Genomic DNA, 57,671 nt, shown 5'->3' with positions numbered 1-57,671 from the left:
TCTATTTAAAGGATGCAGTGGTACTTAGACCAGACTTAGGCAGCAGTTTGTCATTATAGGGCTCTGTCATTTTAGAAAAATACAGAAAGGATGTAAATGATCATGAGATGGAAAGAACAATTATTAACTCTTACACCATATCAACCAGGGAAATCCATTGAATCAGTAAAAAGACAATATAATTTAGAGCAAATTATTAAGCTGGCTTCGAATGAAAATCCGTTTGGATGTTCACAAGCGGCTCTTTCAGCATTAAAAGAAAATTCGACAAGCCTTGCTATTTATCCTGATGGGTATGCAACAATTTTAAGAGAAAAGCTTGCTTCCTTCCTACAAGTGGGCGAGGATGAAATTATCCTTGGAAACGGTTCAGATAACCTAATCCAGATGATTTCAAGGGCGCTCCTGCATCCAGGTGCCAGCACGATCATGTCGACTCATACGTTTTCCCAATATAAGCACAACGCTATAATTGAAGGGGCTGTCATTAAAGAGGTGCCTGACATTGATGGGGAGCATGATTTAGAGGGATTTTTGACGGCCATTGATGATCAAACCAATGTTATTTGGGTGTGCAGTCCGAACAATCCAACTGGTACATATATACCGGAAAATAAACTGATCCCATTCCTTGATCAAGTCCCTGAACATATTCTTGTCGTACTTGATGAAGCCTACTATGAATATGTGGTGGCGGAGGATTACTATGATTCCACCAGTCTCGCACAGAAGTATCCGAACTTGATTGTGCTAAGGACATTTTCAAAAATTTATGGCTTAGCAGCGCTCCGTGTCGGTTATGGGATTGCCAATAGCAGCATTATCAAAGCGCTTGAGCCAGCCAGAGAACCATTTAACGTAAACTCATTAGGGCAGCTTGCCGCAGCTGAAGCTCTTTCCGACCAAGAGTTTGTCGAACAATGCAAGCAGAAAAATAGACAGGGTCTTGCTCAATATTACGAATTTTGCAAAAACAACAGCCTGAAATATTATCCATCCCAAACGAATTTCGTTTTAATCGATTTTCAAGTAGATGCGAATGAGGTATTTCAGTATTTGTTAGAACGAGGCTATATTGTCCGCTCCGGTAAAGCACTTGGTTTTCCAACAGCAGTTAGAATTACAGTAGGCTCTCCTGAACAAAATGAAGGATTAATTAAGGTTCTAGAGCAATTCCTTTCAGAAAAATAAACAGCAGTGCCTAAGAAAATTGTCCAGCGAATGGCGCCGATAGAAAGGCGCCTTACGCTTTTTGTTTTAGGGGGAGTGATCCATTGAAAGGCCGGGTTTTTGTTATTGGATTAGGGTTAATCGGGGGCTCGCTGGCGCTTTGTATAAAAAAGGAGCATCCGGAATCGACCATTATTGGATTTGATATTAATAGAGAACAGGTCAGACTTGCCAAAATGCTGGGTGTCATTGATGAAACAGCGGAGAATATTCCCGATGGCTCACAGAATGCTGATTTAATTATCGTTTCCGCACCTGTAAATGATTCGAAAACGATACTTAAGGCTCTCTCCACATTACCATTAAAACCGGATGTCATTATTACTGATACGGGCAGCACAAAGAAGATAATCGTCGAAAATGCTGCTGATTTAAGGGACAAGGGAATCACCTTTATTGGTGGTCATCCGATGGCGGGGTCACATAAAAGTGGTGTTTCAGCTGCGAAGGATATCTTGTTTGAAAATGCTTTTTATCTTTTAACCCCTGAAGAAATGGTCGATATAGACAAGGTAGAGGAGCTTAAGGGCTGGTTAAAAGGAACAAAGGCAAAGTTTTTGACAATAACTCCTGAAAACCATGATTATCTGACAGGCATTGTCAGTCACTTTCCGCATATTATTGCCGCATCCATTGTCCGCCAGACAGAAAAATTGTCTGAATCGGAATCCCTAATCCCCCGTCTTGCGGCAGGAGGCTTTAGAGACATTACCAGGATTGCCTCCAGCAGTCCAAATATGTGGAAGGATATTTTGCTGCACAATCGGGAAAATCTAATTGCTCTATTAAATCAGTGGCAGGAAGAAATGGAAGGGGTAAAGGAATTACTCCAAACAGGTAACGAAAAGGATATCTATCAATATTTCTATCAGGCTAAACAATATCGGGACGGCCTGCCAATCAAAGAAAAGGGTGCAATCCCAGCCTTTTATGATTTATATGTTGATATTCCAGACGTTCCCGGGATTGTTTCTGAAGTGACCGGTTATTTGGCGAAGGAAAATATCAGTATCACAAATATTCGTATCCTCGAAACACGAGAGGATATTATCGGAGTCCTTGTCATTAGTTTTCAAACAGAAGGAGACAGGCAAAGAGCCGAGAAGTGTATTCTTACTTATACAAACTACTCCACCTCCAATGGGAGTTAAAAAGATTTAAATTAAAAGGTGATGACATGACTTCATTAAAGCTAGCAACAAATAAAAAAAGTTTAACCGGTGAATTAACGATTCCAGGGGATAAATCAATCTCCCATCGTTCTGTCATGTTTGGTTCGATTGCCCACGGAGAAACGCGGGTCACGAATTTCTTACCAGGTGATGATTGCCTAAGCACCATTTCCTGTTTTCGTAAACTCGGAGTAACCATTGAAGAAAATGGCGGAGAACTCCGCATTCTAGGCCAAGGTTTTGAAGGCTTAACCGAGCCTGACGGAGTTTTAGATGTGGGCAATTCCGGCACAACCATACGATTACTAATGGGAATATTAGCAGGCAGACCATTTTTCTCAACACTTGTGGGTGATGAGTCGATAGCGAAAAGACCTATGACTAGAGTAACAGGTCCATTATCGAAAATGGGTACGGCCGTCGACGGTCGGAAAAATGGAGCATTTACTCCCATCTCCATAAGAGGTGGCAAATTAAATGCTATTCATTACGAACTTCCAGTTGCAAGTGCACAGGTAAAATCAGCACTGATTCTCGCCGGTCTTCAGGCCGAAGGCGAAACGACGATTTTAGAACCGGCCGATACTCGTGATCATACCGAGAGAATGATTCGCAAGTTTGGCGGAAAGATTTTTAAAGAAGGTCAAACCATTAGGGTAGAAGGGGGACAAAGGCTGTCTGCAGCAAGTGTAAATGTGCCAGGAGACATATCTTCCGCGGCGTTTTTCCTAGTTGCCGGCGCTGTTGTGCCAAATAGTGAAATCGTTCTGAAAAACGTAGGTTTAAATCCGACCCGGACAGGGATCATTGAGGTTCTGAAAAACATGGGCGCTGAACTAGAGATTATCCAGACCGAGGATGATTCTTTCGAGCCGGCGGGTGATCTTGTGATCAGAACATCAAGCTTGAACGGTACGGTAATCGAGGGCGAGTTAATTCCTAAATTAATCGACGAAATTCCCGTCATTGCTCTTCTTGCCACGCAGGCCGAAGGTCAAACGATCATAAAGGATGCAGAGGAGTTAAAGGTAAAGGAAACTAACCGGATTGACACAGTTGTTCATGAACTGAAGAAACTAGGTGCGGACATCGAAGCAACAGAGGATGGGATGATTATTCACGGCAGAACCAAACTTCATGGCGGAGTAGTGTCCAGTCACGGGGACCATCGAATCGGTATGATGCTTGCTATCGCTTCTCTCCTTTGTGAAGGTGAGGTCACCTTGGATAACCCAGAAGCAATCGCGGTTTCCTACCCTAATTTCTTTACACATTTAGAAAGTCTAATTCACTAAAAAGCTGCCTTCCGGGGCAGTTTTTCCTTTTTAAGCCTCATGTCCTATCATACTTTTTCAAAAATCTGCATAGCTTGTCTTAAACAGATGAAAAGGGTGAGAGGATGGCGTATATCATTGAAAATGCCAATATCCTAAAAAGGAAAGAGCTGAAAACGTGCTCGTTATTCATACAAGACAACCGGATTGCTTCCATCCAATCAAATTTTAAGTACTACCGTCATATTAAAATGGACCTAGAGCCATACATCATGACCCCTTCATTTGTCCTGTTGAATTCAAACATTCCACTGAAAAACTCGTTTCAAGACATGAAAAAATGGATGATTGATTACTTTCTTACCAAAGGCTCCACTACCTTATTCACTTATGTACAGGCTTCCTTTGCAGAGGAAATACCCGATAAAATCAATGAACTGAAAGTTGCCCTCAGCAGCAGCCCAATTGATTATCTAATCGGAGTAAAAATACCAATGCGATTGATTACCCCTTCAATGATCCGCAAATGTAAAAAAGAAAAAGTGCCTGCCATTTTTGTTGATTTGGATAACCCTGATGAATTAGCGTCCGTACCATGGGGATGGATTAGAGAAGCGTTATTTCCCTACAATTGTCCGTTAATTCCAATTTTTTCTTCAACAGAAAAGAAGGAAGCAAAGGCCGTTCTGTCGAAATGGTTAACTATAATGGAAAAGGAAAAAATACCGGCCCTATTAGAGGAATTAGAAGAAAACATACCGCTCTCAGCAACTGTTTTAAATAAGATTGGTTTATTTCCGCATAAAGGCAGCCTGATGAACGGGACAGAACTAAGCTATAATCTATATGAAAAGTCCAGGGAAATCATCAATGTTGATGAAGCTGCTTTATTTCATTATTATGGTGATAGACTAGCAATCACAGTACACAAGGGAAAAATCGTCCGTTCTGGGAAAGAGGTATTATTTAAACCAGGATATGGAGAATATGTAAAGGTGCGAACACCATCGTTTTTTTCCTTGTAAGTAAACGGGAGAGGTATTTGTCAATGGAGCGAATCAAGAAAATTATTACGATGTTAGAAAACGGCCAACATAAAGAGGCCTTAAATGAATATAATGTTGTACTACAAAGCGGCATGCCAGAGGAGAAATTTCTTCTTGGTGAAGAGTTATTCCAATATGGCTTTCTCGATGAAGCAAGGGCCTTGGTAGAGAATTTGTTAAACAGCTATCCTGAAGAAGGAGAACTGCTGATTCTTCTTGGTGAAATTCTGATTGAAGCAGGTGAAGAGGAAGAAGCCATTCTTGTTTTGGAAAGAATCTCCGAACTTGATGTTCATTATGCGCAAAGCTTGCTGCTCATGGCTGACCTTTATCAGCTGCAAGGATTATATGAAGTTTGTGAAAACAAACTCTTAAAAGCAAAGGAAATCTTACCCAATGAAATCATCATTGATTTTGCACTAGGCGAGCTTTACAGTGAACAAGGGGAAGTAACAGCAGCATTAAATGCCTATGAAAAGGTTCTTAAAGAGACAACTGAAGTTGCCAGTGTTAACATTTATGCCCGAATGGCAGACCTGTTAAGTGCATCCGGCGTTTTTGAAGAAGCATTAGTTTATTACGACAAAGCGCTTGAAGAGAAATTAGAAATAAACACACTTTTTGGTTACGCTTTCACAGCCCTGCAGGCAGGATACAACCGGACAGCTATTGAAAAGTTTATCGAATTAAAAGAACTAGATCCGGAATATCACTCGCTTTACTTACTTCTTGGAAAGGCTTATGAGCGGGAGGAAGAGCTTGAAAATAGCCTCCGGATTGTTCAAGAGGGCATTAAAATTGACGAGTTTAATAAAGATTTATTTTTCTATGGTGGTCAAATTGCCGCCAAGCTAGGGAAACTTCCCGAAGCTGAACAATATTTGCGAGAAGCACTTGTGTTGGACCCTGGATTCACTCGGGCTGTAATGGTGTTGAATAAGCTATTTTTACAGGAAGAGCGCTTTGAGGATGTTTTACTTCTTCTATCAGATCTTGGATTGACCGACGACGAAGAGCCTCAGCTTTTATGGGACTCAGCCCTTGCTTATCAAAAGTTGGAGTCATATTCAAAAGCATTAGACAAATATGAAAGTGCATATACTTTTTTTAAGAATAACGAAACTTTTTTACAGGATTATGGATATTTTCTAATGGAAGAAGGAAAAACCACCCCTGCCGCCGAAATTTTTAAACAACTGCTCGCATTTGATCCAACCAACAGCGAGTATCTGGATGTGCTTGAACGTCTTGGCGAATTTGAAGAATAAATAAAACAAAAAAGATGAATATGCAGAGGAGGGAATACGACTATGGCAACCCCTGTTTCTGTCAACGAGAAGAAGGATTTTATACGCTGGTTTTTAAATCATTATCAATTAAAAAGAAGAGAATGTGTATGGATTCTAAATTATTTAATGAGTCACGATCAGCTTATGGAAAAAGTTCATTTTGTGGAGCAGGCCCAATATTGTCCGCGCGGCCTGATCATGTCGACTCATTGTGTGGATAAAGTGCCATTCCGCTTTTATAAAGAAAATGTGATGACCACAGATGCCGAAAAGTCCTTCCATGATATTCGCTTGAATCGCGATGAGGACATTTATATTCAATTAAATTTTCATGCTTCTAATCAAGCACACCAGTATGCAGCTGTTTTGGAGGAGAATCCATACGTTCCGAAACACCTCCAGGTAAATGAGAAGGATGGAATCGTAGCAGAGCAATTTTTGCAAAACAGTATCGAACGCTTTCAGCGGGAAAAACTCCTCCAATTAATAGATGAGGCCCTAGATAAACAAGACCGCCCCGCTTTTGAACGATTAACCAAACAACTAAATAAATTAAAAGCAACCGAACCAAAAGGAAGCCTGCGCTAAGCAGACTTCTTTTTTTTAATCTAGCTGCAGCTTTTTATGTTATTTTAAACAAATTTTTTTAGAAGTTTTATTTTCTTTTAAAGTTTTAGGAAATAATGATAATATAGGGGTAGATGAATAAAGGTTGGTGTAACATAGATGAAATGGATATCCCAAGAGGTTGAGACCTACTTAAATGCGAAGGAGTACGTCGATACCGCTGTTGTACCGTTATATTCGGTAGCCATTGGCGGGGAGATGAAAGAATCAGCAGAAGCTGCCGAATTTATTGGCCTGTTGACTACTCATCTCGAAAGGCAATTTACAGGAAGAATTTTGCTATTCCCGCCATTTACATATTTAAAAAATGATTCAAGCGAAAAAGTTTTAGGCGAATTAAAGAATTGGGAGGTGAACATATTAGAGGCTGAATTTAAACATGTATTTTATATTACCTCGGATATCGAATGGAGAACACGTGAAAACGAACTTGATGGTGCTGTAATCTGGGTTCCCTCGATACCTCTCGAACAGATGAATGATTCGCAAAAATTAAAAATGATGGACAGCCAAGTAAAGCAGCTTTTAACACTTTTTACACAAAAGTGGCATCAAAAAGCGTAAAAACTATGCATAAACCTTATTTTAAAACAGTATTGATATTGACCTTACTCAGAAGTTGATATATCATTGTTATGTCCTAGTTTTATATGTGTTTAATTAATGTCCGCTGGACTTACTTCGTGAATAGAGGGGGGATAATCATGAGTAAAGAGCGCGTTTCTAGACGTCAATTCTTAAGCTACACATTAACAGGTGTAGGCGGTTTCATGGCTGCCGGCATGTTAATGCCAATGGTAAGATTTGCAGTTGACCCAGTGTTAAAAGCCGAAGCTGGCGGTGATTTCATCGCAACGCCGAAAAAAGTGTCAGAACTTACTGACGAACCGGTTCGTGTCGACTTCACATTCAAGCAGAAAGATGCTTGGTATGAGTCAGAAGTAACCGAATCTGCGTGGGTTTACAAGGACGGAGATAAGATTATTGCACTGTCGCCAGTATGTAAACATTTGGGCTGTACCGTTAACTGGAATTCTGACAAGGAACATCCGGAACAATTCTTCTGTCCGTGCCATTACGGCCGTTATACGAAGGATGGAACCAACATTCCTGGTACACCACCACTTCACCCGCTAGATGTATATCCATACAAGGAAAAAGACGGTTTCCTATACTTAGGAAAAGCAAAACCACGGAAGGAGGCGTAATCATTGTTAAACAAAATTTACGATTGGGTAGATGAACGTTTAGATATTACGCCTATGTGGCGCGATATCGCAGACCATGAAGTGCCAGAGCATGTTAACCCTGCCCATCATTTTTCTGCGTTTGTCTATTGCTTTGGCGGTCTGACATTCTTCGTTACTGTAATTCAAATTCTTTCCGGTATGTTTTTAACGATGTATTATGTGCCGGACATCAAAAACGCATGGGAATCTGTTTTTTATCTGCAAAACCAAGTAGCGTTCGGACAAATTGTCCGTGGAATGCACCACTGGGGAGCAAGCTTAGTATTAGTAATGATGTTTTTACATACGCTTCGGGTCTTTTTCCAAGGAGCCTATAAAAAACCTCGTGAATTAAATTGGATTGTCGGAGTACTGATTTTCTTCGTCATGCTTGGCTTAGGTTTTACAGGCTACCTTTTACCTTGGGATATGAAGGCATTGTTTGCAACAAAGGTAGGTTTGCAAATTGCTGAAGCGACACCGTTTATCGGTTCCTATGTTAAAATTCTGTTATCCGGACATGAAACTATTGTCGGTGCGCAGACATTAACCCGTTTCTTTGCGATTCATGTATTCTTCCTGCCTGGAGTATTATTTGGTTTAATGGCAGCACACTTTGTCATGATTCGCAGACAAGGTATTTCTGGACCGCTATGATTCAAATTCTAATCTAAACTAGAAAGTTATCATATTACGATGAAAAAGGAGGGGATTGCTCAATGCATCGCGGTAAAGGTATGAAGTTTGTCGGTGATTCACGTGTAGTTGCACCTGAATCACGAAAACCGAAACTTCCTAAAGATTATTCAGAATACCCTGGCAAAACTGAAGCGTTCTGGCCTAACTTCCTTTTGAAAGAATGGATGATAGGTGCAGTTTTCCTTGTTGGCTTTTTATGTTTAACCGTTGCTCATCCGGCTCCGCTTGAAAGGATTGCGGACCCGACGGATACAGGTTATATTCCATTACCAGACTGGTATTTCTTATTCTTGTACCAATTGTTAAAGTATACTTATGCATCCGGGCCATATACGGTTATTGGTGCAATGATTATCCCAGGACTTGCTTTTGGAGGATTATTATTGGCTCCATTCCTTGATAATGGACCGGAACGCCGTGCAAGTAAGCGTCCAATTGCAACAGGAGCTATGTTATTGGCATTGGCTGCAACTGTGTTTTTAACTTGGCAATCTGTAGCTACACATGACTGGAAAGCTGCTGAACGTCAAGGGAAAATCGTTGAAAAAGTCGATATTGATAAGTCTTCAGAAGGATATCAAATCGCTAAAGATAACACGTGTATAACATGTCACGGTGAAAATCTTCAAGGCGGTGCCGGTGCACCAACCTTGATCGGTACAGGTTTAAAACCTGAAGAAATTGCTAAGATTGCAAAAGAAGGTAAAGGCGGCAAAATGCCTCCAGGTATCTTTAAAGGTAATGACGAACAGCTGAAAAAGCTATCTGAATTTATCGCGGGTCTTGGCGCAAAATAATGCTGCACTATAAAAGCTGACGGGATTACGTCAGCTTTTTTGTATATTCTGTAACAAACTAAAAACGAATAATGGAAGGGGAGTCGTTGTGCGCTGGATTTACCCTCTTTTGGCCAATCGGTCGATTCTTAAATTGTTATTAATTGTCAATATAGTAGGAACAATCTATGGGTATTATTGGTATGGATGGCAGTTGGAGAATACCCCAGCTATATTTTTAATTTTTGTACCGGACAGTCCCACTGCAAGTCTCTTTTTTGTCTTTGTTCTTATTGCCTTTTTATTGAGAAAAAATTGGCCGCTGATGGAAGCACTGGCGATTGTCACACTTTTTAAATATGGAATTTGGGCTGTCGTGATGAATATCCTTGTTTTTGTTGTTCAAGGGGAATTGGATCCAGTCGGTTTTATGTTGATTTTCTCTCATTTTGCCATGGCAGTCCAAGGACTGTTATTCGCACCGTTTTATCGTCTCAAACTATGGCATTTAGTAGTGACTGCAATTTGGACACTGCATAACGATATCATCGATTATGTTTTCTTTATGCTGCCAAGCTATCAAATGCTTGACCGCTATATCCCGCAAATCGGCTACTTTACGTTTTGGCTGTCTATTCTTTCCATTGGAATTGCCTATTACCTCTGTATCCGCCAAAAAAGTTTTAAACTTGAAATTAAATAATTCAATACTGTAAATTATGGTCTAACCTTGTCCACCCTTTCATACATTTTATTAGTAACGAAAAGGGGGACAAGGTTAGTGAATATAAAGAAGTTCCTGTTATTAGCAATTATATGTTTACTAATGCCGATATCAGTATATGCGGAAGGACAATCCCCAATGGAGCGGCTTGATGACATTTCCGATGAAGCTCTTCAAATGGTCAAGTTTCATAGATATGATGACGCCAGGAAGTTGCTTGATTATTTTTCTGATCAGTTTAAAGGTGTGACAGTCACCGGACAGCCATTAACAATGGATGAGGTTCGAATCATTAACACTTCCCATGACGAAGCAATGGAAGCGGCAGTAAGTCCAGATATGAAACATGAGGAACGTATTAATAAGTTGACGAAATTCAGGCTGGTTATGGATGCGATTGCCACAAGTCATCAGCCCCTATGGACGGAGATGGAAGGTCCAATCATGACAGCGTTTCATCAAGCCAGGGAAGCGGCTGTTAACGGTAATTCTGCGAACTTTCATGCAAGTTTTAATACGTTTTTATCTCTCTATAACGTCATTTACCCAAGTATGAAAATTGATGTTCCTGTGGAAAATATACAAAGATTAGATGCACGTATCAAATTTATTGATGAATATCGCTCTCAAGTTTTAACTGATTCACAAGGCCGGGTAGAGCTAGATAAGCTTGATACAGACCTGCAGAATTTATTTGCCAATATAGAGGATGATGAGGCCGATCCTTCCCTTTGGTGGGTGATCATTTCAACAGGGAGTATTATCATTGCGACATTATCTTATGTCGGCTGGAGGAAGTACCAAGGGGAAAAGGATGTTAGAAAAGACCGGTCCAGAGAGCATAAAGATTGACGCCTTTAATCCCTTTTACTAAAATGTAAATCATCATAGAGCTCTCTTAGGAGGTTTCAACATGTATTTGCTATATTTTGCTTTCATCATTCTGATTCCTTTATGGGCACAGTGGAAAGTAAAAAGTACATTTACAAAATATTCTAGAGTTTCTACCTCAACATATCGTAGAGGTGCAGAAGTGGCGAGGGAAATATTGAATGCCAACGGTTTATATAATGTTGCCGTAGAAGAAGGCCGTGGATTTTTAAGCGATCATTATGACCCAAGAAGCAAAACCGTTCGTTTGTCACCAGAAAATTACCACGGACATTCCATTGCATCGGCAGCAGTTGCGGCTCACGAATGCGGACATGCCATTCAGGATGCTCAAGGATATGCATTTTTGCGGTTTCGCCATGCCTTAGTTCCGGTTGCAAACCTTGGTTCAAATGCCTCGTGGATTCTTATCATGATCGGCATATTTGCCCATCTGTCAGGAATGCTGCTGTTAGGAATTATTTGTATGGCAGCGGCTGTACTTTTTCAAATTGTAACTCTTCCTGTTGAATTTAACGCCTCAAGCCGGGCAATGAACCAAATTGCCTCACTTAGATTGGTCGGCAGCGGTGAGGAAAGGGAGGCCCGCAAGGTTTTAAACGCGGCAGCCCTTACCTATGTAGCAGCGGCAGCAGTTGCCGTTCTGGAATTACTTAGATTAGTATTAATTTTTACTGGGATGAATCGAAGTGAAGATTAATCAGAAAAGGCTGACTCGTTCCCGAGTCAGCCTTTTAGTCTGTTATCGGCATTTTATTTTCATCCAGCGTAAAGCCTTCCCCGTGGACATCATGGACGATAGAAATGGAGATAAATGCATACGGATCGACTGAAGTAATCAGATTTTTCAAACGCATAATTTCATTCTTAGCGACTACACAATATAGGACGTCCCGTTCATTTTTTGTATAGGAACCGAAACCTTTCAGAGCTGTAACACCGCGTTCCATCTCCTCCATAATTTTAGCGGCAATTTCTTCGTTTTTCTCGGAAATAATCATCGCCCCTCTTGCTGAGTAGGCACCTTCTTGAATAAAGTCAATTACCCTGGCCCCAACAAAAACGGCAACCAAGGTATACATCGCCTGTTTGTAATTCAAATAGGTGATTAAGGAGAGAGTGATGACACAGGCATCAAACAGAAACATCGTTTTGCCCATGTTCCAGCCAAAGTATTTTTGGACGAGCCGGGCAATAATATCAACCCCACCAGTTGTGCCGCCATACCTGAAGATGATCCCTAATCCGATACCGGCAAAAACTCCAGCAAACAGGGCAGCAAGCGTTAAATCGTGATTTAATGGCATGTCAATCGCGTTGCGTTGAATAATCCATAGAAAGACGGACACACTGACTGTCCCAATTAGTGTGTAAAAAAAGGCATTACGACCAAGCATTTTCCATCCTATAAAAAATAGCGGGATATTTAAAATCAGGTTGGTATACGACGGATCCCATTTCCAAAGGAAAAATAACAAAAGTGTGATTCCCGTAAACCCGCCTTCCGCCAGTTTGTTCTGCATATTAAAATGAACTAGTCCAAATGAAAATATCGCTGCTCCAAGCAGGATAAAAAGTATATTTTTTATCTTAAGGCTAAATATCATATCCTTCCTCCTCATCCATATTTTTCTTCCTAAGGCGGATTTAATTATATCGAATAATCTATTGTTGGGCAATCTGGCCAGCGAATTCCAATCATTCCGGTGAAAACATTTGTAAATCAGCCATAATTTAGCTAACATAAAATAGTGAGCAGGAGCATGCCTGCCTGACAAATAACAGCATCGTTTGGAGTGATAAGGTTTGGCTAATGGGAAGACAATGAAAGAACTTCAAGAAGAAGTTGATGCATATATAAGTCAATTTAAGGAAGGATATTTTAGTCCTTTGGCAATGCTCGCAAGAATGACAGAGGAGCTAGGTGAACTGGCACGGGAAATCAACCATTATTACGGTGAGAAACCGAAGAAATCAACAGAAAGCGAGAAAGCTGTTGATGAGGAGCTTGGCGACCTTTTGTTTGTGTTAATTTGTCTTGCCAATTCCTTAAACATTGATTTGGAAAAAGCCCATGATTATGTGATGAACAAGTTTAATACACGGGATAAGGATCGTTGGACAAGAATAGATCAGGAAAATATGGAGTGAGAAAAATGGAGCAGATTAATATAATGATCGCAGGTCCTAGAGGGCGAATGGGCAGTGAAGCAGTAAAGCTTGCGGCAAGAACTGAACACTTTAACCTTGTGGCTGTCCTTGACCATAAATATGATGGAATGATGCTTAGCGACATTGAGGGTTTTCAATCGATACATAACGTTCCCATTTATACCGATATTGAAAAGTGTCTACAAAATGTTCAGGCAGATGTACTAATCGACTTAACAACGCCAGAGTTTGGCATGCTGCACGCCAAAACAGCACTTAGCTATAATGTACGACCTGTGGTAGGTACGACTGGTTTTTCAAAAGATAATCTGGAAGAATTAGAGCGCCTTTGCAAGGAAAAGGAACTAGGCTGTATTATCGCTCCAAATTTTGCAATAGGAGCGGTACTAATGATGAAATTTTCGCAGCTTGCGGCAAAATATTTTCGTGATGTTGAAATTATTGAATTGCATCATGATAAAAAGCTAGATGCCCCGTCCGGTACAGCAGTTAAAACGGCTGAAATGATTTCGGCTGTTAGGGAAGCGAAAAAACAAGGTCATGCAGATGAAAAAGAAACTATAACAGGAGCACGAGGTGCTGAATTTGACGGGATGCATATCCATTCTGTCCGCTTGCCTGGGCTGATTGCCCATCAGCAGGTATTATTCGGTTCAGACGGACAAACGTTAACCATCCGCCATGATTCCTATAACCGTGAATCATTTATGTCCGGTGTAAAGGTCGCTGTTGAAACGGTTATGAAACATAACAGCTTTGTGTACGGGCTGGAAAATATTTTGGACTAAAATAATCGAAGTTGGTGAAGGACATGCAAGGTAAATCACTTGATATTCTTGCATTTGGGGCCCATGCCGATGACGTCGAAATCGGCATGGCAGGCACAATTGCAAAATTAACAGCAGAAGGGTATCGGGTTGGAATATGTGATTTAACGGATGCGGATCTTTCCTCTAACGGAAATGTGGCACTGAGGAAAGCGGAAGCGGCTAAGGCTGCAGATGTTTTAGGGGTCTCGTACCGGACCTCACTTGGGTTTCCTGATAGAGGGTTATATTTAAAGGATGAATACATACGAAAGATAGCGGATATCATTCGTCAACATAAGCCGAAACTCGTGTTTGCTCCTTTTTTTGAAGATCGTCATCCGGATCATGGGAATTGTGCCCGGCTCGTCGAAGAGGCGGTTTTTTCGGCGGGAATAAAAAAATATGAAACAGAATCTAGCGAGCCCCATCGGGTAAATAGATTGTATTTTTATATGATAAATGGCTTTCACAAGCCGGACTTTACTGTCGACATTTCCATGTCCATGGAGAAAAAGATAGCGGCATTACAATCCTATAAAAGCCAGTTCGACCGGACAGATACAAGCTACGACACACCTCTTGTCAATGGTTATATTGAAACCGTCGAGGCAAGAGAAAGAATGTTTGGGAAGCTGGTCAATGTTACATATGCGGAAGGCTTTAAAACAATGGTTCCTATTCTATTGAACCGTGATTTGCTGGGAGATTAACGTATGAGAAAATTAAAAATTGGCATTACCTGTTATCCGACTGTCGGAGGTTCCGGGGTTGTCGCGACAGAATTGGGAAAACTCCTGGCGGAGAAGGGGCATGAGATTCACTTCATAACTTCAAGCATCCCATTTCGGCTGAACAAAATCTATCATAACATCTATTATCATCAGGTAGAAGTAAACCAATATTCGGTTTTTCAATTTCCACCCTATGATATCGCTCTCGCCAGTAAGATGGCAGAAGTGGCCAATCGAGAGAAACTGGACCTGCTACATGTCCATTATGCTATCCCGCATGCGGTGTGCGCTATTTTGGCTAAGCAAATGGCAGGAAGGGATATAAAAATAGTCACCACCCTGCACGGTACTGACATCACCGTGCTTGGGTATGATCCGTCCCTCACAGATGCAATAAAATTTGGCATTGAAAAGTCAGATGCGGTGACGGCTGTTTCAAGTGCATTAGTCCAGCAGACATATGAGGTCATCAATCCTGACAAGCAAATTGAAACAGTATATAACTTTATTGATGACCGAGTTTATCAAAAAACAGATTCCAACCATTTAAGAGCTGAATTTGGGATAAGGGAAGATGAAAAGGTCATTATCCATGTATCCAATTTCCGCGGCGTCAAGCGCGTCCAGGATGTGGTTAAAACATTTGCCAATATTTCCGCTGTGATGCCGGCGAAGTTGTTGCTAGTCGGGGATGGACCCGAAATGACCATCGTTTGCAAGCTAGTCAGACAGCTTGGATTAGAGGATCAAGTCATTTTCCTAGGGAAACAAGAAAACCTCGAAGAATTATATTCCATCAGTGACTTGATGCTCCTATTATCGGAAAAGGAAAGCTTCGGTCTTGTTGCCCTAGAGGCAATGGCCTGCGGAGTGCCGGTAATTGGAACCAATGTAGGAGGCATCCCAGAGGTTATTGAGGACGGCAAAACGGGCTATACTTGTAACGTCGGTGATATTGGGGATATTTCTGATAAAGCAATTCGTATATTGAATGATGGAGCTCTTCATCAGCAATTTTCACAGCAGTCAGAAGTAACAGTCAAAACAAAATTTAAAGCAGAGCAAATTGTCGAGCAATACGAAATGCTTTATTTTAAGCTGCTGAAATAAGGTGAGATAAATATGAAAGAACCCTTTTTATCGGCTGTTCCAGTCATCAAAAGGCTTGAGTCCGCCGGATATGAAGCCTATTTTGTGGGCGGATCGGTTAGGGATTATTTACTTGGAAATAAAATTAGCGATGTCGACATTGCGACGTCAGCCACACCTGATGAAGTGAAAGCCATTTTTCCTAAAACTGTTGATATCGGTATTCAACATGGAACGGTTCTTGTCCTGTTAAAAAACAATTCTTATGAAATTACCACCTTTCGGACAGAAGGAGAATATCAGGATTTTCGGAGGCCTAAGGAGGTTTCCTTTATTCGCAATCTTAACGAAGATCTGATGCGCAGGGATTTTACCATGAATGCTATCGCAATGGATGCAAATGGCAGCATTATTGACCCTTTTGACGGCCAAACAGCCATTAAGGAAAGGGTTATTCGAACGGTAGGAAGCCCGGAGGAACGATTTCGCGAAGACGCCCTAAGAATGATGAGAGCGGTACGCTTTGTCAGCCAGCTCTCTTTTCATATTGCAGGTGAAACATTACTAGCTTTAAAAAAGGATGCGCACCTGCTCGATAAAATTGCTGTTGAGAGGAAGAGAGCCGAGTTTGAAAAGCTGCTCTCTGGCGGCAATCGAAAAAAAGCTTTCAGGATTTTGCTTGAAACGCAGGTTTTTGAATATTTACCTGGGCTCAAGAAGCAGGAATTGAAAATTGAAAAATTACTTTCTTATCTATGTGATTCGTTAAATAAGAAAGAAATGTGGGCATTGCTCCTTTATTGTTTAGAACTTAATCAACAAGATAGCGAGGCTTTTCTTCGGAATTGGCGACTTCCTGTAAAGGAAATGAAAGAAATTCAGGACATCTTGTTATATGCCAAACAAAGACTTATAAAAGATTGGTCCCGTTACGATTTGTATACAGCTGGCAGCGAGACAATTCAATCTGCAGAAAAGCTTTATCTTGTTTTAAAAGGCATAAATGATTTTGACTCTGTAAAGTATTGGTTAAACACTTACGACCATCTGCCTATCAAGCAGCGATCTGAACTGGCTGTGACCGGAAGCGACATAATGGCTTGGCGGGAACAGGCAGGTGGCCCATGGCTGAAAGAACTGCTTACTAGAATAGAACATGCAGTTTTGCAAGATGAAGTTGTAAACGAAAAAGAAAAGATAAAGGAGTGGCTGAAGGCGTGCAGTCAGAAATCAGAAAAAAATTGCTAGATTCCTTTACCAACGCTGGTGAATCCTATTTATCCGGCCAATTTCTTGCTGAATTAATTGGCTGCTCGCGAACGGCAGTCTGGAAGCATATCGAGGAATTAAGAAAAGAAGGCTTTGAACTTGAGGCGGTCAGGAAAAAAGGCTATCGAATTATCAAAACACCTGAAAAAATTACTGCCGATGAAATTAGACTTGGCTTGACTACAGAGTTTATTGGGAAAAACATCCATTACGAAGAAACCGTGGAATCAACCCAAAAGATTGCCCACAGATTATCTTCTGAAAATGTGCCAGAGGGAACAGTTGTAATAGCAGAGGAACAAATTTCCGGCAGGGGAAGAATGAATCGCCCGTGGCATTCACCAAAATATACAGGGATTTGGATGAGCCTTATCCTCCGTCCTAATATTCCATTGACAAAGGCGCCACAGTTAACGCTTTTAACAGCAGTGGCTATTGTCCAGGCAATCGAAGAAGTGACAAGCCTTAATCCGGAAATAAAATGGCCAAATGATATTTTGCTGAATGGGAAAAAAATAACCGGCATTCTGACTGAAATGCAGGCGGAGGCTGATCAGATTCATTCCATCATCATTGGGATGGGCTTGAACGTCAATCAGACAAAGGATGATTTCCCACCTGAATTGCAAAATATTGCAAGCTCTTTGTTAATTGAAAAAGGAGATGCACTTTCACGGGCCAGCATCATAAGAAGTATTTTTACCCATTTTGAAAAATTATATTTGCTCTTCCTCGAAAAAGGTTTTTACCCAATTAAACTGCTATGGGAAGGCTATGCCATAAGTATTGGGAAAATGATCAAAGCTAGAACCTTGACAGGTGTCATTGAAGGAAAAGCCCTTGGGATTACCGATGAAGGCGTTTTAAAGATTGAAGATGCATCCGGTGTGATTCACCATGTTTATTCCGCTGATATAGAACTATAGTCCTAACATTTCATTCTGTACGGAATGGATAATATTTGCTATAATTTTTTATGGGCAGTATCCTGAAGGAACTGCACCTTGGAAGTCTATAAAACTAAAAGGTATCTGCCTAGATCCGTCAAACGGACCGGGACAGAGGGATGGAACAAGAAGTAAAGTAACGAAAATCCTTCTGCCTTCAGAAGGATTTTTTTATTTAGCTTCTTATTTGTTTTATCACCTCTCCCCTAATTTAAGGAGGGAATAAGGATGAAGCAAACGACAGATTTTCTGAAGATGAAAGAAAAGAATGAAAAAATTGTAATGTTAACGGCTTATGATTATCCTTCGGCAAAGCAGGCGGAACAGGGTGGCGTAGATATGATTCTCGTCGGTGACTCTCTCGGAATGGTGGTTCTTGGTTATGATTCTACTATCCCTGTCACATTGAATGACATGATCCACCATGCAAAAGCTGTCAAGCGCGGGGCTAAAGAAACATTCATTGTTGTGGACATGCCATTTTTAACCTACCATTTATCGGTCAGGGATACATTAGTGAATGCAGGCAGATTGATTCAGGAAACTGGAGCACATGCGGTTAAGCTTGAAGGGGCGGATGAAGTCATAGAGCATATTGCTGCCCTGACGAGAGCGGGAATTCCAGTGTGCGCCCATCTTGGCTTAACACCGCAGTCAGTCGGTGTATTAGGCGGATACAAGGTTCAAGGCAAAGATGCAGATGCGGCAAAAAAGCTAATCGAAGATGCTAAAAAATGTGAAGAAGCGGGAGCATTCGCTCTGGTCTTGGAATGTGTGCCTAAGCAGTTGGCGGAGCAAGTAACAAAAGCCTTGTCTATTCCGGTAATTGGTATCGGTGCAGGAATTGATGTCGATGGCCAGGTGCTTGTCTATCATGATATTCTTGGCTACGGTGTTGAACGGGTTCCGAAATTCGTCAAACAGTACCATTCTGTAAGTCCATTTATGATTGAATCGATTCAAGCATATGCCGAGGATGTGAAAAACAAACAGTTCCCTGAAGATAAGCACAGCTACACCATGAAGGAAGAGCAATTGCTCGTTTTATACGGAGGTAAAGAATGAAGGTTATTACAACCATAAAAGAGATGCAAACGGAAATCAAACAACAAAAAAGTGAGGGTAAATCGATTGGCTTTGTCCCAACGATGGGATATCTTCACGAAGGGCATCTCACTCTTATAAAGCAGGCCCGACAGGAAAATGATATTGTGGTCTTAAGTATCTTTGTCAACCCATTGCAATTTGGACCAACAGAGGACTTTTCCACTTATCCCCGCGATTTTGAGCGGGACCGGGCACTGGCCGAATCTGAACATGTCGACTACATTTTCCACCCAACAGTCAAGGAAATGTATCCAACTGAACCATCGGTGAAAGTCATTGTCCAGGCTCGGACCGATGTGTTATGCGGGAAATCGCGCCCTGGTCATTTTGATGGCGTCGCTACAGTTGTTTCTAAACTTTTCCATATTGTCATGCCGACAAGGGCTTATTTTGGCAAAAAAGATGCGCAGCAGGTGGCGGTCATTGAAGGATTAGTTTCCGACCTCAATTTTCCACTAGAAGTAGTGGCGGTGGATATTGTCCGCGAAGAAGACGGGCTGGCCAAAAGCTCTCGTAATGTCAATTTGCTGCCCGAAGAAAGAAAGCAGGCAGTTGTTTTGTATAAAAGCCTGCAGGAAGCAAAAAAGGCAATTGACCAAGGCGAACGGAACCCTAACAGTTTAATCATTTTAATGAACGAAATGATTATGAGCAATTCGTCTGGGGTAGTCGACTATGCGGAGATTTATTCCTATCCTCAGTTAAAACCACTGGAAAAATTAGAGGGTAGGATAATCATAGCGCTTGCTGTAAAATTTACAAAGGTTCGTTTAATTGATAATCTCATTCTGGATATAGAGTAGACACTTGAATAGAGGAGGAACCACATTTTATGTTTCGCCACATGATGAACGGAAAAATCCATCGTGCAACAGTCACAGAAGCGAATTTAAACTATGTTGGCAGTATTACAATAGATGAAGATTTATTAGACGCAGTTGGCATGGTGCCGAACGAAAAGGTGCAAATTGTCAATAACAATAACGGAGCTCGTCTTGAAACCTATATCATCCCGGGTGAAAGAGGGTCTGGTGTTGTCTGCTTAAATGGGGCAGCCGCCCGTCTCGTACAGCCTGGAGATATTGTGATCATCATCTCCTATGCACTTGTGGCAGAAGACAAAGTCCCTTACCATAAACCAAAAATAGCGATTATGGACGAACTTAACCGGATAAAAGAACTTATTCATGCCGAACCGGCACATACAATTATGTAAGATTATATCCCCCTTTCAATAGGGGGTTTTTCTTTTGACGGGGACTTTATTATAATGAATAGCGAATATATAATTGTTTTCATTTTTTATTTTTTTATGTTACCGTTTAAGGAATGAAGCTTTGGGGTGTATGTATATGTCTAATAAATTTGTTGTAATCGATTTAGAAACTACCGGAAATCTTCCGAAGAAGGGCGACAAAATTATTCAATTTGCCGCTGTTGTAATTGAAGATGGACAAATAACGGAGAAATTTTCGTCACTGATCAATCCCCAAAAATCCATTCCGATATTTATAGAAGAGTTAACTGGAATCAATGATGAAATGGTGAAGAATGCCCCTGTTTTTTCAGAGATTGCTGCGAAGGTTTTTTCCTTGCTGGACGGGGCTTATTTTGTAGCCCATAATGTTTTATTTGATTTATCCTTTCTTCAAGAGGAATTAATCCAAGCCGGATTTGAAGGGTTTTACGGGTCTGTCTTGGATACTGTGGAAATGTCGCGGATTTTATATCCGACAGCGGACGGATATAAACTTACTGATTTGGCTGAAATGCTAAACCTCAAGCACGATCGGCCTCACCAAGCCGACAGTGATGCGGAAGTGACCGCGGAAATTTTCCTGCTGTTGGTCCGGCGTTTACAACAGCTGCCCTTTATTACGCTTAAGCGGCTTTTTCCGTTATCCGGCGGATTAAAAAGCGACCTTGAGCAACTGCTTGAAGAAATGATTGACAACATGGATGAAAAGTCTGTACATAATGAGGATTTTGAGGCGTTTAGAGACCTCGCCATAAAAAAAGTGCTGCCTCAGCCGGGAACATCGTCAGAATTCCAGGCTTATCATTATCCTCAAGCTGAAGAAGAGAAATTAAGGCTGATGAAAAGCGGCCTTAAATCCTTTGAGAACCGGACAGGGCAATTTAAGATGATGGATGTGGTCTACAAAGCCTTCGTATCCGAGCGTCATACGTTAATTGAAGCAGGAACGGGAGTAGGAAAATCGTTAGGGTATTTGCTGCCTGCTGTCTTCTTTGCTAAACAGCGGAATCGGCCGATTATCGTCAGTACACATACCACTCAGCTGCAGGAGCAAATATTAAGAAAAGAAATGCCACTTCTGGAAAAAATGATTCTTTTTCCGGTAAAGGCTGTGCTCTTAAAAGGCAGGAGCCATTATATCTGTTTGGAAAAATTTCATCAGTCGCTGCTTGATGAAAACGATAACTATGATACCACCTTAACAAAGATGCAGATTCTTGTTTGGTTAACCGAGACAGAAACTGGTGATAAGGATGAACTGAATCTTTCCAGCGGCGGATTCCTTTTTTGGAATAAAATTAAAAATGAGCAAACCGCTTTTTCAAAACATCCTGATTGGCAAGAACGGGATTTTTATTTGCGAGCAAAAAAAGAGGCTAAAGTCTCGGATATTGTTATTACCAATCATTCCTTATTATTAAGTGATATTAAAGGGAATGGCGCTGTATTGCCTGAATATGATTTTGTTGTTATTGACGAAGGACATCATTTGGAAAAAGCGGCAGTTCAATTCTTTGGTACCTCCTTGGATTACCTATCTGCAAGAATGCTGGCCGGTCAATTTGGTTTATACGAACAAGAACAACTTTTTTATGAACTAGAAAAGATTCTTGCTATTTATCCTTTCACGAAGGAACCGATTATCCATACATTTGAGCTTAATCAGATGATGATAGACTTTTCGTATGAAATGGATGAATTTTTTAAGTTAATTGCTCTATTTGCTAAAAAGAGGATTAATAACAAAAATGGATATTACCGCACAAAAATCCCTTTTAGTAAAGCTGATAGTTCTAAAGAAAGAATGGCTTTAGTGCATAGTGCGGAAAGGCTATCATTTTTAATAAAGGATTTGCATGCCGCAATTAGTAAAAGGGTAGAATGGATTATTTCCCAAAAGGATGGGTTAACCAGAAAGCAGGAGGGGAAAATCGAGGAAGTCCATGTGTTTCTTATGGAATTAGAGGAATTAAGGGGCAGGGTAATAAACAGCTTTTTAAGAGACACCAATGATGTTAAATGGATTGAAATCGATGTACGTGCACCGCAGAATATAACCACCTTTATCGCACAGCCGGCCAGTGTAGCGGCTGCTTTAGAAAAATATTTTTTTGCTAGTAAAAAGGCAGCAGTCATTACTTCTGCAACGTTAACTGTTAATAATACCTTTGACTATTATCTCAAGGAAATCGGCCTTGATTCCAGTAATCCGGAAAAGGTAATCATCCCCTCTCCTTTTAATTACAAGGAACAGGTACAGCTGATAATTCCTGATGATTTGCCCGAAATCAATTCGGTTTCCTTGGATGAATTTGTGATTGCTATAACCGAGCACATCATCACGATTGCTGAGGCGACGAAAGGAAGGATGCTGCTTCTTTTTACTGCGTACGACATGCTAAAGAAAACGTACGAATTGATAAAGGAAAGCGGCTTTCTCGATGACTATGTATTAATTGCCCAAGGGATTACGAGCGGGAGCAGAACAAGGTTGACGAGAAATTTCCAGCGCTATGAAAAGGCCATTCTGTTAGGAACGAGCAGTTTTTGGGAGGGTGTGGATATCCCAGGGGAGGATTTATCATGCCTGTGTTTAGTACGGCTTCCCTTCAGCTCACCGGATGAGCCGTTAACAATGGCGAAATGCCAAATAATTGAGGAAAGTGGCGGCAATGCCTTTTTTGAATATTCTCTGCCTGAAGCGGTCCTTCGGTTTAAACAAGGCTTTGGCCGGTTAATCCGAACTGAAACAGATAGGGGGATTGTGATTGTTTTTGACAAGCGGATAATCACAACGAAATATGGAAAGGCCTTCTTAAATTCCATTCCGCCAGTCACGATAAAAAAAGAATCGGCCAAAGAAATAGTCAAAATTATTCAATCCTGGTTATGATAAAATTTGGAAGAAATACACATCCTATAGATGACAGGAGGAATGTGTATGCGAATTTTATTCATTCTATTGGCCTTATTTTGTCCGGCTGTTTCAGTAGTTCATGCGGAAACGGCTATTTCAGGTAAGGTTGAAAATATAGAATTAAATATAAAGGAACACGAAATGGCCGTTACTTTTATAGGACTGTCCGCTGGCGAGGCTACTTTAATTCAAGGCCCGAACAACGAGAATATTTTGGTCAATGTCGGGGGGCAAGACACGGAAGCGGAATTGGAAGAGTGGCTCAAACTTTATGATGTAAAAAGCATTCAAACCTTAATCATTACTACAGATGAAAATAGCCTGTCGTTTAAAAAAGTAAATAAGCTGATGGACAAATATAACATAGAAAAACTGATTACTACTCCAAAAATATCAGCCCAGGCAGCCTTTGGACTTGATGACCAAAAGCAGGCAGCGGTATCAACATGGAAAGAAGGGACAATAGAATCACTTTTTCCTGACCTGATGGCCGAAGTCCAATTTGTCGGAAATGAAAAAAACGAAGGGATGGATTTTATCCTTAAGTTTTTCAATCACCGTCTCTTTTTAATGTCGTCCTGCAGCGAAAGGGCGGAGCAGGCATTACTGACAAAAAACCTTGAAGATGTCCATGTTTTAAAAATTCCGGATTACGCTAAGGCTTCTTTTTTATCAACTAACTTTATCCACTATTTGAATCCGGAGATTTCTGTATTGTTTACACCGGAGGAATATCATCCGGACCGTGATATCCTTCAAGGTCTGCACGAAACGTGGTCTGAAGTTTATTTTACAAAAAAACATGGAACGGTGACGCTTAAGTTCACGGATTCCAAATACGAGGTTTTTACCATCCCAACAGAAGAAGAATAAAAACTTAAAGAAAAATTACGATTCCTTAGTTTCAGATAGGGCATTTTTCCTTTTACCTGTTATAATGATATTTGGTAGGAAACAAGTAACAAGAATTAATTGGAGGAAAAATATCGTACATAAAAGAGTGATTTGAAAGTGAAAAAGTGGATTATAATTGGAGCATGTTTGTTACTTGCTGTGGTGATCGGGGTTTCGGTAAAAGTATATCATAGTGCAATGGAACCATTAATTACCGCTGAAGAACGTGCTGTTCAGGCCGCTGAAAAAAAGGTTCCATTAAAAAGTGTTGAAGATTTTCATGTTTATAATGGTCAAGAAACCGTTAATGTCATTGAAGGGAAAAATAACAAGGGCGAAGAGATTATTGTCTGGGTTCCCGAAAAGAGCAAAAAGGTTATTGTCCGAAAGGCCAAGAGCGGCCTTACAAAAGAGGAAGCAATTCAAACATTGAATAAAGAAAAAAATCCCCAAAAAATCATTTCAGTCCGGCTGGGAATGGAACAAAACATCCCTTTATGGGAAATTTATTATCGTTCTGATAATAATTTAATAAATTATTATTATCTCCATTTCGAAACTGGCGAGTGGCTGAAGGAAATTGAAAATCTATAGGGTAGAGACAGGAGGAAAACATAATGAAAGTGGAATTGGCAAGCCGGGTGTTGTCCTTAACACCTTCAACAACATTGGCCATTACTGCGAAAGCAAAAGAATTGAAGGAACAAGGTGAAGACGTAATTGGACTCGGTGCAGGTGAACCCGATTTTAATACCCCTCAGCACATTTTGGATGCTGCGGTAAAATCGATGAATGAGGGACAAACCAAGTACACTCCTTCGGCTGGTCTTCCTGCCTTAAAAAAGGCGATTATTAAAAAGTTCGAAACAGATCAAGGCTTAACCTATAAGCCAAATGAAGTGATTGTTGGGAATGGTGCAAAACATGTCCTCTATACGCTGTTTCAAGTTCTTTTAAATGAGGGGGATGAGGTTATTATTCCTACTCCTTATTGGGTAAGCTATCCGGAGCAGGTTAAGTTAGCGGGCGGAGTTCCTGTTTATATCGATGGATTGGAAGAAAACCATTTTAAAATAACACCGGAACAACTGAAAAAGGCGATTACCAATAGAACCAAAGCTGTCATCATTAACTCTCCAAGCAATCCAACAGGGGTCTTATATTCCGAAGAGGAGCTTTTGGAAATTGGTAAGGTATGCTTGGCAGAAAACATCTTGATTGTTTCTGATGAGATTTATGAAAAGCTCGTATACGGCGGTGTAAAGCATGTCTCGATTGCGGAAATTTCGCCGGAGCTTAAAGAACAAACAATTATTATTAATGGTGTTTCCAAGTCCCATTCGATGACAGGCTGGAGGATTGGCTATGCTGCTGGTAATGCTGAACTTATTAAAGCAATGACCAATCTCGCTAGCCATAGCACATCTAACCCGACCACTACCGCTCAATATGCAGCCATCGCGGCTTACAACGGGCCGCAGGAGCCTGTTGAAGAAATGCGGAAGGCATTCGAAGAAAGATTGGAAATTATCTATGATAAGCTGGTTGCCATTCCTGGGTTCACTTGTGTAAAGCCGCAGGGTGCTTTCTATCTGTACCCAAATGTGAAAAAGGCTGCTGAAATGGCTGGCTACAGCAATGTCGACGACTTTGCATCTGCCCTTCTGGTTGAAGCAAAAGTAGCTGTGATTCCGGGTTCAGGATTCGGAACACCTGACAACATCCGTCTATCCTATGCAACATCACTAGACTTATTAGAAAAAGCCGTATCCCGCATGCAGCAATTCGTAGAATCAAAAGTTAGGGTATAACCTTTAGCAAAATCAAAAAGTCTGCGACCTGCAGGCTTTTTGATTTCTTTACCAAAACAGGATGCCTAATTCTCTTACTCGAAATCACCTGTTCGTGATATACTTTTTAGGAGGTGTCCTAACATGAAAGATAATATAGTAGCTTGGCTAGAAGAAGGTACCATTACCGTACCCTCTTTACTATTTTCCGAATATCGCAATTTGAATTTAAACGAAGCAGAATTAGTTCTGTTACTAAATATCATGACGTTCGTAGAAAAAGGTAATGATTTTCCAACCCCTGAAGAGCTTTCCTCAAGAATGACCATTTCGCTATCAGAATGCAGTGACATGCTTAGAAAACTGATTCAAAGAGGCTTACTTGCTATCATTGATGAATATTCGCAAGACGGCATTCGTTTCGAGAAGTACACAATAAAACCATTATGGGAAAGACTCGTGACACAATTTTTAACAAGCACGCAGAATGTACATGAGAATCAAAAGAAAACGGATGAAACCGATTTATATACGTGTTTTGAAAATGAATTTGGCCGTCCTTTGTCTCCTTTTGAATGTGAGTCTCTTGCAATGTGGATGGATGATGACCATCATGATCCTGTCATTATCAAAGCCGCACTTCGTGAAGCAGTCATGTCAGGTAAATTAAATTTTCGCTATATTGATAGAATTCTTTTTGAGTGGAAGAAGAACGGCATTAAGACACTTGAGCAGGCCAAAAATCAGGGTCGCAAATTCCGGCAGAAACAAGTTCAAAAAGGAAATCCAAGAGAGGATGCCCCGCCATCATCCATTCCATTCTATAACTGGTTAGAGCAATAATTCTCCAATGACGAGTGACAATTCACTCGTTTATTTTCTGTAATAAACATTTAGAGGGGTGAAAACCTTGCTTAATAATACACAAATTCGGCATTGTTTAGATACAATGGGTGAAATGTTTCCAGATGCCCATTGCGAATTAAATCATTCCAATCCTTTTGAACTCGTTATCGCTGTCGCTTTATCTGCCCAATGCACCGATGTACTCGTTAATAAGGTAACTGTTGGTCTATTTAAAAAATACAAGACCCCAGAGGATTACTTAAAAGTCCCTTTGGAGGAATTGCAAAATGATATCCGCTCAATCGGTCTTTATCGGAACAAAGCGAAAAACATTCAAAGCCTTTGCCGTATTTTATTAGAAGAATATAATGGGGAAGTGCCTATGGATAGGGATGAATTAACAAAGCTGCCGGGAGTGGGCCGGAAAACAGCCAATGTTGTTGTTTCGGTTGCCTATGGCATTCCTGCCATCGCTGTTGATACCCATGTTGAACGTGTCAGTAAGAGGCTCGGCATTTGCCGTTGGAAGGACTCTGTATTGGAAGTGGAAAAGACGCTGATGAAGAAGGTACCGAAAGAGGAGTGGTCTGCCACACATCACCGCTTAATCTTTTTTGGCAGATATCATTGCAAGGCGCAAAACCCGCAGTGCCCAAGCTGCCCGCTCTTAGGTCTCTGCAGGGAAGGGAAGAAAAGAATGAAAGGAAAGGCTGCTGTAAATGAGTAAGCCTTCAGAGTCTTTAAACGATATTCTTAAAGAATGGGCCAGTACACAGGAGCATCTTGAGAAAGTTTTTCGAAACAGGGACCAAATAGGGGCGAAAGAATGGATGAATAAAGGAATTCAATTATACCTTAGGTTTTTGTTTCTGACGAATGGATTGCCACTTAGCTGCACCGATCCCATTCCATTTGAAAGCTTCGAATACAAGCCTGTCAATCTTAAGGAGCGATTCGCATTTATCAAGTCCAGACCATCACTCTATCATTCATATCGACAGTTATCAGAACTCATGGTAGAACAAGAAAAACAATATGCCCGGAAAAATATCCAAAAAAACAAGAGGCCGACAACCTAATGTCAGCCTCTTGTTTTTTTAGCTAATAGGAAATTATAAATTTTCACAAATTTATAATTTCCTTACGCATAAATTCAACTACCCCTCTGTCTTCGTCCTATCGGACTCGCCATTCGGCGAGTTTTCATTTAATGCCCGCTGGAAGGAGTACCAGGGGTTACGATTGGCGGGATCACGACTCCGCCGGTGTTATTGCCGCTGCCATTTCCACTGCCAGTACCAGTTCCGGTACCATTACCGTTCTCATTGTTAGTGCCGTTTCCATTTCCTTCCCCAGTGCCATTATTTCCATTTCCTTGTTCATTATCGATTTCTGCCTGCGGAACCTCAATGGTAGTTGTTGCAGGATCGCTCTTCCGATCTCCGATAATAGCCAGAACGGTAATCGTGTATTTCTCACCCGGCTTAACTGGGAATAGGAATCCTTTTTCTGCCTGCACCACATGATTTGGAGTAGTGCCATTATCAACGGTAATATCAAACTGAACATTTTGTTGTGCTGTATTTGGATAATCCCAAGTTACAGCAATTTTTTGTGTATCTTGATCAAATTTTGCTGCCAAGCCGCTAGGTGCCTCAAGCTTGTTATATTTCTCGGATACTGTTTTCGGGGCATGGCCCTTTACAGCATATTCCGTGAGTACTTCGCTGTCAGGAGTGTATTCACTCGCAAGCACAGCCGGCATGGAGCCTTTTTCGATTCTGACCTTCTCCACACTATTTGGCATAGTAAAGTCAGCTGTTTGTTTGCCTTTTGAGACATGCGCTAGTAAATTTTTAAAGATTAACTGGGCAATTCTTTGGTTATTTCCCTTTGCCTCAATCGGCGTTTTATAGTCACCGTAACCAGTCCAAATGGATGCTGTGTAATTGGTCGTATACCCTGTAAACCAAGAATCTGGTACCGCACTTTTACTAATATTCCAGGCATTTCTTTGTTCTTCCGAATAGTTTGTAGTTCCTGTCTTACCTGCCATTGGGAGTCCTGGTACTTTTGCGTTTGTCCCCGTACCCGGAGAAACTAGAACACTCTTTAGCATGTCGGTAACCATAAACGCTGTGGAATCCTTCATGGCCACCTTTGGTTCAGGTGCTGTATCAATAACGGTACCATCGCGCAGTTGAATTTTCGTGACAGCATGCGGCTTATTGTAAATACCTTTGTTGCCAAACGCCGCATAAGCTCCAGCCATTTCTAAAGGTGATACCCCAACGGTTTTTCCGCCAAAGCCGCCAATCGCATAGGATTCAGAGATTTCTTTTAACGGGATGCCCAGATTTAAGGCAAATTTCATGGCATTATCCAGTCCAACCTGTTGAATGGCCTGAACCGCAGGTGTGTTCCTTGATAACTGAAGGGCCGTCCTCATCGTCATCGGACCCTTATACTGGCCATCCCAGTTTCCGAATTTCTTACCTGATGAATACGTAATTGGTTTATCCTCAATCATTTGGTAGGTGCCCCAATTCAGGTATTCGATGGCAGGGCCGTAATCCAACACAGGTTTAATGGTAGAGCCGGGCTGGCGCTGTATATCAATGGCATAGTTGTAGCCGCGCTGCACCTGTTGGTTTCTGCCGCCGCCAATCGCCCTGATTTCTCCAGTCTTTGTGTCGAGAAGTGCGACTCCTGCCTGGAATTGATCATCAGGATATGGAATAAGGTCTTTGGAGTTTAAAAGCTCGTTAACATAGTCTTGCGCGTTTTTGTCAAGTGTTGTATAAATTGTTAAACCGTCAGAAAAAATATCAAAATCGGTTGTTTTTTTAACTTCATCAATGACAGCATCTACGAAGGCATCATATGGTTTGTCATTTATTTTACGCTGTTCCTCTTTCAGGACCGTATCTTTTACGGCAACCTTCTTAGCTTCTTCCATCTGTGCCTTTGAAATAAAACCATGCTGATACATTAAACTCAATACGATATTTCGTCTTTTTTCGGCTAAATCCGGATGGTTAAAAGGATTGTAATTATTCGGGCTTTGCGGCATCCCAGCCAATTGGGCTGCTTCCGCAAGTGTCAACTGATCAAGTGTTTTTCCGTAATATATTTTTGCAGCAGTGGCAATACCCCAGCTATTTTCCGAGACATATACCTTATTGACATACATTTCAAAAATTTGATGTTTTGTATATTTTTGTTCCAGCTGATAGGAAAGCCATGCTTCCTGAACTTTTCGTTTCAAGGTTTTATCACGTGATAAAAAGGCGTTTTTGACAACCTGCTGGGTAATTGTGCTGCCGCCTTCCGAACCAAAGCCATCACGGAAATTTGCGAGAACCGCACCGCCAAGGCGTATCGGGTCGATGCCATGATGTTTATAAAAACGATAATCCTCCGTTGCCAAAATGGCATTTTCAACCTGCTCCGGTATATCTTTATAAGTAACATATTCCCGGTTCACTGAGCCGGCTTCGGAAATAAGCTCTCCATCTTTATCTAGAATCTTTGAAGGGATAGGATCTTTTAATAATTTAGGATCAAGCTTGGGAGTGTCCTTTACTAAATAGGCGAAAGTGCCGACACCAGCCAATAAGCCGACAAAACAAAGCACCACTAGGGAAAGGAAAATTTTCTTTGCCATTCCGCCTTTCTTAGCCTTTGCTTTTGGTTTGGCCTTATTGTTTGACTGCTGTTTCTTTCGGCGCTCCTCTCTTGATTGGTATTGCTCAGCCATTTTGAAATTCCTTCCTTTCTGCTCTTTATTTGTTTTTAATAAAGAGGTAAAAGATTATCTAATATTTTTATATAATCAATTCTTGGATGAAATCCTAGCGGTATGAGATAACCGTTGTGTATAATTTCTTCCCTTGTAATCGATTTTCTTCCTCCACTCATCATTCTGTCCCAAAAACCTAACATATGCCTTGCCTCTAGCAAATATACCTCATCAAAGCGCGAAAAACGGATGATAACAAAGCAAATCCCACCCTGATTCATCACTTCTTCCATATGGGTAATTTGGTGCTGATGGAAATTTTTCAACGGAAATGAAGTTGGATTTTCTGTTTCCTTTGCTTCAAAATCGATATATTTCCCTTTATAAACGCCATTATAATCAGTGGTGGAGGCAAGTTTGAAATAGGCTTCTTTAATAACTGCAGCACTTCGCTTTGGGTAATCCACTTGGACGATTTGAATTGGTGTCGGTTTCTTATGGATAACGGCCATCTTCCTGGAACGGTAATATTCATTACTCTCGTTTAAGTCCTCTTCAAGTGTCATTCCCCGATTGCCATATCCATCATTTTTTTTGATTTTTACCGGTGCTTTTTTCTCTTGATTCAAGCGAACATACTTTTTTCCATTTGGATAATTAAAGCTCATTTTCTTCACCTCTTAAGACACTCACTATCATATCAAATCTTAGAAAAAAGTGGGTGAATAAAATAGCCCTTCAGGTAAACGCTAATATTAATTGTACCGTTTTTGTTATAAAAATAAATGATTCATTCTTCTTAAGGGATTAGCATGCGCTAATAATCTATTAAAAACTGAAGGAAAGATGCACAAAATATGAGTCTCCTTACAATACACGAACAAAATATCATTCGTCAAATTGAAACCGAAACAAGCAAAAAAAATATCGATAATATTTCAAGGACTAATGCATATTTTTCCTACTTTAAAGAAAACTCGGATATTCAATGGTCTTTTCTGGCAAGCATGGTATCCCGAAATGGCGGCTGGAATATGTGCGATCTTGAAGGATCTATGTTTCGGCAGCTGCTTGCCCCTCAGGTCAGAAAACAGCTTTTTTTTACATATGAAAGGGCAAATTGGCTAATATTTCATGATGTTTTCCCCCAATTATTGGTCTATCAATATTCGACGAAATTAGGCCGGCCTCTGTTTCATTTACTTCCCTATTTTCATGTTTCATCCTTTATTCAAAATGAGTGGCACCGCTTTTGGAGGGATAAAGATAGTAAAAGGCTCACGACCGCCCTAATCATTAATGAACAAAATGTGATTCAGAAACCGGTCATTGAACACCCTGTTTATAAGAAAAAGGTATTTCAATCACTTATATTCAATTTTCAAGATTGGCTGCATTTTAGCTGCGTGTTGTTCCCAACCTGCGGCGGGGAGGTATATGGCGCAAGTGTGAATGGCTTTAGGTCTCTTTCCAAAAGGATTAATCTTGGAAAAAGGCTGGCGAGCATTCTTTTTCAGCCGAGGTTATTTCCTCATTTTTTTGAGTTTGCTGAAAAAACAACACATACAGGCTCAAGAAATGATTATGAACAGTATTTCAAAATGAAAACGGAAGGAACTACTCCTATCTTAAGAATGACCTACCCTGTAATCAAGCACCATCGGCAGGATGAGCAGGATTGGAGTAAAGTTCGAAAGGTTTCTTCCTCGTGGCTGCATTTTCCAGTCCATCATCGCCACCCGATTCACCTAACCGATTGGTACGTGGCTAAATCCCATCAGCTGCAGTTGCTTGTTTCCTTGAAAAAGGCACTGGATTTAAAAAAATGGAAATAAGAAAAAGCAAGGAGGGTGTACTCCTTGCTTTTTTCTTACTCAGCCGGTCGGTTTGGTCCTTCTAACTTTTTATCGCCGTAACCTGTTCTTTTTTCTGTATCAGATTGCCGCGGTTGGCTTTTGTTTTGTTTATTGTTGTTAGACAAACTAAACACCTCCACTAATATCATGTGCGGAATTTTGGTTTTCATACGATTCTAGATTCTGTCGAATGAAAATAGAGAATATGCCAGAATGGCACTTTCTTTGCCGAAATGCTTCTAGTTTTGTCAAGGGTGAAGGAACCATAGATTGGAAAGAGAATATTAACTTTAGGAAAAAACGTGGGGGAGGTTTTAGAAAATGAATAGTTCATTTAGTGATAAGGATAGGCTCCTGTCTATGCTGGCGGGGATATATGACCAATTGGAAGAATTAGATGAGGCACTAAAAGTATCCTTTTCTGAACTTCGCATTGAGCTTGATCAAAGGGAACAAGATAGACTGCTTGATTCGGCTAAAAAAATTACAAAATTAGAAAGAATTACAGACCAAATGTTTTTGAATGGAGAGATGGTACAACATCCGCTTTCCCACCATTCCGCAAAATCATTAAAGCTTGAAATGGGTTTTTAATATTCGGTATCATAGTTTTAAATCTGAAAGTGGCATTTAAAATAGTGCTGCTTTTTTAATTGGCGGGAAGGGAGTGAGCATTCTTGGAAAAGGGAATAGAGCCTTTAACAAAGGAGTTATTATCATTCAATGAAGAATTTTTGAGGCATTTTCAGGAAGCAAGAGAAACGGGGAGTGAACAAAATTTTGATAAGGTGATAAAGCCATTTGCCAATAAGGTTAACTCAATAAATGCAGAGTGGAAAGAGGAGATGAAAAAATGGCTTATAAACTTTCCATTAAAACATATCCGCATTCAGCAAGTCGAATCTGTTTCAGAACATATTGAACAGCTCTCCATCCAGGCTTTCTTTCCGAAAACAAGCAAATCAAGATTTCTAAATGCCCAGCGGACAGTCGAATTTTTTCTGACGGAAGTTTTAAAAGAAGTTAATAAAGAGAAAAGAGATGCATGAGCATCTCTTTTTTTGACTAACTATTATGTTGGATGAGGGAGTTTTCCTGCGCTGCCTCTGGGGGCACCGCACCTTGATTTTCAAGTTCACGGACAAGATTGCGATATTCTTTAATGCTAATTTCATTGAAGATATAGGCCTTTTTAACAAAATCCATTAGTGCATTAACATCATCAGTGGTGTAATCACGGTTTTGACTAAATCTCACTTTTAATTCGCGTATGTCCATTTCTACTCCTCCTTCATCATTTTTACTATCGTAACATGAAATTAAGAGATTATTATTTTTTCAAAAATTTAAACTTTAGACAAAATCTTTGAAATTTTGACATTTCCTTGAATCACCAATTAGGCTTTTTTTTCATAATGTGAAGCAGAGATAAATACGGAGGAGATGTTTGCCCGTGTTTGGAAAAATGAGACCAAATACCTTCTTTCATAATGGATATTCGGGACAAATGATGCAATATGGTCCAGTTGGCCAACAATGGAACCGTCATTTAGTAATGCGAAATCAAGCTTTTCCATATCAGCCTCCTGTTCAGAATCAGACCTGGAACACTTTCCAGTCGCAGGGAGGCTATCATCCAAGTACGTTCCAGCCAATGGGGCCGGCTTATCAGCTTGGGTTAAACGCACAGAATATGAACTATCAAAACTCCCAGTATCCGCAAAAGGATTCACAATTCCTATTTCAGAATCCCCTGCAGCCAAAGGAGGATATGTATCCGGCTCCATATGCGCCAATGAATGGATATCCGGTTATGAACCCATATCCTAAACAAAGCTTTATTCCGAAACAGCCAAGTGGTATGCAGTCCTTAATGAATTCCTTTAAATCGCAGGATGGCTCAGTTGATTTTAATAAAATGATGAATACAGCGGGGCAGATGGTGAATGCGGTTACGCAGGTTTCTTCCTTAGTAAAAAACTTTAGCGGCATTTTTAAGGCGTAATAAAAAAGACGGCAAGCGTTGCCGTCTTTTTTATATAATATGGAAAATGAATATTCTTACTCGTCAATTTCAATAATTTTTCCTTTTTCGCGGGGAATGCGGATTTGTAGTAATCCGTCCCGGTAGGAGGCATTAATTTTTCTGTCATTAATCATATGAGGCAGGGAGATGGTTCTTGCGGTTTGCTGTCTGACAAAACGGCGCTGATAAATTTGATTTCGCTCATCCTCTGAGGTTTCTAATTCTTTATTCTCAACAGATATGGTTAAGTAGTTTCCGGTGATATTAAGATGAATTTGGTCTCTTTTGACACCGGGGAGTTCGGCAGACACTAAATATTCATTTTCTCTTTCAACAGTCTCTACGTGAAAGCCTCCGCTGCTATCAAACGGAAAAGGTGTTTTGAAAAAATCATCGATGGACTGCAAGAATCCTCTAATAGGTTTCTCCATGAAAAAATCATTCATGGATTTCATCAATTGACTAAACGGTTCGGAAACAGGCTTTTTCTCATGATTTTTATCATTCGGAAGATTAGAAGACATCTTAAAACCCTCTCTTTCCAATTTTTCACACGATATTATATGCGTTTAGTCCCGACCCGGTGCCCATTATACAAAAAAAACCACCGCATTAAGCTTGCGGTGGCAGTTTTCATTTAGATTAAATGAATTTCTTCCATAAGGATTTCGATATCGAGGATCATGTCGCCCTCTTCATCGACTTCGATTAATTCGTCTTTTTTCATTTTTGTCAATGTTCTGCTGATGGTTTCGCGTGTTGTTCCAATCATGTTGGCTAGGTCTTTATTGGTAAATTCCGATTTTAACAATATAGTACCATCCTCTTGTTCTTTACCGTGCTTTTGGGCGAGACGGATTAGCAGCTTGACAATCTGTTCATAGGTATTATTGAGAATTTGCTCTTCCAGCCGGTTTTGCAGGTCGACGATCTTTTCACCAAGTACTTTAAATACCTTAATGCATAGCTCCGGATTTTCGATCAAAACATTTTCAAACTTGGAAATCGGCACGGCAATCAGGGTGGAAGGCTCTAGAACCTCAGCGTAAGCTGGATAGTCTCCTTTTCGGAAAAAGCCGACATGGGGAAACATTTCCCCTTTTTTCATAATGGCCACGATTTGTTCTTTCCCGTTTACATCGCTTTTATAAATTTTAAGCTTTCCATCAAAAATGAAATAAACATTTTCAAGCGGATCCCCTTGATGAAAAACATGGCTATTTTTCTTCCATTCTCTTGCAATCGCAATGTCGGTAACTTTGGATAATTCCGTGTCGTTTAAAGAGCGAAAGAGAGTAAATTCGGAAAGCACCCTTTTAATTTCATCGATTTTCATTACATCACCTTCAGTTTCGTTCGATATATTCTATTGTAACAAAATTTGGCCGAATAAAAAAAAGGTATTTGTAAAATATAAATTTCCTCTTTTTCTCCGAACGTTCATTCGCTAAAATAGAAGTAATGAGGTGAGCTAGATGAAGTTGAAAAAAGATTTGCAGGCCATCCTTTCAGATATTAAAGTAAATGAGGATTTTAAAGATAATATCGCTGCGTGGCATACACTCCCTAAGAAAGAAGCCCAAACGGTAACATTTCCTAGGGATTTACATCCGTTATTGCATGAAGCACTTAATCAAAAAGGGATAGACGAGCTTTATACCCATCAGAGATCAGCATACGAAGCGACGATGGCAGGAAGAAGTATTGTGGCAGTTACACCAACGGCATCAGGAAAAACACTTTGCTACAATCTGCCAGTTCTTCAATCTATATTAAATGACCCTAGCACACGAGCGCTGTATATGTTTCCGACAAAGGCACTCGCCCAGGATCAAAAAAGTGAAATAAACGAAATTATCCAAGCGGCCTCCATGGATATTAACAGCTATACGTATGATGGAGATACGCCGGCAAATATCCGCCAGCGGGTCAGAAAAGCAGGCCATGTTGTCATCACCAATCCTGATATGCTGCATTCGGGCATCCTGCCTCACCATACAAAATGGGTGTCTTTGTTCGAAAATCTCAAATTTGTCGTGATTGATGAGCTTCATACGTATCGCGGCGTTTTTGGCAGTCATGTGGCAAATGTGATTAGGCGGCTAAAACGGATTTGCCATTACTATGGAAGCAATCCTGTATTTATTTGTACATCTGCGACGATCGCTAATCCTCTTGAACTTGCGGAAAACCTTACCGAGGAAAACATGGTGCTGATTGATAACAACGGGGCACCAAGCGGAACAAAGCATTTTGTTTTTTATAACCCGCCAATTGTCAACAAACCATTAAATATTAGAAGAAGTGCCACTCTTGAGGTTCGGAAAATTGCCGGGGAACTGTTAAAAAACAAAATCCAAACGATTGTTTTCGCCAGAAGCAGGGTACGAGTTGAAATTATCTTAACGTATCTCCAGGAACTGGTGAAACACGAATTGGGCAGCAAATCGATTATGGGGTATCGCGGCGGTTATCTCCCCACAGAGCGACGGAAAATAGAAAAAGGCTTGCGCTCTGGGGAAATATACGGTGTTGTCAGTACAAATGCTCTTGAACTTGGTGTCGATATTGGACAACTTCAGGTGTGTATTATGACAGGTTATCCCGGAACCATCTCTAGTGCCTGGCAACAGGCCGGAAGAGCAGGGAGACGGCACGGAGAGGCTCTTGTCATCATGGTGGCAAGCTCGAGTCCGTTGGATCAATATATCATCCAAAATCCTGATTATTTCTTCAATAAAAGCCCGGAAACAGCACGGATTAATCCGGATAACCTAATCATATTGATTGACCATATGAAATGTGCCGCCTACGAGCTTCCATTTAAGGCTGACGAAAAGTTCGGTAATGTGGGAACTGAGGAGCTTTTGGAATACTTAACTGAAGAGCGAGTTCTATATCGGAACGGCGATAAATGGTACTGGATGAACGACTCTTTCCCGGCCCACAATATCAGCCTGCGGTCCGCTTCCCAAGAAAATGTCATCATTGTCGACCAAACCGATATTGCTAGTGTAAAGGTCATCGGGGAAATGGACCGTTTTTCGGCAATGACACTGCTTCACGATGAGGCCATTTATTTGCACCAAGGCACTCAATTTCAAGTGGAAAAACTGGATTGGGACGAAAAAAAGGCATTTGTCCGTGAGGTGGATGTTGATTATTTTACAGATGCCAATTTAGCGGTTCAATTAAAAGTACTTGAGGTTGATAAACTGGATCCGGTCAATGAAGCGGAAATTGGTTATGGGGATGTCAGCGTCAGGGCTATGGCGACCATTTTTAAAAAAATTAAATTCGAAACTCATGAGAATATCGGTTCCGGTCCGATCCACCTACCGGAAGAGGAACTTCATACGAATGCCGCGTGGATTTCGCTTAATAGGGCGCTCTCAGAATTGGGGGCTGTTCGGCTGGAGCAAGGACTTGTTGGGGCGGCCCATGCTTTAAGATCAATAGCCCCATTGTTTGTCATGGCCGACCCGCAGGATATTCATGTCATTCCGCAGGTTAAGGCCGACCATAATGAAAAGCCAACCATCTTTTTTTATGACCGCTATCCTGGCGGAATTGGCTTAAGTGAAAAAATATATTCAGGGATGGCAGAGGTTTTGCTCGAAAGCAAAAAAATGATTGAACGCTGCCAATGTGAATCTGGGTGTCCATCATGCATTGGCACGGATGCAGTTGGAGATGCCGCCAAACATGATTCATTAATGATACTTGATGCCTTCTTAGAATCATCATCGCAGTAAGGGGGAGTGCGAGGATGTCTTTAAAAAATAAATTGAATCGCTTAAAGCCCCACTTGTCGACGGGGAATTCTTCAGAAAAAAAGGCTGTTCCCTCTCCAGTAGAAACGTCCGTTGAGATACCTTACAAAGAGCAATGGGAGCAAGAACATGTTTCTCCTTATTATTTAGACGAGAACTTCTGTTTAATAAGAGAGGTAAAATATCCGCTTGACCAACGGCACGGCCATTATCGGTTTCGTGATTTTCTGACGGCAATGGAAACCTGGAACCAGCAATCAGCCGCTCATCCATTATCTGCTAAAGGATTTCAGGCGGAAGAATTATTTTTTTTCGATACAGAAACGACGGGGCTAGGCGGCGGGACGGGCAATACCATTTTCTTATTGGGGTATGCCAGCATTGAGGGAGAAGAGTTGATTTTAAGACAGCATATCCTCCCAAATCCCGGTGCCGAGATCCCGCTATACCAAAGCTTTCTGGAAAAGATTAATTATCGGACACTTGTCACTTATAATGGGAAAGCCTTTGACTGGCCGCAGGTCAAAACGAGACATACGCTTGTAAGAGAGCATGTTCCAAGGCTTCCGTCTTTTGGTCATTTCGACTTGTTTCACGCTGCCAAAAGACTCTGGAAGCACAAATTAGAACGGTTGAAATTAGCAGTAGTGGAAAAAGAGGTTCTCGGGGTAGAAAGGGTTGACGATATTCCGGGATTTTTAGCTCCGATGATTTATTTTGATTTTGTTGAAAACAAAAAGCCCGATGGCATGATTGGCATACTCAAGCATAATGAAATTGATATATTGTCGCTTGTCACTTTGTATACACATCTGACCTTTCAATTATGCGGATTAGACCACGACTCCACCAGAAAAGAAACCTTTGAAGTAGGCCGCTGGTTTGCGGCTATCGGTGAAAAGGATGAAGCAGAAAAAGTCCTCGGCAAACTCACAGACGGGCAGGATGTTACAGCTTGCCAAGCAAAGCTTGCTCTTGCGTTTCAGTATAAAAAAGACCGGGAATGGGACAAAGCAAGAAATTTGTTTGCCGAGGTTGTCCAATCTGGGGAGGGGCGTCTTGCGCTTGATGCATGTGTAGAATTGGCTAAAATCTATGAGCATAGATTAAAGGATTTAGAATTAGCTCTTCAATACTGTAGCCAAGCTATCATTATAAGTGAGCGAACCCCTAGTTTGCACAATCTTTCAGGTGATGCTTCAATGGACCAGTTACAAGCACGAAAAGAGCGTTTGAATCGAAAAATCACTAAAAGCCCACGTTAAATTTCTTTAATTAACGGTTATTAAAAATATGTAACAAAAAGTTCACAATTTAATGCTGAAAAATTTGAAATTCCATATTGTTTACTGTCGTCTTAATAGGTAAAATTATAAATTGTGTGCTGTGTAAAAAAGGCGCAAAAACTTTATGGAGTGGGTAGGATGTATAAGGCAATTTTGTTTTTATTTTTTGTTGTTGTTTGTTTAACTGCTGTTGTTTTTACAAGCTTGAAAGATAGCTTTTATACTATGTTATAAGGATATACACCCAAGGATGCCATATTATTATAAAAAATAGGTGTTTTCATTAGTACAAGAGTATCCCTTTTTTCATAGGCTGTTAATGTAAACAGAATAAAGAAAAGAAGGGAGAGCATAACATGTTTCTTGGAACTAATTTTGCCCCGCCGGTGGTTCATCCGACGACAAACATTGTGAATCATACTTTCTCTACAACGGTGGTGCCTCATATTCATCCGGTTCACACTACTACCGTGAATCACCATATGTTTGAGCATAAACATTATTGCCCGCAGTCGGCTTCATGTGCTGAAGAGGTATGTAACCAGCATATTAACTGCTGTAATCCATGTGCACCGCAAGCAGTAATGCCTGCTTCAAACGCATTGCCAAATGCGATGCCAAATGTAATGCCGAATATGCCGGGTTATGGTATGGCAGGCCCTGGCTTTGGCGCACCTGGACCTGGATTTGGACCTGGACCTGGATTTGGACCTGGACCTTATATGGGACCTAGACCTTAAAAGTTTGACTAATCTTACAAGGGCTTTAAGCCCTTGTTTTTTATTTTGTTACTTTATAATATGCTAAGGGTAATAAAATGTTTGTCCCTTTTAAAAAAATTTTTCATTTGAGGAGAATGTTTTTGCTTAAGGTATTAGCCATTTCCGGATATAAACCATTTGAACTAGGGATTTTTAAAAAAGATCATCCATCGGCAAATTTTATAAAAGCGGCTATCAAAAAATCACTGGTACCTATGCTTGAAGATGGGCTGGAATGGGTACTGATCAGCGGACAGTTAGGAGTGGAGCTTTGGGCAGCTGAAACTGTTTTTGACCTGCAGGGGGAATTTCCGGATTTGAAGCTAGCCGTTATCACTCCTTTTTTAAATCAAGAAGCATCTTGGAATGAAAACAATAAGGAATGGTACGAATCTGTTATCATGCAAGCCGACTTTATTGATTCAGTTACGAAAAAGGGCTATGAAAAACCGTGGCAATTCCGATTGAAAAATCAATTTTTTATTGAAAAGAGTGATGGCCTTCTGCTCTTGTTTGATCAGGAAAAAGAAGGAAGCCCAAAATATTTGTACGAACTAGCTGTCGATTATCAAAAAAATCATCCCTATTCGATTGAGCTGATTTCCTTTTATGATTTGCAGATGATTGTCGAAGAAGAACAGCTTAAACAGTCTGATTTTTAATCCTGCTCGAATATTTTAGAATATACTAAATAGAATATAATGTCTGCTGAATTACTTTACTGTAATTGAAAATTGACAAAACCGCTTATATTTGAAAAAATAATAGGTAATGATTGGCTAAACTTGAGGTGATTGGAATGCTGTCAGATAAAGTGAAACTTACTGCAAAGGATATTTTAGAAAAAGAGTTCAAAACTGGCGTACGTGGTTATAGACAAGAAGATGTTGATAAGTTTTTGGATTTGATTATTAAAGATTATGGTACTTTCCATCAGGAAATAGAAGATCTTCAGCAAGAAAATCTAAGGCTTCGCAAACAGCTGGAAGATACAGCAAAAAGGCAACCTGCTGCACAGCCTGCTGGGACAACCAATTTTGATATTTTAAAGCGCCTGTCTAATCTTGAAAAGCATGTATTCGGCAGCAAGCTTTACGAATAACAAATAATACCCTCATTTCCTTTGAATAACCATTGATAATGCTGAACGATATACATATAATAGACAATGTAACGTTAATGACGTTCGGGTAATCGCTGCAAGTTTTCTTGTAGAGGAAAGTCCATGCTCGCACGAGCTGAGATGCTCGTAGTGTTCGTGCCTAGCGAATTCATAAGCTAGGGCAGCCGGGTAGCTCATTCGGTTGACGGCTGGGAAAATACCTAAGTCCTTTGGATATGGTAGGAGTACCTTTAAAAGTGCCACAGTGACGATTACCTCCTTAGAAATGAGGAGGGTGGAACGGGTAAACCCCACGAGCGAGAAACCCAAATTATGGTAGGGGCACTTTCTCTATCGGAAATCAACGAGGAGAAGGACAGGTTCCACGTGAATCTGTAGATAGATGATTACCGCCTCAGTACGAGACTTGTAAGTCGTTTGCAGTACGGAGGCACAGAACATGGCTTATAGAACGTTATTAATGGATAGTTTCGATGGAAGTGAACAGCTCTCCTTAAACGGGAGGGCTTTTTATTTGTTAACTGAATCCGGAGCTTGTTTTTAGACCATAATGATATTGGGAAATCAAACTTTACAATTATTTGATACATAAACGATTAAGGGTGAAAGAATGGGAAAATATCAAATTATAGCAACCGCAGCCATGGGTTTGGAGGCGCTTGTCGCTCAGGAGGTCCGGGCGCTTGGCTACGACTGTCAGGTGGATAATGGAAAGGTAATCTTCAGCGGGGATGAATATGCCATCGCCAGGAGCAATTTATGGCTTCGCACAGCAGACCGGATTAAGATTATAGTCGGCGAATTCAAGGCGTATACTTTCGATGAATTATTTGAAAAAACAAAGGCGCTTCCCTGGGAGCAGTTTTTACCGGAGGATGCTGAATTTCCGGTGCTGGGAAAATCTGTGAAATCGAAGCTATTTAGTATATCTGATTGTCAGGCCATCGTAAAAAAGGCCATTGTGGAACGATTGAAACAGAAGTATAAAAAAACATGGTTTGATGAGAATGGTGCTTTATACCGAATCGAAGTCGCATTGTTAAAGGATACGGCCACTATTACGATTGATTCGAGCGGCATCGGCCTTCATAAACGGGGCTACCGCGCTGACCAAGGGACAGCCCCGTTAAAGGAAACAATGGCAGCTGCGCTCATCATGCTGACCAATTGGCGGCCAGACCGTCCGTTTATCGATCCTTTTTGCGGGTCGGGAACGATTCCGATTGAGGCGGCCCTGATTGGCCAAAATATCGCACCTGGTTTTAATCGGGACTTTGTTTCCGAGAGCTGGAACTGGATGCCTTCCAGGGTTTGGGATGAAGTTAGGACAGAGGCAGAGGACCTGGCAAAATACGATACACCGCTTGATATAAGCGGATCGGATATTGATCATCGGATGGTCAAAATGGCACAGGAAAACGCCTTCGAAGCAGGTTTTGGCGACTTGATTCAGTTTAAACAAATGCAGGTAAAAGATATTTCAACTAAAAAGGAATACGGTGTGATTATCGGCAATCCTCCATATGGAGAAAGATTGGGAGAAAAGGCTGAAGTGGAGCAAATGTATCGGGAAATGGGCCAAGCCTTTAGACCGCTTGACACTTGGTCGATTTACATCTTGACCTCAAACGAGGATTTTGAACAACTATACGGCAAGCCGGCCACAAAGAAACGAAAGCTGTTCAACGGATTTATCAAAACAGATTATTACCAATACTGGGGAAAAAGGCCGCCAAGGCAAAATGACAATAATTGAGGAATAATTTTAGCGTCTTTTGACGCTTTTCTTTTTGGAGGGATAGGATGCAAAGCCGCATGCCATTTACAGTTTCGAAAACAGAAACATTTTATGATAAGTTAGGCGAATGGATTGGTGACGTCTTCTATGACATTTTGCCGGAATCCGGGTTTGAAATCCGCGATGAACAAATCTATATGGCCTTTCAGCTTGAAAAAGCATTTAAAGAGAAAAAGGTCATGTTTGCTGAAGCCGGAGTAGGGACAGGCAAAACAATCGTTTATTTGCTCTATGCCATTATGTATGCCCGTTATACAAACCGGCCGGCTGTGATTGCCTGTGCTGATGAAACTTTAATCGAGCAGCTGGTGAAAAAGGAAGGAGATATTGCCAAGCTTGAGCAGGCTCTCAACTTGAATATAGATGTCCGCTTGGCCAAATCCCAAGATCAATACTTATGCCTAAGAAAGCTCGAGAATGGAAGAAATAGTCATTTTTCGGATGACGTTCTTGATATTTATGAGAATCTTCCTGATTTTGTTCATATGGAAGGTTCCATGCTGCAATTTGAAAAGTACGGCGACAGAAGAGACTATCCAGCACTTTCCGATGAAGTATGGCAAACTGTCAGCTGGGACAAGCTCCAGGACTGTTTCTCATGTGAAAAGCGCCATCGCTGTGGTCTCACCTTACACCGGGAATTCTATCGACATGCAAAGGATATAATTATTTGTTCCCATGATTTTTATATGGAGCATGTTTGGACAAAAGAGGCCCGGAAACGGGAAGGACAGCTGCCGCTATTGCCGGAACATTCATCAGTGGTATTTGATGAAGGGCATTTGCTTGAATATGCGGCACAGAAGGCGCTAAGCTACCGGTTTACAGATTACACGCTTGATTCACTCTTAACCAGACTAATGGAAAATGATGTCCGCGAAAAAACACTTTATACGATAGAACAAGCGCTTGTCGATAATGATGAATTCTTCGATTGCCTTGCACAGTTTTCACAACCCGCAATGGGATCGGATAAAGAGATCATTCATAGGCACCCTTTGGTCATGAAAAATTGCCGTAAACTTCTTTCGATATTACAGTCATTGGAAGAGGAACTTGTCTTTGAAAGTGAAATGTTTGTTATCAACGAATATGATTTAAAAATTGTTGAGGAATACTTGGAGCAAATCACATATTCCTTATCACTCTTCCTTCAAGAGCTAAATGGAATTACTTGGCTGGAAGAAAGCAGTGGTGAGCGTACCCTTGTCATTATGCCGAAAATGGTGGAGGAGGTTTTACGGGAAGAGGTATTTTCACAGAAAAAGCCTTATATCTTCTCATCCGCCACCATGTCCAATCAGAAATCTTTTGATTATATCGCGTCCAGTTTAGGGATTGATGATTACCTTTCCTGTTCTGTTGCTTCCCCATTTGATTATGACGAGAAAATGAAGGTATTCCTGCCATCTTTTAAACAAGATACCATCAATAAAAAAATCGATTATGTGATTGAGAAAGTCAGTTTGACAGAAGGGCGGGCTCTTATTCTTTTAAATAATCATGATGAAATGAGGAATTTAAAGGAACGGCTAAAAGAAGAGCAGAGGTTTCCAATCTACTATGAAGGTGATGAGGAGATTAGCACACTAGTCTCCAAGTTTCAAAATGAGGAAAATTCGGTGCTTTGCTCCATCCACCTATGGGAGGGTCTTGACATCCCCGGCCGCTCACTGGAAAATGTCCTGATTTTTTCACTGCCTTTCCCGCCGAATGACCCCGTTTTTTCGGCCAAAAAGGAAGGAATGGCTGACCCATTTAATGAGGTGGACCTTCCTTACATGTTGCTTAGATTACGGCAAGGTGTGGGCCGGCTGATAAGAAGTGAACAGGATCAAGGCACTGTCCATATCCTGTTGGAAGAATCTCTAGAACAAGATGTACTGCAAAAGATAAAAGAAGTATTGCCGACTAAAGTAATTGAAGGGTAAGGAATAAAAAAAGAGGCTGACAATGAACTGTCAGCCTCTTTTTGCTATCTCCCAAGGGCGCGGCGGCCGTCTTCGGTCATTTTATCCGGTGACCAGGCCGGCTGCCAAACAAGGTTAACGTCAACCTTGTTTACTTCCTCGATTCCTTCGACACAATAACGAACTCCGCTTGTGATACTATTGTGAAGCGGACAGCCAGGAGTGGTCAGTGTCATTGTAATCGAAACATCATTTTCTTCTGTAATCCCTACACTATAAATTAACCCTAAATCTACAACATTGATGCCTAACTCCGGGTCATATACACTTTTTAATTCTTCAAAAATTTTCTCCTCTAGATTCATGGTAACTCACCTCATTATTTTTTTAGAACACTGAAAATGCTGCTTGCAATAGTAAGCATCGCTACAGACAGGACAAACTGGCCCAAATTAAAGAGAATCGTTGTTTTTAATAAAAGTGCCAAAAAGACAACTAGTACGGAACCGATGAATACTGATAAGACCGGCACAATCAATTTTTCATTCATCATTTCCTTTAACGAAGGAACTTTAGCCTTTCCTATTTCTTTGCTGTATTTATAGGTCCACCACAGGAATGGAACAATTTTATATAAATATCCGACAATACTTAGGACAATCCACAACAGTATATAGCAATATAGAAGCGGCCCGATAAGGCTGGTAAACTTGCTGCTGAACAAGATCATAAAGGCTGCAGCATGAATCACATTCCCAAAGCCAATCGCCGAAAGGGCGAATGAAAATGGTTTGTCTAGCTTTTTCTTTAATTTCTTTTTAACAATGATACTGATGTGCCAGCTGAAAATAGAGAAGCCGGCAAACAAGAGGAAGAATCCAATTTTCAATAAAATACTGCTATTGCTAAAGAAAGAAATGATTGTCAAGACAAGCCCGGAAACATAGAGTCCGTACACATATCGTGCCTGCATCATCGGAAAACCGTGAGCCAAGGAAAACATTGGCACCATCTTATAAGAAAAGCCAAAGATTAATAGTGTAAACCAACCGGATAACCCCAATAATAGATGGCTTTTAAAGATAGCTTGGTAATGTTCGCCGAGAAATCCCGTTTTCATACTGTAAATCATCGTTATTCCCAAAAATATCGTCATAAATAAGCAAATTAAAGCCGTTCCAACAAAGGCAGTAAGAATATTAGGGTTTGCCTGTGTTCTTAACGTCATTACCATCTGAAATAAGAACATAAAGATTCCAATAAGGGTTATGACACCGGGAATGGCGGCACTTTGTGGTGCTAAATAAAGCATCGCCGCAAAAGAGGTAATCCCTGCTGCGGTTATGAAAAATTGGACAAATCCAAATTTCTCATTCCAAATTTTCGTCAAAAACGCAACTGGAACAAGCTGATACATCGCACCCATCGCCACCATTAAAGCCCAGCCCAGGATTAAGAGGTGGGCTGCCGACCAAATAGCAGGTATGCGGAAAGTTCCATCCGTCATCATATGCCCATTTGCCAACAGCAGAATCTGTGAGGCGATAAGGGCAATTAAACTAAAAAGTATAAATGAAAAAGGTAGTTTAATATTTGTTTCAGTTCCTAAATTCTGAGGAAGCATATGACTCACCTTCCTAGCGGAAGATTTCTATTTTAAAACTTCCGTCTGGTTGTTGTTCTGTTTTTTGTTGATATCCTAATTCTTCAAGCTGTTCATATAGAAACATCGGTCTTCTATCATTAATGATCGTTAAAACTTTCCCTTCGCCTAACTCTTCTAAAGCGGCTAAGGTTCGCATCATCGGCTGCGGAGGTTCGAGGCCGCGATTATCCAAAATCATTACAAATCACACTCCAAATCACTTTTAGCTTTTCTTTGTGAAAACTACTTTCCAATGCTTTTTCTCTAATTCTTCTTCTTCATGGGTAAAGCCCTTTGCCTTTAAGACAGTAAATAGTGGCACCGGCTTAAACGGTGCATGAAGAATGAACACATCTCCATCATTATTTAATTCTTTTACTGCCTCCATAATCTTTTGAAATGGTTCGAGTTTATTCTTTATATCCTCACGCACATCTAGTTCAATTATTCTTTGTCCCATAAAATCAACACCTCTTTAATCGTTTGTTTAATAACATTGTAGCAGTGTAATCCCCTAAGATATGTGATGAGCGTCATAGCTCAATGGATTTTAATGAAAATAGTTCTCAATGTGACAAATTTGTGAAAAAGTATACAAAAAATAATATGTGTGATAAAAGTCACTATTTTGCCTTTTTTTTAGGACTACAATCTTCTCGGATTGATAACCAGAAAGGGATGAAGGAAATGGAAATACAGCGGGGGACACAGCCGAAGAGCGTGGTAAAAGAAAATAAAAACGCACTTTTAAAATCCATTTTAATTATTACCATCTTAATCAGCTTTACCGTTCTGCTTGGCGGCGGCTATTGGATCTTTAAAGAGCAGGCGCCAAGACCATTGGAAGTAACCAATTCGAAAGGTGAAGTTATATTAACGAAAAAATCCATTATGGGCGGACAAGCTGTCTGGCAAAAGTATGGTTTAATGGACTACGGTACCGTTTTAGGACATGGTTCCTATATGGGTCCGGATTATACAGCAGAGTCTTTAAAAATCTATACAGAAGGAATGCAGGCTTTTAAAGCGGAACAGCAATATGATAAAAAATTTGCTTCATTAACTGAAGATGAAAAGCAGATTATCAAAAACCAAGTTATTAAAGAAATGCGCAAAAATCGCTATGATGCGAGTAAAGATACATTAAAGCTGACAGACGCACAAGTAAATGGCCTTGAAAAAGTTAGGGCTTACTATAAGGATATTTTTACAAAAGGCGACGGCTGGGGTTTAAAAGCTAATCTAATCAAAGATTCTGATATACCATCAACAGACCGTGCCTATGTTGACAAAGGTGACCAAATCAAACAAATCTCTGATTTCTTCTTCTGGACATCTTGGCTTTCAAGTACGGTTCGCCCTGGAGACAAAATCACTTACACGAATAACTGGCCATATTTTGAAGACGCCGGTAACCATCTATCCTTTTCCGCTATTTGGTGGAGCGGTGCTAGTGTTACAATCCTAATTTTAATGGTAGGGGTCATCTTATATCTATTCTATCGTTATCAATTTGGTATGCAGGAAGCATATAAAGAAGGAAACTTCCCTCGTATTGATTTGCGCAAGATGCCTGTAACAAGTTCACAGGTGAAAACAGGTAAGTATTTTACGGTTGTATCGGTATTATTCTTTGTTCAATGTATGTTTGGGGCTCTGTTAGCCCACTATTATATCGAGCCAGACAGCTTTTTTGGAATTAAGTGGATCCATGATATTCTTCCATTTAATATTTCCAAAGGCTATCACTTGCAGCTGGCGATTTTCTGGATTGCCACCGCATGGCTGGGTATGGGAATCTATGTTGCCCCGTTAGTTGGCGGTTATGAACCAAAGAAACAAGGTCTTTTAGTTGATATTTTATTCTGGGCATTAGTGGTTCTTGTTGGCGGAAGTATGGTTGGCGAGTGGCTTGGTGCCAATGGAAAATTGGGAAATGCCTGGTTCTTGTTTGGCCATACTGGTTGGGAATATATTGAGCTTGGACGAGTTTGGCAGCTTATCTTAATAGCAGGAATGCTAATCTGGCTGTTTATCGTATTCCGCGGTATTAAAGCAGGGCTTAAGAAAGAGTCTGACAAAGGCGGATTGATACACTTACTATTCTACTCTGCGATTGCGGTACCGGCTTTTTATATCTTTGCCTTATTTATCAACCCAGGTACAAGCTTTACATTTGCCGACTATTGGCGCTGGTGGATTATCCATCTATGGGTAGAAGGTATTTTTGAAGTTTTTGCAGTCGTTGTTATTGGTTTCTTATTAGTTCAATTAGGTCTCGTAACCAAGAAATCAACGGTAAGACAATTATATTTCCAATTAACCCTGCTTCTTGGCAGCGGCGTAATCGGTATCGGACACCATTATTACTATAATGGTTCAGCTGAAGTATGGATTGGTCTAGGCGCAGTCTTCTCTGCATTGGAAGTTATTCCATTGACATTGTTAATTCTTGAAGCTTATGAACAGTACAAAATGATGCGTGACGGCGGTGTCGACTTCCCTTACAAAGGTACGTTCTGGTTCTTGATTTCTGTTGCGATTTGGAACCTTGTCGGTGCCGGGGTACTTGGTTTCTTAATTAATCTGCCAGCGGTAGCCTATTTCGAACATGGACAATTCTTAACACCAACCCATGGACATGCTTCGATGATGGGTGTTTACGGGATGTTTGCCTGTGCAGTACTTCTTTATTCGTTAAGGAATATTGTGAAGCCTGAGGCCTGGAATGACAAATGGCTTAAGATAAGCTGTATTCTGTTAAACATTGGTCTTGCAGGAATGGTCTTCTTGTCCTTGCTTCCAGTTGGATTTATGCAAATAAAAGAGGCATTTTATCACGGCTATGCAGCAAGCCGCGCTTCCTCCTTCCTGCAAAAGGATCTAGTGCAAACCATTTTAACCTGGCGTGCGGTACCTGACACCATCTTCTTAATCGGTGTAATTATCCTGGTACTCTTCTGTATTAAGGCCCTATTTAACCTGCGTAAACCAACGCATAAAGAGGGAGAACGACTTCCGGTTAAAGATTTATCCATTGATGAAGATTAATAGTAAAAATCCGCAAGGCTTTAGCTTTGCGGATTTTTCTCTTCTTTCACTTCTTCGTAGCAGTCGAAGCAATATGACTGTTTATCCTCATTAATCACTCCATTAAAGAATCCATCCAAACAATAAATCTCTTTCCCACAGCATTTACATAAACCAACTAATTCTTTCATTTAGACTTGCCTCCCTTATGAACAAAATCATATTTCAACTGTGATGGTACTCACTAAGTCCTAACCTAAGTTTTTCTATAATAAAAGAGAAGTTAACCCAATTAAAGGAGTGATAATGATGCAAACCTACGCAAAAGTTATCAATGTACCAGATTATCCACCAAGAGAAAAGCATCCAACCATCTTTAAGGCATTTGATGAATTGGCATCAGGTGAAACCATGCAAATTGTCAATGACCATGATCCAAGACCGCTGCTTTACCAATTTATGATGGAAAGACCAGAGCAATTTTCTTGGGAATACCTTGAAGAAGGCCCAGAAGTTTGGAAGGTAGCCGTTAACAAGAAGTAATTTTTTAGAGGCTGCGCTCTTACAAGACTTTGTGTCTTCACCCAATCTAAAATTTGTTTCTATTTATTTTTCAGTTAAAACCTCTTTTTTCCTATAAACCTATTTTACAACAGAAATTCGTTTCTGTTGTTTTTTTATCCGTATGGAAATATGTTAAAATTTATAGCGAGAAAGGGGGAAAGACAATGAATACTGAGCAATTTGAAAAGGAATTCTTAGAGTATGTCAAGAAAATGACCGCTTATCACGAAGCCCTTGGTTTAATTTACTGGGACTTACGGACAGGCGCTCCTAAACAGGGAGTGGGGCAGAGGTCAGAAGTGATTGGCGTGCTGTCCTCCGAGGTATTTAAAATGTCGACATCAGAGGAGATGGCAGCCTACATAGCAGGGCTTTCAAAAGCTGAATTGTCCGATAGAACTAGAAAAATCCTTGAAGAATGCAAAAAGAACTATGAGTTAAACAAAAAAATTCCTGCGGAGGAATACAGAGAATTTGTCATTCTTCAATCAAATGCCGAGAGTGTTTGGGAAGAAGCCAAAGAAAAAGCTGACTTCAATATGTTCAAGCCATACTTAGAGAAACTGGTCGCAATGACAAAGCGATTTATCGGGTACTGGGGTTATGAAGGGAATAAATATAACGTTTTATTAGATATGTACGAACCGGGCTTGACGGTTGAGGTTTTAGATCAAGTTTTTGGAGAACTGAAGGACAAAATTGTTCCGTTAGTAAAACAGATTTCGGAATCCAGCCTCAAACCTAAAACTGATTTTTTGTTTCATCGATTCCCTAAGGAAAAGCAGCGGGAATTCAGTTTGGAAATCTTAGCGCAAATGGGATTCGACTTTAATGCTGGCAGGCTTGATGAAACCGTCCACCCTTTTGCGACTGGTTTAAATCCTGGCGATGTCCGCGTTACGACAAAGTATGATGAACAGGATTTTCGAACCGCTGTTTTTGGCACCATTCATGAAGGCGGGCATGCCTTATACGAACAGAATATTTCCAAAGAGTTAATCGGTACACCATTATGCACAGGAACCTCCATGGGGATTCATGAATCGCAATCGCTTTTCTATGAAAATCTTCTTGGCCGGAGCCTGCCTTTTTGGAAAAAGAATTTTGACCTGCTGAAAAAATACACAAATGGTCAATTCAATCATGTGAATATTGAGGCTTTTTATCGGGCCATCAATGAGTCAAAGCCTTCTTTAATACGGATTGAAGCAGACGAACTTACCTATCCGCTTCATATAATTATCCGTTACGAAATTGAAAAGGGATTGTTTAATGATGAAATAGAGGTTTCCGACCTTCCAACAGTTTGGAACGACATGTATGAGAAGTATCTGGGAATCCGCCCTGGACACGATGGCGAGGGTGTTCTTCAGGACGTTCATTGGGCAGGTGGAAGCTTTGGCTACTTTCCTTCGTACGCTTTAGGCTATATGTATGCAGCTCAATTTAAGCATAAAATGCTTGAGGACCTTCCAAATTACGACCAGCTTCTTGAAGAAGGGAATCTGCTTCCAATCAAAGAATGGCTTACGAATCACATCCATCAGCACGGCAAACTGAAAAAGCCGCTTGAAATCCTGCAGGAGGTAACAAGTGAAGGTTTAAATGCCAAGTATTTGATAGATTATCTCTATGAGAAATATCGAAAGGTCTATCAAATTTAAAAACCAAAAGGCTTCAATCGTTGAGATTGAAGCCTTTGCCATTACCACGTCTTAAATCCTTTGGATCCAGGCGGTGCATTTTGAATGATATCAATGAATGGTATTGTGTAAGCGAACAGGATTAAGGCTGCAGTGATGCCAAGCCATAATTTCCAGTTTTCAAATACCATTGGTGCTTTTTCCTGCAGATTTTCTGCTTCGCCGACAGGGAATTCTTCTTCACCTTTTGGTGCAAAGAACGCCAAGTTAATGAAAATAACTAATACTAAAATAATGCCAAGGAAAAGAATTGTTCCGCCAACTGCCTGGGCAATTTGGTAAGGAATCCACTCAAGCGCCTGCTTGGAGTCACCATAAGTGGAGAATGCTGAACGTCTTGGTGCACCAAGCAGTCCTTGGAAGTGCATTGCACCGGACATGAATGCCATTCCGATAAACCATACCCAGGCTTGGATAATACCTAATTTGTTCATCGCTTTAGTCAGCTTGCGGCCGGTTAAGTGCGGCACAAGCCAATATGAAATTCCAAAGAATGTCAGTACAACAGAAGTTGCTGCTGTCAAATGGAAGTGTCCTGTTACCCAGATGGTATTATGGACAACCTGGTCCATTTGGTTGGAAGCATTGATAATACCGCCGGCACCAGCAGGAATGAATGAAGCCATACCAATGAATGGGACTGTAAAACGGGCATCATTCCAAGGAAGCACTTTAAACCAGCCAAATAAACCAGTAGCTCCTTTAGAACGGCCATATCTCTCAAACGTTGCGAACAGAGAGAAGGCTGTCATTAAGGACGGGATAATAACCATGAATGTTAAGATAACCTGAATAAATTTCCAAGCCGGATCAATGCCCGGTTCTGTCAACTGGTGGTGGAAACCAACCGGAATCGAAAAAAGCAAGAATAAGATAAAAGATAAACGGGCCAATGAATCTGAGAAAATCTTTCCGCCGATGATTTTTGGAATAACTGCATACCAGCACATATATGCAGGCAACAGCCAGAAATACACTAGCGGGTGACCGAAATACCAGAATAACGTACGGCTGATAAGAACATCAACAGTATCTACTAAACCTAAAGACCAAGGCAGCAATTGGAATAGAACAGTTGCTGCAACCCCTAGTGTAGCCACAATCCACATCACCGTGTTGATAACTGCCATAAAGCTTAACAACGGGCTTGGCTTGCCAGGGTTATTTTTCCGCCATTTTGCATAGGTCATAATTTGTGCGGCGCCATCAACCCAGCTGCCGACAACTACAAAGGTTAATCCTAAATAAAAGACCCAGTGTGCTTTAAGTGGTGCATAGAATGTATAAAGTACAGATGCCTCATTTAATAGAATCATAGTTCCTGACATAAGGGTACCGGCAGTCATTAACCAGAAACCAATCCAGCCGGTCCGTCTGGCTGCTGGGGAATGTGTTCCCGCAGTTCTGGATACAGCCGCATATTGAAATCCCATGATAAAGAATGTTGTTAAAACAAGCCCCATTAAAACACCATGAGCTGTTAAAATTTGATAGTAGCCAATTCCCCAAGGCAGTTCAAATTTTCCGGAACGGACAAGGGTTTGTAGTAATCCCATCAGACCGCCGAGAGCGAGTGCTCCGAAAGCCACAAAGAAATGCGCCATGGATAGCTTCGCGTCACGTGGGTCAACCTTTACTTTCGCTGCTGCGTTAACCATTATTTAACCACCTCAATCTTCGAGAACATTAAATGGTGCCCTGTACCACAGTATTCGTTACAAACAACTAGAAATTCGCCGGCCTTGTCAAAGGTTGTTGTATACTCGCTGACATAGCCTGGTTCAAGCATCATATTAATATTGGTTCCGGCCATTTCAAAGCCATGGACAACGTCCTTGGTGGTAGCGATTACTTTCACCTTTGCTCCAAGCGGAACCTCAACCTTTGCTGGGTTATAAGAGAAAGCAGATGCGACAAATACTAGTTCATAATCCCACTCTTTGCCTTCAACCTTATGAAGTCCCGGCTTATCGAAAGGTTTTGTGGTATCAACCTTTTCCGGATTTATTGTAGTTAAACAGCTTGCTGGTTTGTTGCCCAGGTAAAAAGCGCTGACACCGACTACTGTTAAAAAGACAACGAGACAGCCGATTCCAAACGTCAGCCAGATTTTTTCAAATTTATGCATATGCATATGTAATTCCCCCCTTTATTTCCTAAAAACGGTCTACGAACAGATAGTAAACTGAAACCCATGAAACAATGATAAATAGCCCCAGAATGAATACAGACGCCAGTGTCCCCTTTAAAGAAGAACTGTCTTCAATCTCTGTTTGGTGCTTTGTCTTTAGTTCCGCCTTTGCCATCCCCCTACACTCCCTTCAGAAAATGAAAAGTAAATAAATGATTTCTCTTTCATAATACAAAACAATTTTGAAAGTAAAATATCAAATTCAAGAATTCACAAATTGTTCATTCCTTAGTTATCTACTATGGTAATGTTAATAAGTTGGTATAACAGTGATTAAAGTCACAATTACCCACCTGAAATTGTGACTAAAGTGTGAAACATCACACCAAGCCTGTGATTTAGATAATTGATAATTTCATTACGTAATGGATGATCGGCAGTTCGTTTTTTGTCACAATTCTCTGTAAGAAAAATATGATAATAATAAAAATCTTTTCCTTGGAAGTGGTTGGTTTGGAGAAATATTATTGCGAACATTGCCGTCTTTTGTATAATAAGATTGAAATTTGTAAGGTTTGCGGGACATTGGCGGGAAATAAAATAAAAATTGAGGTTCAAAAGCAACCGGAAAAATAAGATTCGGGATAAGTTAGAGAATTGGAAAAGTTTATATAATGAAGGAATAACTATTACAAGATATAATAAACATGCACAACAACAACAACCTTCAAAACGTTTACTTCTCCGAATGGGGAAGTTTTTTTTATGTCTGGAATAATTTTCTTTAAATTGGCAAAAAATACCCTTACCTTTGGTTAAGGAGAATGAAGTATGCCTACAATTCTTTCCATTGCAGAAGTTATTCCTCCATATGAAATTAAACAGACGCAGGCGACAGAGTTTGCAAGGGAATTGTTTTCTGGTTCATTTAAAGAAATTGGGCGGTTATTAAAGGCTTTTGAAAATGGACTTATTGAGAAAAGATATTTTGTTAATCCCGTAGGCTGGTTTCAGGAGAATCATTCCTTTGAGGAAAAGAACAATGTCTACATCGAATCGGCCGTTACCCTTGGGAGGGAGGCAATTGTAAAATGTCTGGATAACAATCAGTTTCTTAAGAAAAAAATTCCTTACGAAGACATTGATGCCATTTTTTATATTTCCACCACAGGGATAGCAACTCCAAGTATAGAAGCACGAATAATGAACCTGCTGCCTTTTCATCTCCACACGAAACGAATCCCAATCTGGGGATTGGGCTGTGCAGGCGGCGCTGCAGGTCTTGCCCGTGCCTTTGAATATTGCATGGCCTTTCCAAAAGCTAAAGTCCTTGTTCTTTCTGTTGAACTTTGCAGTATTACCTTTCAGCGAAATGATCTATCGAAGAGCAATTTAATCGGGACATCTCTTTTTGCAGACGGGGTTGCCTGTGCGTTAATATGTGGTGATTCCTGCGATATCGGGGATTTTCGCTTAAAAACAACATACCCGTCCATATTAGCGGTTCAATCCGCACTGCTCCCCGATTCTTTGGATGTGATGGGTTGGGATATAAAAAATGAAGGATTGTTTGTCCGGTTTTCTCGTGATATACCAAAAATCGTACATAATTGGCTAAAGCCAGTGGCAGAAGAATTTTTACATAAGCACCGGCTTCAAATAGATAAAGTAGACTATTTCATTGCCCATCCGGGCGGTAAAAAGGTGTTGGATGCCTATGTTGAATCGCTTGGCATACCTGCGTCGATGACAGACGTTTCGCTCGAAGTGTTAAAAAACTTTGGAAATATGTCTTCTGCTACCATTCTTTATGTGTTGAAACAATATCTGGAAATGGATATTCCACGTGGGTCAAATGGGCTTTGTGCCGCTCTTGGACCGGGTTTCAGTTCGGAAATGCTTCTATTGAGGTGGTTTGATTGAAGGACTTGCTGCCATTTATTAGCTTTATGGGTTTCATCATTTTCCAGCGTGCAGCAGAGATTTTATTCGCAAAAAGAAATGAAAAATGGATGAAGAGTAAGGGAGCACTTGAATTTGGCATTGTTCACTACCGTTGGATTGTCCTTGTGCATGTACTATTTTTACTTAGCTTTAGTATGGAAAAGTTCATCTTTAATCACGGGTTATCACCTCAATGGCTGATTATTTTTATTGCTTTTATCTTCGCCCAGGCCTTGAGGATATGGGCACTTGCGTCATTGGGCAGGTATTGGAACACGAAAATACTCGTGCTTCCAAATGCAGACGTTATACGTAAGGGTCCGTACCGTTTTATTAAGCATCCGAATTATTTCGTTGTTTGTGTGGAAATCCTTGTCATTCCTTTACTGTTTCAGGCGTATTATACTGCCTGTTTATTTACAGTATTGAATATCATGGTGCTTGCCATCCGGATTCCCGAGGAAGAAAGGGCGCTTGAATGCTACAGCGAATATAACGGAGTTTTTCATGACTGCCGCCGTTTCTTGCCAAAGTTTGTTAAATAACTGTGACAATAATCTGCAAAGTATTGAAAATGATTATCACCTGTGTTAGAATTTGATTAACAATGAAAGTCATTCTCAACTAAGAGTCTGATTAAGGGAAGGTGTTACATATGACCTATGCTTTCGTCGGCGGAACCATTTTAATCTACGCATTTGTCATGAAGCACGTCTTAAAAAATGTCACCCAATAAATATATTTAGCATTAAATGAAGCCAGGGAATATTCCTTGGCTTTTTTTTAGTATGTCAAGATAGGAAAAGTTCGAATTATCGTATAAAATAAACATATTATCATGTTGTTTAAGGGGAATTAGTTTAAATGATCAAAATAGCCGATCAAAATGAAACGATACAAACATTAAAACAAAAAATAATTGCCATATATGAATATTTAATGGAGCAAAACGATGTTCAAAATGCGCAAAAAATTAAGCAGCTTGCTCGAAAATTAGAAAACCGCGAATTCGCGATAGCGTTTTGCGGCCATTTTTCCGCAGGCAAATCAACCATGATCAACCGGGTCGTAGGGGAAAAACTGCTTCCCTCAAGTCCAATTCCGACAAGTGCAAACCTTGTAAAGGTAAGGTCCGGAGAGGATTACGCCAAGGTCTTTTTTAAAAACGAGAAACCACGGCTTTATTTAGCGCCATATGATTATGAAATGGTCAAAAGGTATGCTAAGGATGGCGATAAAATCGAGGAAATCGAGATCAGCCATAGCGACTCAAACCTGCCTGCCAATACCGTAATAATGGACACACCGGGAATTGATTCAGCAGATGATGCCCACCGCATTGCCACTGAGTCTGCCATCCATCTAGCTGATTTAATATTTTATGTGATGGACTATAACCATGTCCAGGCAGAGTTAAATTTCTTGTTCACAAAGGAATTGGCGGAAGCAGGTAAAGAGGTTTATTTAGTTATTAATCAAATTGATAAGCACAAGGATGAAGAGTTAAGTTTTGCTGATTTTCAAAAAAGTGTTGTTGATGCCTTCGCCTCTTGGGGAGTTAGACCAGCACGGATTTTTTATACTTCACTAAAG

61 protein-coding genes and 1 other RNA gene (2 of these 62 only partly in view) are annotated in these 57,671 nt (G+C 40.6%); 48 read left to right on the top strand and 14 right to left on the bottom strand.

Annotated features, from left to right (window positions below; translation table 11 throughout):
* The 14 genes from aroH to V5M37_RS20540 form a co-directional block, all read left to right on the top strand.
* Nucleotides 1-59: the end of a chorismate mutase gene (gene aroH, locus V5M37_RS20605; protein ID WP_213145031.1), read on the top strand. The gene continues 316 nt to the left of window position 1, outside the view; only the last 59 of its 375 coding nucleotides appear in the window; the start codon falls outside the window, past its left edge; its stop codon occupies nt 57-59.
* Nucleotides 60-102: 43 nt separating this feature from the next.
* Entirely contained in the window at nt 103-1,191 is a 1,089-nt protein-coding gene (gene hisC / locus V5M37_RS20600) for a histidinol-phosphate transaminase (protein WP_423798950.1), read from the top strand.
* Between the two features lie 83 nt (nt 1,192-1,274).
* Entirely contained in the window at nt 1,275-2,381 is a 1,107-nt protein-coding gene (locus tag V5M37_RS20595) for a prephenate dehydrogenase (protein WP_423798949.1), read from the top strand.
* 26 nt (nt 2,382-2,407) lie between these two features.
* Nucleotides 2,408-3,697: a 3-phosphoshikimate 1-carboxyvinyltransferase gene (gene aroA / locus V5M37_RS20590; protein ID WP_423798948.1), complete on the top strand. Its 1,290-nt coding sequence runs from the start codon at nt 2,408-2,410 to the stop codon at nt 3,695-3,697.
* 104 nt (nt 3,698-3,801) lie between these two features.
* Nucleotides 3,802-4,701 carry a hypothetical protein gene (locus V5M37_RS20585; protein WP_213145035.1) on the top strand — a complete coding sequence of 300 codons (900 nt, stop codon included), beginning with the start codon at nt 3,802-3,804 and terminating at the stop codon, nt 4,699-4,701.
* Between the two features lie 23 nt (nt 4,702-4,724).
* Nucleotides 4,725-5,990 (top strand): tetratricopeptide repeat protein, encoded by a 1,266-nt coding sequence (locus V5M37_RS20580; protein ID WP_423798947.1) that lies wholly within the window; start codon nt 4,725-4,727, stop codon nt 5,988-5,990.
* A gap of 42 nt (nt 5,991-6,032) precedes the next feature.
* The gene (locus V5M37_RS20575) at nt 6,033-6,599 is read left to right on the top strand and encodes a ReoY family proteolytic degradation factor (RefSeq protein ID WP_213145037.1); all 567 of its coding nucleotides are present in this window, start codon (nt 6,033-6,035) and stop codon (nt 6,597-6,599) included.
* Between the two features lie 138 nt (nt 6,600-6,737).
* Nucleotides 6,738-7,202, top strand: a complete 465-nt coding sequence (locus V5M37_RS20570; RefSeq protein WP_423798946.1) for a YpiF family protein — start codon at nt 6,738-6,740, stop codon at nt 7,200-7,202.
* A 140-nt stretch (nt 7,203-7,342) separates the two neighbouring features.
* Entirely contained in the window at nt 7,343-7,846 is a 504-nt protein-coding gene (locus V5M37_RS20565; RefSeq protein ID WP_213145039.1) for a ubiquinol-cytochrome c reductase iron-sulfur subunit, read from the top strand.
* Nucleotides 7,847-7,849: 3 nt separating this feature from the next.
* Nucleotides 7,850-8,524 carry a menaquinol-cytochrome c reductase cytochrome b subunit gene (gene qcrB, locus V5M37_RS20560; RefSeq protein WP_213120374.1) on the top strand — a complete coding sequence of 225 codons (675 nt, stop codon included), beginning with the start codon at nt 7,850-7,852 and terminating at the stop codon, nt 8,522-8,524.
* A 62-nt stretch (nt 8,525-8,586) separates the two neighbouring features.
* Complete coding sequence (locus tag V5M37_RS20555) at nt 8,587-9,363, top strand: c-type cytochrome (protein ID WP_423798945.1); 777 nt, start codon at nt 8,587-8,589, stop codon at nt 9,361-9,363.
* Between the two features lie 88 nt (nt 9,364-9,451).
* Nucleotides 9,452-10,045, top strand: a complete 594-nt coding sequence (locus tag V5M37_RS20550) for a DUF1405 domain-containing protein (protein ID WP_213145041.1) — start codon at nt 9,452-9,454, stop codon at nt 10,043-10,045.
* Between the two features lie 78 nt (nt 10,046-10,123).
* Complete coding sequence (ypjB, locus tag V5M37_RS20545; RefSeq protein ID WP_241114049.1) at nt 10,124-10,918, top strand: sporulation protein YpjB; 795 nt, start codon at nt 10,124-10,126, stop codon at nt 10,916-10,918.
* Between the two features lie 61 nt (nt 10,919-10,979).
* Nucleotides 10,980-11,657, top strand: a complete 678-nt coding sequence (locus V5M37_RS20540) for a zinc metallopeptidase (protein ID WP_423798944.1) — start codon at nt 10,980-10,982, stop codon at nt 11,655-11,657.
* Nucleotides 11,658-11,691: 34 nt separating this feature from the next.
* On the opposite strand, the gene V5M37_RS20535 is transcribed toward V5M37_RS20540, so the two are convergent.
* Complete coding sequence (locus tag V5M37_RS20535) at nt 11,692-12,564, bottom strand: YitT family protein (RefSeq protein ID WP_213145043.1); 873 nt, start codon at nt 12,562-12,564, stop codon at nt 11,692-11,694.
* A 217-nt stretch (nt 12,565-12,781) separates the two neighbouring features.
* Between V5M37_RS20535 and V5M37_RS20530 the strand changes: the two genes are divergently transcribed.
* From V5M37_RS20530 to V5M37_RS20455, 16 genes are all read left to right on the top strand, one after another.
* Nucleotides 12,782-13,108, top strand: coding sequence for a nucleotide pyrophosphohydrolase (locus tag V5M37_RS20530; RefSeq protein WP_423802656.1), 327 nt, complete (start codon nt 12,782-12,784; stop codon nt 13,106-13,108).
* 5 nt (nt 13,109-13,113) lie between these two features.
* Nucleotides 13,114-13,917: a 4-hydroxy-tetrahydrodipicolinate reductase gene (gene dapB, locus V5M37_RS20525; RefSeq protein WP_423798943.1), complete on the top strand. Its 804-nt coding sequence runs from the start codon at nt 13,114-13,116 to the stop codon at nt 13,915-13,917.
* Nucleotides 13,918-13,940: 23 nt separating this feature from the next.
* On the top strand, nt 13,941-14,648 hold the full coding sequence (gene bshB1, locus V5M37_RS20520) for a bacillithiol biosynthesis deacetylase BshB1 (protein WP_423798942.1): 708 nt from the start codon (nt 13,941-13,943) through the stop codon (nt 14,646-14,648).
* A 3-nt stretch (nt 14,649-14,651) separates the two neighbouring features.
* Nucleotides 14,652-15,779 carry an N-acetyl-alpha-D-glucosaminyl L-malate synthase BshA gene (gene bshA / locus V5M37_RS20515; RefSeq protein WP_423798941.1) on the top strand — a complete coding sequence of 376 codons (1,128 nt, stop codon included), beginning with the start codon at nt 14,652-14,654 and terminating at the stop codon, nt 15,777-15,779.
* A 12-nt stretch (nt 15,780-15,791) separates the two neighbouring features.
* The gene (locus V5M37_RS20510; RefSeq protein ID WP_423798940.1) at nt 15,792-17,006 is read left to right on the top strand and encodes a CCA tRNA nucleotidyltransferase; all 1,215 of its coding nucleotides are present in this window, start codon (nt 15,792-15,794) and stop codon (nt 17,004-17,006) included.
* Nucleotides 16,976-17,953, top strand: a complete 978-nt coding sequence (locus V5M37_RS20505) for a biotin--[acetyl-CoA-carboxylase] ligase (protein ID WP_423798939.1) — start codon at nt 16,976-16,978, stop codon at nt 17,951-17,953. Before V5M37_RS20510 ends, V5M37_RS20505 begins: the two co-directional genes overlap by 31 nt.
* Before the next feature lie 249 nt (nt 17,954-18,202).
* Complete coding sequence (gene panB, locus V5M37_RS20500; RefSeq protein WP_423798938.1) at nt 18,203-19,039, top strand: 3-methyl-2-oxobutanoate hydroxymethyltransferase; 837 nt, start codon at nt 18,203-18,205, stop codon at nt 19,037-19,039.
* Nucleotides 19,036-19,884, top strand: coding sequence for a pantoate--beta-alanine ligase (gene panC, locus V5M37_RS20495; RefSeq protein WP_423798937.1), 849 nt, complete (start codon nt 19,036-19,038; stop codon nt 19,882-19,884). Before panB ends, panC begins: the two co-directional genes overlap by 4 nt.
* A gap of 29 nt (nt 19,885-19,913) precedes the next feature.
* A complete protein-coding gene (gene panD, locus V5M37_RS20490) occupies nt 19,914-20,297 on the top strand; it encodes an aspartate 1-decarboxylase (protein WP_423798936.1) in 384 nt (127 codons plus the stop codon).
* A gap of 136 nt (nt 20,298-20,433) precedes the next feature.
* Nucleotides 20,434-23,232, top strand: coding sequence for an ATP-dependent DNA helicase DinG (gene dinG / locus V5M37_RS20485; RefSeq protein ID WP_423798935.1), 2,799 nt, complete (start codon nt 20,434-20,436; stop codon nt 23,230-23,232).
* Between the two features lie 48 nt (nt 23,233-23,280).
* Complete coding sequence (locus V5M37_RS20480; RefSeq protein ID WP_423798934.1) at nt 23,281-24,129, top strand: hypothetical protein; 849 nt, start codon at nt 23,281-23,283, stop codon at nt 24,127-24,129.
* Nucleotides 24,130-24,267: 138 nt separating this feature from the next.
* The gene (locus V5M37_RS20475) at nt 24,268-24,744 is read left to right on the top strand and encodes a DUF5590 domain-containing protein (RefSeq protein WP_423798933.1); all 477 of its coding nucleotides are present in this window, start codon (nt 24,268-24,270) and stop codon (nt 24,742-24,744) included.
* 29 nt (nt 24,745-24,773) lie between these two features.
* A complete protein-coding gene (locus V5M37_RS20470; RefSeq protein ID WP_423802655.1) occupies nt 24,774-25,961 on the top strand; it encodes a pyridoxal phosphate-dependent aminotransferase in 1,188 nt (395 codons plus the stop codon).
* A gap of 123 nt (nt 25,962-26,084) precedes the next feature.
* Nucleotides 26,085-26,783 (top strand): DnaD domain-containing protein, encoded by a 699-nt coding sequence (locus V5M37_RS20465; RefSeq protein WP_423798932.1) that lies wholly within the window; start codon nt 26,085-26,087, stop codon nt 26,781-26,783.
* 67 nt (nt 26,784-26,850) lie between these two features.
* Complete coding sequence (gene nth, locus V5M37_RS20460; protein ID WP_423798931.1) at nt 26,851-27,513, top strand: endonuclease III; 663 nt, start codon at nt 26,851-26,853, stop codon at nt 27,511-27,513.
* Nucleotides 27,506-27,865, top strand: a complete 360-nt coding sequence (locus tag V5M37_RS20455; RefSeq protein ID WP_423798930.1) for a YpoC family protein — start codon at nt 27,506-27,508, stop codon at nt 27,863-27,865. Before nth ends, V5M37_RS20455 begins: the two co-directional genes overlap by 8 nt.
* A gap of 128 nt (nt 27,866-27,993) precedes the next feature.
* Here V5M37_RS20455 and V5M37_RS20450 read toward each other — a convergent pair whose 3' ends face one another.
* Together V5M37_RS20450 and recU are read right to left on the bottom strand one after the other, a co-directional pair.
* Entirely contained in the window at nt 27,994-30,546 is a 2,553-nt protein-coding gene (locus V5M37_RS20450) for a transglycosylase domain-containing protein (RefSeq protein WP_423798929.1), read from the bottom strand.
* 35 nt (nt 30,547-30,581) lie between these two features.
* Nucleotides 30,582-31,196, bottom strand: a complete 615-nt coding sequence (gene recU / locus V5M37_RS20445; protein ID WP_423798928.1) for a Holliday junction resolvase RecU — start codon at nt 31,194-31,196, stop codon at nt 30,582-30,584.
* Nucleotides 31,197-31,385: 189 nt separating this feature from the next.
* On the opposite strand from recU, the gene V5M37_RS20440 reads away from it, so the two are divergent.
* The 3 genes from V5M37_RS20440 (at nt 31,386) to V5M37_RS20430 (ending at nt 33,433) form a co-directional block, all read left to right on the top strand.
* Complete coding sequence (locus V5M37_RS20440; RefSeq protein WP_423798927.1) at nt 31,386-32,363, top strand: DUF2515 domain-containing protein; 978 nt, start codon at nt 31,386-31,388, stop codon at nt 32,361-32,363.
* A 342-nt stretch (nt 32,364-32,705) separates the two neighbouring features.
* Entirely contained in the window at nt 32,706-32,978 is a 273-nt protein-coding gene (locus V5M37_RS20435; protein WP_423798926.1) for a hypothetical protein, read from the top strand.
* 83 nt (nt 32,979-33,061) lie between these two features.
* Complete coding sequence (locus V5M37_RS20430) at nt 33,062-33,433, top strand: DUF1798 family protein (protein WP_423798925.1); 372 nt, start codon at nt 33,062-33,064, stop codon at nt 33,431-33,433.
* 16 nt (nt 33,434-33,449) lie between these two features.
* Here the strand turns inward: V5M37_RS20430 and yppF are convergent, their stop codons facing one another.
* Complete coding sequence (gene yppF / locus V5M37_RS20425; protein WP_423798924.1) at nt 33,450-33,662, bottom strand: YppF family protein; 213 nt, start codon at nt 33,660-33,662, stop codon at nt 33,450-33,452.
* Nucleotides 33,663-33,837: 175 nt separating this feature from the next.
* On the opposite strand from yppF, the gene V5M37_RS20420 reads away from it, so the two are divergent.
* Entirely contained in the window at nt 33,838-34,389 is a 552-nt protein-coding gene (locus V5M37_RS20420) for a YppG family protein (RefSeq protein ID WP_423798923.1), read from the top strand.
* A gap of 56 nt (nt 34,390-34,445) precedes the next feature.
* On the opposite strand, the gene V5M37_RS20415 is transcribed toward V5M37_RS20420, so the two are convergent.
* Nucleotides 34,446-34,934: an Hsp20/alpha crystallin family protein gene (locus V5M37_RS20415; RefSeq protein ID WP_423798922.1), complete on the bottom strand. Its 489-nt coding sequence runs from the start codon at nt 34,932-34,934 to the stop codon at nt 34,446-34,448.
* A gap of 113 nt (nt 34,935-35,047) precedes the next feature.
* Complete coding sequence (locus V5M37_RS20410; RefSeq protein ID WP_213145064.1) at nt 35,048-35,746, bottom strand: Crp/Fnr family transcriptional regulator; 699 nt, start codon at nt 35,744-35,746, stop codon at nt 35,048-35,050.
* A 139-nt stretch (nt 35,747-35,885) separates the two neighbouring features.
* Here V5M37_RS20410 and V5M37_RS20405 point away from each other — a divergent pair, with 139 nt between their 5' ends.
* The 8 genes from V5M37_RS20405 to V5M37_RS20370 all read left to right on the top strand — a co-directional run bounded on the left by V5M37_RS20405 (nt 35,886) and on the right by V5M37_RS20370 (nt 45,082).
* Nucleotides 35,886-38,165 (top strand): DEAD/DEAH box helicase, encoded by a 2,280-nt coding sequence (locus V5M37_RS20405; RefSeq protein WP_423798921.1) that lies wholly within the window; start codon nt 35,886-35,888, stop codon nt 38,163-38,165.
* A 14-nt stretch (nt 38,166-38,179) separates the two neighbouring features.
* Entirely contained in the window at nt 38,180-39,448 is a 1,269-nt protein-coding gene (locus V5M37_RS20400) for a ribonuclease H-like domain-containing protein (protein WP_423798920.1), read from the top strand.
* Between the two features lie 377 nt (nt 39,449-39,825).
* Nucleotides 39,826-40,209, top strand: a complete 384-nt coding sequence (locus V5M37_RS20395; RefSeq protein ID WP_423798919.1) for a CotD family spore coat protein — start codon at nt 39,826-39,828, stop codon at nt 40,207-40,209.
* A gap of 122 nt (nt 40,210-40,331) precedes the next feature.
* Complete coding sequence (locus V5M37_RS20390) at nt 40,332-40,892, top strand: DUF1273 domain-containing protein (protein WP_423798918.1); 561 nt, start codon at nt 40,332-40,334, stop codon at nt 40,890-40,892.
* Between the two features lie 137 nt (nt 40,893-41,029).
* On the top strand, nt 41,030-41,332 hold the full coding sequence (gene gpsB, locus V5M37_RS20385; RefSeq protein WP_213120405.1) for a cell division regulator GpsB: 303 nt from the start codon (nt 41,030-41,032) through the stop codon (nt 41,330-41,332).
* An 80-nt stretch (nt 41,333-41,412) separates the two neighbouring features.
* An RNA gene (gene rnpB, locus V5M37_RS20380) (RNase P RNA component class B) lies at nt 41,413-41,805 on the top strand.
* A 158-nt stretch (nt 41,806-41,963) separates the two neighbouring features.
* Nucleotides 41,964-43,109 (top strand): THUMP domain-containing class I SAM-dependent RNA methyltransferase, encoded by a 1,146-nt coding sequence (locus V5M37_RS20375; protein WP_423798917.1) that lies wholly within the window; start codon nt 41,964-41,966, stop codon nt 43,107-43,109.
* A 47-nt stretch (nt 43,110-43,156) separates the two neighbouring features.
* Nucleotides 43,157-45,082, top strand: coding sequence for an ATP-dependent DNA helicase (locus V5M37_RS20370; RefSeq protein WP_423798916.1), 1,926 nt, complete (start codon nt 43,157-43,159; stop codon nt 45,080-45,082).
* Between the two features lie 44 nt (nt 45,083-45,126).
* Here V5M37_RS20370 and V5M37_RS20365 read toward each other — a convergent pair whose 3' ends face one another.
* The 4 genes from V5M37_RS20365 to V5M37_RS20350 are packed head-to-tail and all read right to left on the bottom strand — an operon-like array spanning nt 45,127 to nt 47,166.
* Nucleotides 45,127-45,426 carry a metal-sulfur cluster assembly factor gene (locus V5M37_RS20365; protein ID WP_213120408.1) on the bottom strand — a complete coding sequence of 100 codons (300 nt, stop codon included), beginning with the start codon at nt 45,424-45,426 and terminating at the stop codon, nt 45,127-45,129.
* A 14-nt stretch (nt 45,427-45,440) separates the two neighbouring features.
* Nucleotides 45,441-46,685: a hypothetical protein gene (locus V5M37_RS20360; protein ID WP_423798915.1), complete on the bottom strand. Its 1,245-nt coding sequence runs from the start codon at nt 46,683-46,685 to the stop codon at nt 45,441-45,443.
* A 13-nt stretch (nt 46,686-46,698) separates the two neighbouring features.
* On the bottom strand, nt 46,699-46,905 hold the full coding sequence (locus tag V5M37_RS20355) for a DUF2249 domain-containing protein (protein ID WP_423798914.1): 207 nt from the start codon (nt 46,903-46,905) through the stop codon (nt 46,699-46,701).
* Nucleotides 46,906-46,929: 24 nt separating this feature from the next.
* Nucleotides 46,930-47,166 carry a DUF2249 domain-containing protein gene (locus V5M37_RS20350; protein WP_423798913.1) on the bottom strand — a complete coding sequence of 79 codons (237 nt, stop codon included), beginning with the start codon at nt 47,164-47,166 and terminating at the stop codon, nt 46,930-46,932.
* Nucleotides 47,167-47,393: 227 nt separating this feature from the next.
* Between V5M37_RS20350 and V5M37_RS20345 the strand changes: the two genes are divergently transcribed.
* The gene (locus V5M37_RS20345) at nt 47,394-49,757 is read left to right on the top strand and encodes a nitric-oxide reductase large subunit (protein WP_423798912.1); all 2,364 of its coding nucleotides are present in this window, start codon (nt 47,394-47,396) and stop codon (nt 49,755-49,757) included.
* 20 nt (nt 49,758-49,777) lie between these two features.
* On the opposite strand, the gene V5M37_RS20340 is transcribed toward V5M37_RS20345, so the two are convergent.
* Nucleotides 49,778-49,927: a hypothetical protein gene (locus V5M37_RS20340; protein ID WP_423798911.1), complete on the bottom strand. Its 150-nt coding sequence runs from the start codon at nt 49,925-49,927 to the stop codon at nt 49,778-49,780.
* A 118-nt stretch (nt 49,928-50,045) separates the two neighbouring features.
* Here V5M37_RS20340 and V5M37_RS20335 point away from each other — a divergent pair, with 118 nt between their 5' ends.
* Both V5M37_RS20335 and V5M37_RS20330 read left to right on the top strand, forming a co-directional pair.
* Complete coding sequence (locus V5M37_RS20335; protein ID WP_213145314.1) at nt 50,046-50,279, top strand: DUF2249 domain-containing protein; 234 nt, start codon at nt 50,046-50,048, stop codon at nt 50,277-50,279.
* Between the two features lie 185 nt (nt 50,280-50,464).
* The gene (locus V5M37_RS20330; RefSeq protein ID WP_423798910.1) at nt 50,465-51,964 is read left to right on the top strand and encodes a carboxypeptidase M32; all 1,500 of its coding nucleotides are present in this window, start codon (nt 50,465-50,467) and stop codon (nt 51,962-51,964) included.
* Nucleotides 51,965-52,005: 41 nt separating this feature from the next.
* Here the strand turns inward: V5M37_RS20330 and V5M37_RS20325 are convergent, their stop codons facing one another.
* Genes V5M37_RS20325 through V5M37_RS20315 form a run of 3 tightly spaced genes read right to left on the bottom strand, consistent with a single transcriptional unit; the run spans nt 52,006 to nt 54,309 of the window.
* On the bottom strand, nt 52,006-53,661 hold the full coding sequence (locus V5M37_RS20325; RefSeq protein WP_423798909.1) for a b(o/a)3-type cytochrome-c oxidase subunit 1: 1,656 nt from the start codon (nt 53,659-53,661) through the stop codon (nt 52,006-52,008).
* A complete protein-coding gene (locus tag V5M37_RS20320) occupies nt 53,661-54,137 on the bottom strand; it encodes a cytochrome c oxidase subunit II (protein WP_213120416.1) in 477 nt (158 codons plus the stop codon). The genes V5M37_RS20325 and V5M37_RS20320 overlap by 1 nt, the downstream gene beginning before the upstream one ends.
* Before the next feature lie 22 nt (nt 54,138-54,159).
* The gene (locus tag V5M37_RS20315) at nt 54,160-54,309 is read right to left on the bottom strand and encodes a cytochrome c oxidase subunit 2A (protein ID WP_213120417.1); all 150 of its coding nucleotides are present in this window, start codon (nt 54,307-54,309) and stop codon (nt 54,160-54,162) included.
* Nucleotides 54,310-54,965: 656 nt separating this feature from the next.
* On the opposite strand from V5M37_RS20315, the gene V5M37_RS20310 reads away from it, so the two are divergent.
* From V5M37_RS20310 to V5M37_RS20300, 3 genes are all read left to right on the top strand, one after another.
* Nucleotides 54,966-56,057 (top strand): type III polyketide synthase, encoded by a 1,092-nt coding sequence (locus V5M37_RS20310; RefSeq protein ID WP_423798908.1) that lies wholly within the window; start codon nt 54,966-54,968, stop codon nt 56,055-56,057.
* A complete protein-coding gene (locus tag V5M37_RS20305; RefSeq protein ID WP_423798907.1) occupies nt 56,054-56,623 on the top strand; it encodes an isoprenylcysteine carboxyl methyltransferase family protein in 570 nt (189 codons plus the stop codon). Before V5M37_RS20310 ends, V5M37_RS20305 begins: the two co-directional genes overlap by 4 nt.
* 319 nt (nt 56,624-56,942) lie before the next feature.
* Nucleotides 56,943-57,671, top strand: the beginning of a protein-coding gene (locus V5M37_RS20300) for a dynamin family protein (protein WP_423798906.1). The gene runs 2,949 nt beyond the window's last position; 729 of the gene's 3,678 nt are visible here — the first part of the coding sequence; the start codon lies at nt 56,943-56,945; its stop codon lies beyond the right edge, outside the window.

The organism is Neobacillus sp. SAB-20_R2A, from assembly GCF_049568635.1.
In the GTDB taxonomy this organism is placed as follows: Bacteria; Bacillota; Bacilli; order Bacillales; family Cytobacillaceae; genus Neobacillus; species Neobacillus citreus.
This window is presented reverse-complemented; position numbering and strand designations above follow the sequence as displayed.

Coding starts and splice junctions, on each gene's coding strand:
- hisC (WP_423798950.1), top strand. CDS start 103: ATGAGATGGAAAGAACAATTATTAACTCTTACACCATATCAACCAGGG.
- aroA (WP_423798948.1), top strand. CDS start 2,408: ATGACTTCATTAAAGCTAGCAACAAATAAAAAAAGTTTAACCGGTGAA.
- V5M37_RS20585 (WP_213145035.1), top strand. CDS start 3,802: ATGGCGTATATCATTGAAAATGCCAATATCCTAAAAAGGAAAGAGCTG.
- V5M37_RS20580 (WP_423798947.1), top strand. CDS start 4,725: ATGGAGCGAATCAAGAAAATTATTACGATGTTAGAAAACGGCCAACAT.
- V5M37_RS20575 (WP_213145037.1), top strand. CDS start 6,033: ATGGCAACCCCTGTTTCTGTCAACGAGAAGAAGGATTTTATACGCTGG.
- V5M37_RS20570 (WP_423798946.1), top strand. CDS start 6,738: ATGAAATGGATATCCCAAGAGGTTGAGACCTACTTAAATGCGAAGGAG.
- V5M37_RS20565 (WP_213145039.1), top strand. CDS start 7,343: ATGAGTAAAGAGCGCGTTTCTAGACGTCAATTCTTAAGCTACACATTA.
- V5M37_RS20555 (WP_423798945.1), top strand. CDS start 8,587: ATGCATCGCGGTAAAGGTATGAAGTTTGTCGGTGATTCACGTGTAGTT.
- V5M37_RS20540 (WP_423798944.1), top strand. CDS start 10,980: ATGTATTTGCTATATTTTGCTTTCATCATTCTGATTCCTTTATGGGCA.
- V5M37_RS20535 (WP_213145043.1), bottom strand. CDS start 12,564: ATGATATTTAGCCTTAAGATAAAAAATATACTTTTTATCCTGCTTGGA.
- V5M37_RS20530 (WP_423802656.1), top strand. CDS start 12,782: ATGAAAGAACTTCAAGAAGAAGTTGATGCATATATAAGTCAATTTAAG.
- dapB (WP_423798943.1), top strand. CDS start 13,114: ATGGAGCAGATTAATATAATGATCGCAGGTCCTAGAGGGCGAATGGGC.
- bshB1 (WP_423798942.1), top strand. CDS start 13,941: ATGCAAGGTAAATCACTTGATATTCTTGCATTTGGGGCCCATGCCGAT.
- bshA (WP_423798941.1), top strand. CDS start 14,652: ATGAGAAAATTAAAAATTGGCATTACCTGTTATCCGACTGTCGGAGGT.
- V5M37_RS20510 (WP_423798940.1), top strand. CDS start 15,792: ATGAAAGAACCCTTTTTATCGGCTGTTCCAGTCATCAAAAGGCTTGAG.
- panB (WP_423798938.1), top strand. CDS start 18,203: ATGAAGCAAACGACAGATTTTCTGAAGATGAAAGAAAAGAATGAAAAA.
- panC (WP_423798937.1), top strand. CDS start 19,036: ATGAAGGTTATTACAACCATAAAAGAGATGCAAACGGAAATCAAACAA.
- panD (WP_423798936.1), top strand. CDS start 19,914: ATGTTTCGCCACATGATGAACGGAAAAATCCATCGTGCAACAGTCACA.
- dinG (WP_423798935.1), top strand. CDS start 20,434: ATGTCTAATAAATTTGTTGTAATCGATTTAGAAACTACCGGAAATCTT.
- V5M37_RS20480 (WP_423798934.1), top strand. CDS start 23,281: ATGCGAATTTTATTCATTCTATTGGCCTTATTTTGTCCGGCTGTTTCA.
- V5M37_RS20465 (WP_423798932.1), top strand. CDS start 26,085: ATGAAAGATAATATAGTAGCTTGGCTAGAAGAAGGTACCATTACCGTA.
- V5M37_RS20455 (WP_423798930.1), top strand. CDS start 27,506: ATGAGTAAGCCTTCAGAGTCTTTAAACGATATTCTTAAAGAATGGGCC.
- V5M37_RS20450 (WP_423798929.1), bottom strand. CDS start 30,546: ATGGCTGAGCAATACCAATCAAGAGAGGAGCGCCGAAAGAAACAGCAG.
- recU (WP_423798928.1), bottom strand. CDS start 31,196: ATGAGCTTTAATTATCCAAATGGAAAAAAGTATGTTCGCTTGAATCAA.
- V5M37_RS20440 (WP_423798927.1), top strand. CDS start 31,386: ATGAGTCTCCTTACAATACACGAACAAAATATCATTCGTCAAATTGAA.
- V5M37_RS20435 (WP_423798926.1), top strand. CDS start 32,706: ATGAATAGTTCATTTAGTGATAAGGATAGGCTCCTGTCTATGCTGGCG.
- yppF (WP_423798924.1), bottom strand. CDS start 33,662: ATGGACATACGCGAATTAAAAGTGAGATTTAGTCAAAACCGTGATTAC.
- V5M37_RS20415 (WP_423798922.1), bottom strand. CDS start 34,934: ATGTCTTCTAATCTTCCGAATGATAAAAATCATGAGAAAAAGCCTGTT.
- V5M37_RS20410 (WP_213145064.1), bottom strand. CDS start 35,746: ATGAAAATCGATGAAATTAAAAGGGTGCTTTCCGAATTTACTCTCTTT.
- V5M37_RS20405 (WP_423798921.1), top strand. CDS start 35,886: ATGAAGTTGAAAAAAGATTTGCAGGCCATCCTTTCAGATATTAAAGTA.
- V5M37_RS20400 (WP_423798920.1), top strand. CDS start 38,180: ATGTCTTTAAAAAATAAATTGAATCGCTTAAAGCCCCACTTGTCGACG.
- V5M37_RS20395 (WP_423798919.1), top strand. CDS start 39,826: ATGTTTCTTGGAACTAATTTTGCCCCGCCGGTGGTTCATCCGACGACA.
- gpsB (WP_213120405.1), top strand. CDS start 41,030: ATGCTGTCAGATAAAGTGAAACTTACTGCAAAGGATATTTTAGAAAAA.
- V5M37_RS20375 (WP_423798917.1), top strand. CDS start 41,964: ATGGGAAAATATCAAATTATAGCAACCGCAGCCATGGGTTTGGAGGCG.
- V5M37_RS20370 (WP_423798916.1), top strand. CDS start 43,157: ATGCAAAGCCGCATGCCATTTACAGTTTCGAAAACAGAAACATTTTAT.
- V5M37_RS20365 (WP_213120408.1), bottom strand. CDS start 45,426: ATGAATCTAGAGGAGAAAATTTTTGAAGAATTAAAAAGTGTATATGAC.
- V5M37_RS20360 (WP_423798915.1), bottom strand. CDS start 46,685: ATGCTTCCTCAGAATTTAGGAACTGAAACAAATATTAAACTACCTTTT.
- V5M37_RS20355 (WP_423798914.1), bottom strand. CDS start 46,905: ATGATTTTGGATAATCGCGGCCTCGAACCTCCGCAGCCGATGATGCGA.
- V5M37_RS20350 (WP_423798913.1), bottom strand. CDS start 47,166: ATGGGACAAAGAATAATTGAACTAGATGTGCGTGAGGATATAAAGAAT.
- V5M37_RS20345 (WP_423798912.1), top strand. CDS start 47,394: ATGGAAATACAGCGGGGGACACAGCCGAAGAGCGTGGTAAAAGAAAAT.
- V5M37_RS20340 (WP_423798911.1), bottom strand. CDS start 49,927: ATGAAAGAATTAGTTGGTTTATGTAAATGCTGTGGGAAAGAGATTTAT.
- V5M37_RS20335 (WP_213145314.1), top strand. CDS start 50,046: ATGCAAACCTACGCAAAAGTTATCAATGTACCAGATTATCCACCAAGA.
- V5M37_RS20330 (WP_423798910.1), top strand. CDS start 50,465: ATGAATACTGAGCAATTTGAAAAGGAATTCTTAGAGTATGTCAAGAAA.
- V5M37_RS20325 (WP_423798909.1), bottom strand. CDS start 53,661: ATGGTTAACGCAGCAGCGAAAGTAAAGGTTGACCCACGTGACGCGAAG.
- V5M37_RS20320 (WP_213120416.1), bottom strand. CDS start 54,137: ATGCATATGCATAAATTTGAAAAAATCTGGCTGACGTTTGGAATCGGC.
- V5M37_RS20315 (WP_213120417.1), bottom strand. CDS start 54,309: ATGGCAAAGGCGGAACTAAAGACAAAGCACCAAACAGAGATTGAAGAC.
- V5M37_RS20310 (WP_423798908.1), top strand. CDS start 54,966: ATGCCTACAATTCTTTCCATTGCAGAAGTTATTCCTCCATATGAAATT.